Source organism: Geminicoccus sp. (genome assembly GCF_035556675.1).
Lineage (GTDB): Bacteria > Pseudomonadota > Alphaproteobacteria > Geminicoccales > Geminicoccaceae > Geminicoccus.
Map to the genome: position 1 here is coordinate 1 of NZ_DATMFZ010000222.1, position 42,503 is coordinate 42,503.

General features: G+C 69.0%; 38 protein-coding genes and 1 pseudogene. 19 read left to right on the top strand and 20 right to left on the bottom strand.

Annotated elements, in window-relative coordinates:
- The 5 genes from VNS22_RS15610 to VNS22_RS15630 form a co-directional block, all read left to right on the top strand.
- Nucleotides 1–839, top strand: an 839-nt coding sequence (locus tag VNS22_RS15610) for an oxygenase MpaB family protein (RefSeq protein WP_325733976.1), incomplete at its 5' end; no start/stop codon positions are given.
- 169 nt (nt 840–1,008) lie between these two features.
- Nucleotides 1,009–2,388 (top strand): ABC transporter substrate-binding protein, encoded by a 1,380-nt coding sequence (locus VNS22_RS15615; protein WP_325733978.1) that lies wholly within the window; start codon nt 1,009–1,011, stop codon nt 2,386–2,388.
- Nucleotides 2,389–2,491: 103 nt separating this feature from the next.
- A complete protein-coding gene (locus tag VNS22_RS15620; protein ID WP_325733980.1) occupies nt 2,492–3,367 on the top strand; it encodes a sugar ABC transporter permease in 876 nt (291 codons plus the stop codon).
- Nucleotides 3,364–4,230: a carbohydrate ABC transporter permease gene (locus tag VNS22_RS15625; RefSeq protein WP_325733982.1), complete on the top strand. Its 867-nt coding sequence runs from the start codon at nt 3,364–3,366 to the stop codon at nt 4,228–4,230. Before VNS22_RS15620 ends, VNS22_RS15625 begins: the two co-directional genes overlap by 4 nt.
- 441 nt (nt 4,231–4,671) lie before the next feature.
- A complete protein-coding gene (locus VNS22_RS15630; RefSeq protein WP_325733984.1) occupies nt 4,672–4,959 on the top strand; it encodes a hypothetical protein in 288 nt (95 codons plus the stop codon).
- Nucleotides 4,960–5,428: 469 nt separating this feature from the next.
- Here the strand turns inward: VNS22_RS15630 and VNS22_RS15635 are convergent, their stop codons facing one another.
- The 3 genes from VNS22_RS15635 to VNS22_RS15645 all read right to left on the bottom strand — a co-directional run bounded on the left by VNS22_RS15635 (nt 5,429) and on the right by VNS22_RS15645 (nt 8,091).
- Nucleotides 5,429–6,490, bottom strand: a complete 1,062-nt coding sequence (locus VNS22_RS15635; protein WP_325733986.1) for an AI-2E family transporter — start codon at nt 6,488–6,490, stop codon at nt 5,429–5,431.
- 67 nt (nt 6,491–6,557) lie between these two features.
- On the bottom strand, nt 6,558–7,769 hold the full coding sequence (gene hmpA, locus VNS22_RS15640; protein ID WP_325733987.1) for an NO-inducible flavohemoprotein: 1,212 nt from the start codon (nt 7,767–7,769) through the stop codon (nt 6,558–6,560).
- 31 nt (nt 7,770–7,800) lie between these two features.
- Nucleotides 7,801–8,091, bottom strand: a complete 291-nt coding sequence (locus VNS22_RS15645; RefSeq protein ID WP_325733989.1) for a DUF1971 domain-containing protein — start codon at nt 8,089–8,091, stop codon at nt 7,801–7,803.
- A gap of 105 nt (nt 8,092–8,196) precedes the next feature.
- Here VNS22_RS15645 and VNS22_RS15650 point away from each other — a divergent pair.
- Nucleotides 8,197–8,610, top strand: a pseudogene (locus tag VNS22_RS15650) (Rrf2 family transcriptional regulator); the annotation flags it as partial.
- A 279-nt stretch (nt 8,611–8,889) separates the two neighbouring features.
- On the top strand, nt 8,890–10,194 hold the full coding sequence (locus VNS22_RS15655; RefSeq protein ID WP_325733993.1) for an adenylosuccinate synthase: 1,305 nt from the start codon (nt 8,890–8,892) through the stop codon (nt 10,192–10,194).
- 63 nt (nt 10,195–10,257) lie between these two features.
- Here VNS22_RS15655 and VNS22_RS15660 read toward each other — a convergent pair whose 3' ends face one another.
- Complete coding sequence (locus tag VNS22_RS15660; RefSeq protein WP_349261808.1) at nt 10,258–11,166, bottom strand: LysR family transcriptional regulator; 909 nt, start codon at nt 11,164–11,166, stop codon at nt 10,258–10,260.
- A 124-nt stretch (nt 11,167–11,290) separates the two neighbouring features.
- Here VNS22_RS15660 and VNS22_RS15665 point away from each other — a divergent pair, with 124 nt between their 5' ends.
- Nucleotides 11,291–12,154 carry an NAD(P)H-dependent oxidoreductase gene (locus VNS22_RS15665; protein ID WP_325733997.1) on the top strand — a complete coding sequence of 288 codons (864 nt, stop codon included), beginning with the start codon at nt 11,291–11,293 and terminating at the stop codon, nt 12,152–12,154.
- On the opposite strand, the gene VNS22_RS15670 is transcribed toward VNS22_RS15665, so the two are convergent.
- From VNS22_RS15670 to VNS22_RS15735, 14 genes are all read right to left on the bottom strand, one after another.
- Complete coding sequence (locus VNS22_RS15670; RefSeq protein ID WP_325733999.1) at nt 12,086–13,303, bottom strand: MFS transporter; 1,218 nt, start codon at nt 13,301–13,303, stop codon at nt 12,086–12,088. The two genes, VNS22_RS15665 and VNS22_RS15670, sit on opposite strands and share 69 nt — an antisense overlap.
- Nucleotides 13,304–13,305: 2 nt before the next feature.
- A complete protein-coding gene (locus VNS22_RS15675) occupies nt 13,306–14,571 on the bottom strand; it encodes a pitrilysin family protein (RefSeq protein ID WP_325734001.1) in 1,266 nt (421 codons plus the stop codon).
- The gene (thrC, locus tag VNS22_RS15680; protein ID WP_325734004.1) at nt 14,568–15,956 is read right to left on the bottom strand and encodes a threonine synthase; all 1,389 of its coding nucleotides are present in this window, start codon (nt 15,954–15,956) and stop codon (nt 14,568–14,570) included. The genes VNS22_RS15675 and thrC overlap by 4 nt, the downstream gene beginning before the upstream one ends.
- 23 nt (nt 15,957–15,979) lie before the next feature.
- On the bottom strand, nt 15,980–17,467 hold the full coding sequence (locus tag VNS22_RS15685; RefSeq protein ID WP_325734006.1) for a carboxypeptidase M32: 1,488 nt from the start codon (nt 17,465–17,467) through the stop codon (nt 15,980–15,982).
- Complete coding sequence (locus VNS22_RS15690; RefSeq protein WP_325734008.1) at nt 17,448–18,413, bottom strand: COX15/CtaA family protein; 966 nt, start codon at nt 18,411–18,413, stop codon at nt 17,448–17,450. The genes VNS22_RS15685 and VNS22_RS15690 overlap by 20 nt, the downstream gene beginning before the upstream one ends.
- Nucleotides 18,410–19,114: an SURF1 family protein gene (locus VNS22_RS15695; RefSeq protein ID WP_325734010.1), complete on the bottom strand. Its 705-nt coding sequence runs from the start codon at nt 19,112–19,114 to the stop codon at nt 18,410–18,412. Before VNS22_RS15695 ends, VNS22_RS15690 begins: the two co-directional genes overlap by 4 nt.
- Before the next feature lie 13 nt (nt 19,115–19,127).
- The gene (locus VNS22_RS15700; RefSeq protein WP_325734012.1) at nt 19,128–19,511 is read right to left on the bottom strand and encodes a DUF983 domain-containing protein; all 384 of its coding nucleotides are present in this window, start codon (nt 19,509–19,511) and stop codon (nt 19,128–19,130) included.
- Complete coding sequence (locus VNS22_RS15705) at nt 19,487–20,347, bottom strand: cytochrome c oxidase subunit 3 (protein WP_325734014.1); 861 nt, start codon at nt 20,345–20,347, stop codon at nt 19,487–19,489. Before VNS22_RS15705 ends, VNS22_RS15700 begins: the two co-directional genes overlap by 25 nt.
- Before the next feature lie 39 nt (nt 20,348–20,386).
- The gene (locus VNS22_RS15710) at nt 20,387–20,980 is read right to left on the bottom strand and encodes a cytochrome c oxidase assembly protein (RefSeq protein ID WP_325734016.1); all 594 of its coding nucleotides are present in this window, start codon (nt 20,978–20,980) and stop codon (nt 20,387–20,389) included.
- Nucleotides 20,977–21,108, bottom strand: coding sequence for a hypothetical protein (locus tag VNS22_RS15715; RefSeq protein ID WP_325734017.1), 132 nt, complete (start codon nt 21,106–21,108; stop codon nt 20,977–20,979). Before VNS22_RS15715 ends, VNS22_RS15710 begins: the two co-directional genes overlap by 4 nt.
- Before the next feature lie 14 nt (nt 21,109–21,122).
- Complete coding sequence (locus VNS22_RS15720) at nt 21,123–22,040, bottom strand: heme o synthase (protein ID WP_325734018.1); 918 nt, start codon at nt 22,038–22,040, stop codon at nt 21,123–21,125.
- Nucleotides 22,041–22,066: 26 nt separating this feature from the next.
- Entirely contained in the window at nt 22,067–23,659 is a 1,593-nt protein-coding gene (gene ctaD / locus VNS22_RS15725) for a cytochrome c oxidase subunit I (protein ID WP_325734020.1), read from the bottom strand.
- A gap of 19 nt (nt 23,660–23,678) precedes the next feature.
- The gene (gene coxB, locus VNS22_RS15730) at nt 23,679–24,557 is read right to left on the bottom strand and encodes a cytochrome c oxidase subunit II (RefSeq protein WP_325734022.1); all 879 of its coding nucleotides are present in this window, start codon (nt 24,555–24,557) and stop codon (nt 23,679–23,681) included.
- A 157-nt stretch (nt 24,558–24,714) separates the two neighbouring features.
- Complete coding sequence (locus VNS22_RS15735; protein WP_325734024.1) at nt 24,715–25,470, bottom strand: RsmE family RNA methyltransferase; 756 nt, start codon at nt 25,468–25,470, stop codon at nt 24,715–24,717.
- Nucleotides 25,471–25,568: 98 nt separating this feature from the next.
- On the opposite strand from VNS22_RS15735, the gene ubiA reads away from it, so the two are divergent.
- The 3 genes from ubiA to VNS22_RS15750 are packed head-to-tail and all read left to right on the top strand — an operon-like array spanning nt 25,569 to nt 28,971.
- Nucleotides 25,569–26,483: a 4-hydroxybenzoate octaprenyltransferase gene (gene ubiA, locus VNS22_RS15740; protein ID WP_325734026.1), complete on the top strand. Its 915-nt coding sequence runs from the start codon at nt 25,569–25,571 to the stop codon at nt 26,481–26,483.
- The gene (locus VNS22_RS15745) at nt 26,480–27,895 is read left to right on the top strand and encodes a YcjX family protein (protein ID WP_325734028.1); all 1,416 of its coding nucleotides are present in this window, start codon (nt 26,480–26,482) and stop codon (nt 27,893–27,895) included. Before ubiA ends, VNS22_RS15745 begins: the two co-directional genes overlap by 4 nt.
- On the top strand, nt 27,892–28,971 hold the full coding sequence (locus VNS22_RS15750; RefSeq protein ID WP_325734030.1) for a TIGR01620 family protein: 1,080 nt from the start codon (nt 27,892–27,894) through the stop codon (nt 28,969–28,971). The genes VNS22_RS15745 and VNS22_RS15750 overlap by 4 nt, the downstream gene beginning before the upstream one ends.
- On the opposite strand, the gene VNS22_RS15755 is transcribed toward VNS22_RS15750, so the two are convergent.
- On the bottom strand, nt 28,953–29,249 hold the full coding sequence (locus VNS22_RS15755) for a hypothetical protein (protein WP_325734032.1): 297 nt from the start codon (nt 29,247–29,249) through the stop codon (nt 28,953–28,955). The two genes, VNS22_RS15750 and VNS22_RS15755, sit on opposite strands and share 19 nt — an antisense overlap.
- A 193-nt stretch (nt 29,250–29,442) precedes the next feature.
- Between VNS22_RS15755 and VNS22_RS15760 the strand changes: the two genes are divergently transcribed.
- From VNS22_RS15760 to VNS22_RS15790, 7 genes are all read left to right on the top strand, one after another.
- On the top strand, nt 29,443–30,252 hold the full coding sequence (locus VNS22_RS15760) for an undecaprenyl-diphosphate phosphatase (protein WP_414653369.1): 810 nt from the start codon (nt 29,443–29,445) through the stop codon (nt 30,250–30,252).
- A gap of 245 nt (nt 30,253–30,497) precedes the next feature.
- Nucleotides 30,498–31,823, top strand: a complete 1,326-nt coding sequence (locus VNS22_RS15765; protein WP_325734036.1) for an ammonium transporter — start codon at nt 30,498–30,500, stop codon at nt 31,821–31,823.
- 146 nt (nt 31,824–31,969) lie between these two features.
- Nucleotides 31,970–33,778, top strand: coding sequence for a class I poly(R)-hydroxyalkanoic acid synthase (gene phaC / locus VNS22_RS15770; RefSeq protein WP_325734038.1), 1,809 nt, complete (start codon nt 31,970–31,972; stop codon nt 33,776–33,778).
- A gap of 179 nt (nt 33,779–33,957) precedes the next feature.
- Nucleotides 33,958–35,133, top strand: coding sequence for a flagellar motor protein MotA (locus VNS22_RS15775; RefSeq protein WP_325734040.1), 1,176 nt, complete (start codon nt 33,958–33,960; stop codon nt 35,131–35,133).
- Between the two features lie 6 nt (nt 35,134–35,139).
- Entirely contained in the window at nt 35,140–36,375 is a 1,236-nt protein-coding gene (locus tag VNS22_RS15780; RefSeq protein ID WP_325734042.1) for a peptidoglycan -binding protein, read from the top strand.
- Nucleotides 36,376–36,534: 159 nt separating this feature from the next.
- The gene (locus tag VNS22_RS15785) at nt 36,535–36,870 is read left to right on the top strand and encodes a hypothetical protein (RefSeq protein ID WP_325734044.1); all 336 of its coding nucleotides are present in this window, start codon (nt 36,535–36,537) and stop codon (nt 36,868–36,870) included.
- Nucleotides 36,871–36,905: 35 nt separating this feature from the next.
- Nucleotides 36,906–39,779, top strand: coding sequence for an OmpA family protein (locus tag VNS22_RS15790; protein ID WP_325734045.1), 2,874 nt, complete (start codon nt 36,906–36,908; stop codon nt 39,777–39,779).
- A gap of 565 nt (nt 39,780–40,344) precedes the next feature.
- On the opposite strand, the gene VNS22_RS15795 is transcribed toward VNS22_RS15790, so the two are convergent.
- Nucleotides 40,345–42,156, bottom strand: a complete 1,812-nt coding sequence (locus VNS22_RS15795) for an ABC transporter transmembrane domain-containing protein (RefSeq protein ID WP_325734047.1) — start codon at nt 42,154–42,156, stop codon at nt 40,345–40,347.
- Between the two features lie 169 nt (nt 42,157–42,325).
- On the opposite strand from VNS22_RS15795, the gene rpmE reads away from it, so the two are divergent.
- The coding region (rpmE, locus tag VNS22_RS15800) for a 50S ribosomal protein L31 (RefSeq protein WP_325734049.1) at nt 42,326–42,503 on the top strand (178 nt) is incomplete at its 3' end.

A 42,503-nucleotide genomic window follows, 5' to 3' on the forward strand; every position in this document is an offset into this window, starting at 1 on the left:
TCCAGCGCCATCCCGACGGGCTGTTCGGCCCGGGCTCAGTGACCTGGCGGGTCCATGGCGACGTGGCGTCGATGATGGTGGGCGGCATCGCGGCCCTCCTGCTCCAGATGCTCCACCCCGCCGTGCTCGCCGGCGTGCGCGACCATTCCAACTTCCGGGCCGACATGCACGGCCGGCTCCGGCGGACCGCCCGGTTCGTCTCGCTCACCACCTATGGCGAGCGCGCCCTGGCCCTGGCGGCGATCGAGCGGGTGCGCCGCATCCATGCCGGGGTCCGGGGCACGCTGCCGGACGGCACCGCCTATGCCGCCAGCGACCCGGAGCTCCTGGCCTGGGTGCACGTAGCTGAGACGAGCTGCTTTCTCCGCTCCTGGATCCGTTATGGCGAGCCCGGCATGCTCATGGCCGACCAGGACCGCTACTTCGCCGAGATGGCCGAGGTCGGCCGGGCGCTGGGAGCTGATCCCGTGCCGCGCAACCGCGCCGAGGCCAGGGCGCTGATCCAGGCGATGCGGCCCCGGCTGCGCTGCGACGAGCATACGGAGGAAACAGCACGGCTCGTCCTGGCCAGGCCGGCATCGGCCTCTGCGGCCGCCCCGCTGCAGGCGCTCGCCCTGGACGCGGCCGTCGACCTGCTGCCGGACTGGGCGGCCCGGATGCACGGCCTGTCCGTGCCGCGCTTTCGCACCCCGCTCGTTCGCATCGGCACGCTGGGCGTGGCCCGCACCCTGCGCTGGGCGTTCGCCGGCAGGCGGACGCCGGCCCGCCCGCCGTCGGCCCGTCCCGTGCCCGGGCGAAGCCGGACCCGCCGCCGGCCTGCCGGTGTTGATCGCGCCTGACGCTATTGACCCGGCCCCGGCCCGCTGCATCTTCACGCTCCAGTGGGCCAGGAGGGCTCAGGGTACCAGGGCGGTTCTTCGTTGCGTCCCCGGGGCGCCTGTGGCTTCCTGGCTGATATATCATTGCGGTGGCGGGTCGTTCCCACTGCCGGCGAGGGAGGCAAGAAGGATGAGACGAGACCTGCTCAAGCGGGGGCTGCTGCTGGGTGCGGCCGCCATGTTCGTGGCGACCAGCGTGCCGGCCTCGGCCGAGACGCTGACGGTCTGGTGGGTGAAGGGCTTCTACCGCGCCGAGGACGAGGCGCTGTTCAAGGCGATCGAGGCGTTCGAGCAGAAGACCGGCGTCGACATCGAGCTGTCACAGTACGCTATCCAGGACATGATCCCCAAGACCGTGGCGGCGCTCGACAGTGGCACGCCGCCGGACATCGCCTATGCCGACAGCTACGACTTCCAGGTCGGTGCGAAGTGGGCGTTCGAGAACCGGCTGGAGGACCTGACCAGCGTCCTCGAGCCGATGAAGGACGATTTCGACGAGAACACGCTCTCGACCACCTATCTCTACAACGACACGACCAAGGAGCGCGCCTACTACTCGTTCCCGCTCAAGCGGCAGACGATGCATATCGAGTACTGGATCGACATGCTCCAGGAGGCGGGCTTCCAGGAGAGCGACGTTCCCGAGGAATGGTCGGAGTTCTGGAACTTCTGGTGCAGTGACGCGCAGAAGGGCTATCGCGGCGCTACCGGCCAGCGCGCCTACGGCATCGGCCAGCCGATGGGCGTGGATTCGACCGACAGCTTCTTCTCGTTCCTGACCTTTGCCGACGCCTACAACGTCAAGCTCGTCGATGACGAGGGCAAGCTGCTGGTCGACGATCCGAGCGTGCGCGAAGGCCTGATCGGTGCGCTCACCGACTACACCACGCCCTACACCGATGGCTGCGTGCCGCCGTCGGCGACGTCGTGGAAGGATCCCGACAACAACGTCGCCTTCCACAACAAGACGACGATGATGACCCACAACGCCACGATCTCGCTCGCGGGCAAGTGGTATGACGACATGACCAACCCTGCGCTCACCGACGAGGAGCGCGCGACGGCCAAGAAGAACTATTACGAGCTGATCCGCACCCGCGGCTTCCCGAAGAAGCCGGACGGCTCGCCGATGGTCTACCGCTCGGCCGTCAAGACCGGCGTGATCTTCCAGCAGGCCAGGAACAAGGAGCGCGCCAAGGAGTTCCTGGCGTTCCTGATGCAGCCCGAGAACCTGCAGCCTTATGTCGAGGGCTCGCTCGGCCGCTGGTTCCCGGTGACCAAGAGCGGCATGGAAAGCCCGTTCTGGCAGGAGGATTCGCACCGCAAGTCGGTCTATGACCAGTTCAAGGCCGGCACGGTCACCTTCGAGTTCACCAGGAACTGGAGGTTCACCATCCTCAACAACGAGAACGTCTGGGCCAAGGCGATGAACCGCGTGGTCAACGAGAACGTCTCGGTCGAGGACGCCGTGGACGAGATGATCGCACGCATCAAGGAAGTCGCGGGCTGACATCTTCCGGACGCCGCCGTCATGGCACGCTTTCGGCCATGACGGCGGCGTCTCGGAGGCGTAGCCTGATGATGGGCCGTCGGAAGAAGATCGGAGGCGAACCATGTCGGCAGCTGCTGTCCAGACGGACCGCGCTCCTCCCGAAAGCAAGGTCCGCCGACCCTGGACGGCCGCGGAGACCTGGGGCGTGCTCCTGCTCGTCCCCTACGTCCTGGTCTTCCTGGCCTTCGTCCTCTACCCCGTGGTGTACGGCTTCTGGCTGGCCCGTCACCCGTCCAGCTACGCCGCCCTGTTCGGCGACCCGATCTTTCGCCGGGCGGTGGTCAACACGCTGATCTTCCTGATCGTCGCGATCAACGTGAAGATGCTGCTGGCCCTGTTCCTGTCCGGCTTCTTCCTGCACGAGCGCTGGTGGGTCCGCTGGCTCTCGGTGCTGTTCATCCTGCCTTGGGCGGTGCCGGCGATCCCGACCATCCTGTCGGTCCGCTTCATGCTCAATCCCGAGTGGGGCCTGATCAACCAGCTCTGGTTCCGCTGGACCTTCGAGGACGGGCCGAACTGGCTGAACGAGCCCTGGCTTGCGCTGACCATGGCGATGGCGGTCCATATCTGGAAGTCGCTGCCGTTCTGGACGCTGATGATGCTGACCGGACGGCTCGCCATCTCCAACGACCTGTACGAGGCGGCCTCGGTGGACGGCGCCACCAAGTGGCACAAGTTCCGCTACGTCACCTGGCCGTCCCTGCAGGCCATGTACTTCACCTGCACGATCCTCTCGATGATCTGGACGCTCGGCGACTTCAACAGCGTCTACCTGCTCACTGGCGGCGGCCCGGCCGACCTGACCCATGTCCTGGCCACGCTCGGCGTCCGCTACCTGCGCCTGGACCAGATCGACCTGTCGCTCGCGACGGTGGTCTGCGCGATGCCGCTGGTGCTGCCGCTGGTCTACATCATGATGAAGCGGTACTCCAAATGAGCGCGCCCCGTCGCCCCGGCTGGTTCCTGCGCGGTGTGGCCACCGACGCCAAGCTGCTGCTGATCGGCATCCCGGTCTTCCTGTGGACCATCCTGCCGATCTACCATCTGTTCCTGTTCTCGATCTCGCCCAAGGACCAGGCGATGTCCGGCAAGCTCTGGCCGGACAACCCGACCCTCAACAACTTCATCATCGTCTTCAGCGAGCGCCACCACTTCCTGGGCCATTTCTGGCAGCAGTTCTGGAACTCGTTCTTCATCGCCGCGATGGTGGGCATCCTGACCCTGGTGATCGCCACCTTCGCCGCCTTCTCGATCAGCCGGCTGAAGGCCCGCTTCGGCGGCACGGTGATGAACCTGGCCCTGTTCACCTATTTCGTGCCGGCCGCCTTCCTGGCCGTGCCGATGTACCGGACCATGGGAATCTACGGCCTGCTCAACACCCAATGGGCGCTGATCCTGGCGATGATGACGCTGGCCTCGCCCTATGCGATCTGGGTGCTCAAGCAGGCCTCGGACAAGCTGCCGCGCGAACTGGACGAGGCGGCGGTGGTGGACGGCGCCACGCCCATGCAGCTGTTCCGCCTGGTCTACCTGCCGCTGATGGCGCCCTCCCTGGTAGCGGTCGGCGTCTACGCGCTGCTGCTGGCCTGGAACGAGTATCTCTACGCCTTCCTCCTGCTGTCGCGGGACACCGACGTGACCTTGCCGGTAGCGCTCGGCAACTTCCTGGCCGCCGACGACTCCCCCTGGGAACTGCTCATGACCACCGGCCTGATCTACGCGATCCCGCCGGCGGTGATCTATTACGTGTTCAAGCGCTACATGACCGCCGGGCTCACCTCCGGGGCGGTGAAGAGCTAGCCGGGCCGCAAAAGCCGCTGCGGGCTCCCGATCCGCTGCCCTCCGGATCGGGAGATCTCCGCCGGCCCGGCCCCATCAGCCTGCCAGGAGCCGGTGCTTCTGGCCGTGAACTCCTGGTCGGTCAGCATGGCCGCGCTCCTCGGCGCTGCCAGTCGCTCCAGCTTCGACACGATATCGTCTCCCGAAGATGAACCGGCACCGTGCGGCAGGACGATGGACCGGTGTCACCGCGCCCGGACGAAGTCGGCAAAGGCAGTCGCCTGATGCTTGTCGACCTGCTCGATCTTGCCCGGTTGCACACGCCAGCCTCCTCGCATGCCTGTTTGTAGCAGGCACTTCCTAACGAAACGTAAAGCGGGATGACCGGAGTTGCGGCGACCGGGGCAGACCACCCGCTCACGTCGGGTGCGCAATGACGAGCCAACGGATCGGCCCGCCTTCATGCTACTGTCCTCTGGCGGCTACGGGATCGTGGAGGCAGGCATGTTCGTGACGCTGCTCGGCGCACTGCTGATCTTTCTCGGGATCCTCTACCTGGCGGCCCAAGCGCTCCGGCGCGGCCGGCTGAGTGCGGGCACCCCGGAGCGCCCGAGAGTGCAGGCCGGCTCGCTGGAGCCGCCCGGCCGGGTCACCGCCTTCCGGCTCGGCGCGAACTGGCCGGGCCTCGCCCTGATCGCCCTGGGTGCGATCCTGCTGATCGCGGTGGCGGCCATCCCGGCAGCCTCCTGACCATCCCTGCGGCCAGGGCCGGTGATCTTCATCACTGGCCGGCACCCTTGCCGATGGCCCATGGCTGTGGAACTGCCGGAAACTCGATGCCGCATGGCTCCTTCCGGAAGCAGGCCATCATCGCAAGCAGGCTACCGATGATGCAGACAGCTATACCAGCTTCGGCCTGGGCTCCGGCCTGACCGGCGGGGTGGCAACCCAGCACGACCAGGTCTTCCGCGAGGACGGGACGGTGATCGATTCGTCGTTCGTCGGGGTTTCCGGCTCGGACGACGATGGCGGCGGGTTCAGCGGCGGCTCGACGAATCCCGGGACGGTCGGCCGCTACGAGGTACTGAACGGCCGGATCGTCATCACGCCGCCCACGGGCGAGCCCCTGTCGAGCTGGATCCTGTTCGACGGCGGGACGAACCTCGTGATCGGCGGAGAACCGTCAAGGGCGGCTGAGCGTTCCACCGGGCCGGCCGCGTCACCGGCCGACCCGGCCTTCCCTGGCCCGCGCCGTCGCGAAGATGTCCCAGGCCGCCAGGAACATCGCGGCGACCAGCGGCCCGATCACGAAGCCGTGGATGCCGAAGATCGCGATGCCGCCCAGCGTGGAGATCAGCACCAGGTAGTCGGGCATCTTGGTGTCCTTGCCGACCAGGATCGGGCGCAGGACATTGTCCACCACGCTGATCACCAGCGTGCCCCAGGCCATCAGGACGAGCCCCTGCCATACCGCGCCCGTCACCAGGAAGTAGATGGCCGCCGGCATCCAGACCAGGGCTGCGCCGACCGCCGGGAGCAGCGCCAGCAGGGCCATCAGCACCGCCCACAGGAGCGCTGCCTGGATGCCGAGGATCCAGAAGATCAGCCCGCCCAAGGCACCCTGCACGAGGGCCACGATGATGGTGCCCTTGAGCGTGGCGCGGACCACCGTGGTGAACTTCTCGGCGAGCGCACGCTGCTGGTCCACATGCAGCGGGAGCGCGTTCCGGATGCGCCGGACCAGCGCGTCGCCATCGCGCAGCAGGAAGAACAAGAGATAGAGCATGACGAACAGGTCGATGACGAAATCGGCCGTGTTCTGGCCGATATTGATCACCTGGGTGGCGACGAGCTCGCTGCCCCACATCAGGGCGGCGGACAGCCGTTCGCGCACCGCGTCGATATCGGTCAGCCCGAAGCGGTCCAGCAGACCGGCTGCCCATCCGGGCAGCGCGTCGTGGACCGCCTGGAAGAACCCGCTGAAGTTCAGGTTGCCCGACTGCATTCCCTCGTAGATGCCCGCCGCTTCCTGCAGCAGCATCACGGTGATCAGCGTCACCGGCAGGATCACCATCACCAGGATGATCGCCAGCGTGACGAGAGCCGCCAGCGTGCGCCGCTGGCCCATCGCCCGCACCAGGCGGCGGTAGAGGGGTGCGAACAGGATCGCGATGACGGCACCCCACAGGACCGCCCCGTAGAAGGGCTGGACGATCCAGAAGAATGCCAGCGATGTCACGACGAGCAGGAACAGGAAGGCCTTGTCTTCGATGGCGGTCAAAGCCAGTCCCCCGTCGTGATGTCGCCGGCCTCAGCCCGGCCCGGACGGAAGGATTGCCCGTTTCTCCTCAGGCCGCCAGCAACTCGTCCGCCGGGCCGAAGAACTCGTAGTGGATGCGCGTGCCCGGCACCCCGGACTGGGACAGGGTCGAGACGAAGTTGCGCAGGAACGGGCGCGGCCCGCACAGATAGTAATGAGCCTCGTCCAGGGGCGTGTGCTCGGCCAGCCAGTCGCCGGTGATCAGCCCGGCATGGTCGTAGTCCCGGCCCTGGACGTCCTCCGTCCGCGGCTGCTCGAAGAAGGTCGTGGCCTCGATCCCGCGATGCCTCGCCGCGAGCGCCCGGACATGGGCGCCCATCGCATGGGTGGAGCCGTCGCGCGTGCCGTGGACATAGAGGGTGCGGGTCTCGGGCAGCCGTGCCGCGATCGTTTCCAGCATGCTCATCATCGGCGTGAGCCCGACACCGCCGCTCAAGAGCACCACCGGGCGGTCGGGATGCTCCGGCAGGAAGAACTCGCCGGCCGGCGGGGCGACCTTGAGCACCGTGCCGGGCCTGGCCTGGTCGTGCAGCCAGCCTGAGGCGGTGCCCATGGGCTCGCGCTTCACCGAGATGCGATAGGTCTCGCCATTCGGCGCGGACGAGATGCTGTAGTTGCGCTTGAGCGGGGCCTGGCCGGGGATCTCCAGCCAGAAGGTCAGGTACTGGCCGGGCCGGTGGCAGATCACCGGTCGGCCATCGGTCGGCCGCAGCAGGAAGGAGGTGATGATCTCGCTCTCCTTCGTCCGCTCCTCGATGGCGAAGCTGCGCCAGCCCTGCCAGCCGCCCTCGGCCGAGGCGAGCTTGCCGTAGAGCATCTTCTCCCGCGCGATCAGGATGTCGGCCAGGAACCAGTAGCCCTCGCCCCAGGCCGCCAGGATCTCGTCGGTCGCGGCCTCGCCCAGCACGTCCTTGATGGCGCCGAGCAGCGCGTCGGCCACGTAAGGATAGTGCTCGGGCAGGATCTGCAGACCGACATGCTTTTGCGCGATCCGTTCGACTGCGGCCGCCAGGGGCACCAGGTCGTCGATGTTCTTGGCATAGGCGAGGATCGCGTTCGCCAGCGCCTTCGGCTGCGATCCGGCGTCGCCATGATGCGACTGGTTGAACAGGTCGCGGATCATCTCGTTCTGGAACATCCGCGCATACATGGCGCGGGTGATCTCCAGCCCGTGGGCTTCCAGGGCCGGCACGGTGGCCTTGATGAGGACGCGGCTGCGTTCGCTTACGGTCTTCGGCATTCGTCGCTTCCGGACATCTGCGTTGAAGGGTTCAGGGCTGCGGCGGCTGGTCGTAGAACTCGATCCGCATGAGGATCGGCCCGACCGGCTCGACCGAATGGATCTCCTGGGGATGCACCAGTGCCGGTGCATTGCTGGTGACGGTCAGCGTCTCGCCGCGCTCCACGAAGGTCAGCCTGATCTCCCCGGCGATCACCCTGATCAGTCCCCACACGCCGGGCCTGGTCCGATGCTCGGCACGCAGGCCGGCAGGCAGGGTGGCCTCATCGAAGACCGGGCTCGTGCGGCGGGGCTGGACGGCGGTCATGAGGGACGGTCTCACCTAATCATGTATCCCTGATGAATGTATGACTCATCTCGAAAACATGCCAAGCCAATACATATATAACCGGGCTGAGTGCGACGGTTTGGCCAGGAGGGACGAGGCGTGCGGCTGACGCGCTACACGGACTATGCGCTGCGCGTGCTGCTCTATCTCGGCGCGCGACCGGAGCGGCTGTGCTCGATCGCGGAGATGGCGCGCGCTTACGGCATCTCGCAGAATCACCTGATGAAGGTCGTCCACGACCTGGGCAAGGCCGGCTTCGTTGCGAGCGTGCGCGGCCGGACGGGCGGGATCCGGCTGGCCCGCCCGCCCGAGCAGATCGTCATCGGCAGCGTGGTCCGCCATGCCGAGGAAGGCTTCGACCTGGTCGACTGTGGGCGTTGCGTGATCGCACCCGCCTGCGGCCTGCCCTCGGTGCTGGGTGAGGCACTGGCCGCATTCCTCGCCGTCCTGGACCGCTACAGCCTGGCGGATCTGCTCAGCCGGCGTGTCGACATGCTGGCGCTGTTCCGCCAGGACCCGGCCACTCCGGGCCGGGCCGCCGCTTCATCCACCAGGCCGGTTCATGCTATGGACGGCTTGGTGTGCACAGCGGACGGGCAGGGAATTGCCGGGCAGCCGCCTGCAAAGCAGAACTGCACGAACGAACCCGAGGAACCGGCTGAAATCAGCTAGTTAGAAGATTTTCGACACTCGGGCCGCAGTCAGGTGCCGGCGTGCCTCACGCTATCTGGCTGGCACCGTCGCCTCACCTGCGCTACCAGCCTGCCGTCAAGAACGTCAGGATGCCTCGAGATGGCCAATGTCGCCGTGATCGGCGCCCAGTGGGGCGACGAGGGCAAGGGCAAGATCGTCGACTGGCTCTCCGAGCGGGCCGACGTGGTGGTCCGCTTCCAGGGCGGCCACAATGCCGGTCATACGCTGGTGGTGGACGGCCAGACCTACAAGCTCTCGCTGCTGCCCTCGGGCGTGGTCCGCCAGAAGCTGTCGATCATCGGCAACGGCGTGGTGGTCGATCCCTGGGCGCTGCTCGCCGAGATCGACCGGCTGCGCGCGCAGGGTGTCGCCGTCCGCCCGGAGACGCTGCGCCTGGCCGAGAACGCGTCGCTGATCCTGCCGCTCCATGCCGAGCTCGACCAGGCGCGCGAGCAGGCGCGGGCCGCCTCCAACATCGGTGCCGGCAAGATCGGCACGACCGGCCGCGGCATCGGGCCGGCCTACGAGGACAAGGTGGCGCGCCGCGCCATCCGGGTCTGCGACCTGACCGACCAGATGCTCCTGGAGGGCAAGGTCCACGACCTGCTCCTGCACCATAACGCGCTGCGGCGCGGCTTCGGCATCCCCGAGGTCGAGCCTGCCGACCTCTTGGCCTCGCTCACCAGCCTGGCGCCCAAGCTCCTGCCGTTCTCCGAGCCGATCTGGCTGCGCTTGGCCGAGCTCAAGCGCAATGGCCGCCGGATCCTGTTCGAGGGTGCCCAGGGTGCGATGCTCGACGTCGACCACGGCACCTACCCGTTCGTCACCTCGTCCAACACCATGGCCGGCATGGCCGCCACCGGCTCCGGGCTCGGCCCCGACGCGGTGGGCTATGTGCTGGGCATCTGCAAGGCCTACACGACCCGGGTCGGCTCCGGCCCCTTCCCGACCGAGCTGGATGACGAGATCGGCAGGCGGTTGGGCGAGCGCGGCCACGAGTTCGGCACGGTCACCGGCCGGCCGCGGCGCTGCGGCTGGTTCGACGCGGTGATGGTCCGCCAGGCGATCAAGGTCGGCGGCATCCACGGCCTAGCGCTCACTAAGCTCGACGTGCTGGACGGGCTCGAGACCATCAAGGTGTGCACCGCCTACAGCCTGAACGGCCAGATCCTCCACCACCTGCCCTCCAACCCGGCCGCCCAGGCCGCGGTGCAGCCGATCTTCGAGGAGATGGAGGGCTGGCAGGAGAGCACCCATGGTGCGCGCAGCTTCGCCGACCTGCCGGCTGCCGCGATCAAGTACGTCAAGCGGCTGGAGGAGCTGGTCGAGGCGCCGGCGGCCCTGATCTCGACCAGCCCGGACCGCAACGACACGATCCTGGTGCACGACCCGTTCGCCGACTGATTTTGGCCCGGGACCGGCAGCCTTCCGCGGTGCTGCCGGTCCGCGGCGCCCAGGGCGCTCCCGTCACGCAGCCGGGATCCGGCTGGAAGGCTCGATCCCGGGGACACAGCCGATCTGGGTGACCAGGAAATCGGCCAGCAGGCGGACCCGGGTGATCCCGGCGCGCTCGGGCACAAGCAGCATGCTCAGGGGCACGGTCGGCAGCCGGTAGTCCGGGAGCAGCACCTCCAGCTCGCCGCGATCGAGCAGATCGTCGACCAGCCACCGGTGCGCCGGTGCGATGCCGCGCCCCGCCGCCACGGCCGCGCGCGCCGCCAGGCCGTGGTCGACCCGCAGCCGCCCGGCGAACGCCACCTCGTGGCGTGTCTCGTCCGGCCCGTGCAGGACGAGACGGTCGCTGCCGGCCACGTTCGACATGCGGATGCCCTCGTGCCCAGCCAGGTCCTCCGGCAGCATTGGCCGCCCCCGTGCCGCCAGATAGGCCGGTGACGCCACCAGCAGGCGGTGGGAGCGGCCGAGCGCACGCAGCTTCATCGAGCTGTCGGCGAGCGGCCCCAGGCGGAGGGCGATATCGACGCCTTCCCGGACCAGGTCGATCCGCTGGTCGGTCAGGCTGAGATCGACCCCGATCTCCGGATGGCGATCCTGGAAGGCGAAGATCAATCGGGCGAGATGCCGGACCCCGAACGCCGCCGTGCAGGAGATCCTGACCGTGCCGGCCGGTGCCCGGCGCGTCGCCTGCACCGCGTCGCCGGCCTGCTCGACCATGCGCAGGATCTGGACGCTGTGGGCGTAGTAGCGGCTGCCCTCCTCGGTGAGCGTGACCTGCCGCGTGGTCCGGCTGAGCAGCGGGACACCTACCGCCGTTTCCAGCTCGCGCAGATGACGCGTGACGGTCGACTGGCCGATGCCCAGCTCGCGCGCCACCGCCGACAGGCTGCCGCGTTCGGCGACCCGAACGAAACTGCGCATCCGCTCGAGCGTGACGTCCAATCTATCCGTGATCCGGCAAGGTCTTATCCGCGGAGGACAGGTAGGCGCGCAGCCTTGCCTTGGCTAGCTGACGGGCTGGCTTCCCAGTACCGGATTACGGCCCATGAACGTCTTGCTGGTCTTCGCCCATCCCGACCGCCGCTCGCTCAACGGCGCGCTGCGCGACGTGGCCGTCCAGGAACTGCAGGCTCAGGGCCACGAGGTCCGGGTCTCCGATCTCTACGCGCAGGGTTGGAAGGCCCAGGTCGATCATGCCGACTTCCCCCTGCTGGCACCCGACGCCCGGCTGGTTCCGACGGCCGCGTCGAAGCAGGCCTTCCAGGCCGAGGCCCTCACCAGGGACGTGCAGGCCGAGATCGAGAAGCTGCGCTGGGCGGATGCCCTGATCCTGCAGTTCCCGCTCTGGTGGTTCACCATGCCGGCGATCCTCAAGGGCTGGGTCGATCGGGTATTCGCCTGCGGCTTCGCCTATGGCGTGGGCGAGCACACTGACCGCCGCTGGGGCGACCGCTACGGCGAGGGCATGCTGGCGGGCCGCCGCGCGATGCTGATCGTCACGGCCGGCGGCTGGCGGGAGCATTATGCGCCACGCGGGATCAACGGGCCGATCGACGACCTGTTGTTCCCGATCCAGCACGGCATCCTCTTCTATCCGGGCTATGCCGTCCTGCCCCCGTTCGTCGCCTACCGGGTCGATCGGCTCGACGATGGCGGCTTCGCGCGGCTGGCCGGGCAGCTGCGCCAGCGGATGCGGACGCTGGCAACGACGCCGCCCCTGCCCTATCGGCGGCAGAACGGCGGCGACTACCTGATCCCGAGCATGCAGCTCCGGCCGGGGCTGGGCGATCCGGAGGCCGGCGGTTTCGCCCTGCATCTGGACGGCACCGCGGGCCGGCTGTCAGGCGGGCCGCAGGATCCGGACGAGCCGCCAGGCCCAGAAGCTGCCGGCCAGGAGCACCAGGCCTGAGCCGGCGAGTGCTACGCCGACGTCGAAGAAGTGCGCCATCTCACCCCACAGCCAGCTGCCGGCCGCCATCGAGCCGAAGGTCATGGTCTGGTAGATGGCGAGCTGGCGCGCCTCCAGCCCGGCGGCCGAAGCCTGCTGCACGGCGATGTTGAACGAGGAGAACGAGCCCAGCCAGGCGACGCCGGCCAGGGCCAGGGCGATCGCCAGGAGCGGGAGGCTCGCGGTAAACGCGATCACCAGCGTGCTGAACGCCAGCTGCAGGCCCAGCCAGGTCACCACCGGCCCGGTGCCGAACCGGCGCCTGGCCGGGTGGACCAGGAAGGCGCCGCCCATGGCACCGATGCCGAACGCGCCCAGCAGCAGGCCGAAGGTCACCGCGTCGCCGCCCAGCCGGTCGCGGGCGATCAGCGGCAGGAGGCCCTGGATGCTCGACGCGCACAGGCTGAACACCGCGCAATAGAGCAGCACCGCGCGGATCTTCTCGCTTTCCCTGGCAAAGCGGAGCCCGTCGCCGAAGGCACGGAGCATCCGCCCGCGGATGGCCGTACGCACCGGAGGCCGGCGCCACAGGGCCAGCACCAGGAGCAGCGGCAGGTAGCAGAACGCGTTGGTGAGGAAGGCCGCCTCGGCACCGATCGAGGCGACCAGCAGGCCACCGAGTGCCGGCCCGACCGTGCGGGCGATGTTGAAGCTGATCGCGTTGAGCGTCACTGCCGCGGCCATGGCCGGAACCGGCACGGCCTCGCGCACGATCGTCTGGAAGGGCGAGTTGGCGAACGCGCTGCCCGCCCCCAGCAGGAAGGTGAAGGCCAGCAACAGCCCGGGCCCGGTCACGTCCAGGAGCGTGCACAGCCCGAGCAGCAGGGCGGCCAGCACCATGATCGACTGGCCCAGCATGCAGACCCGGCGCCGGTCGCCGACATCGGCCAGCACGCCGGCCGGCAGCGCCAGGAGGAGGATCGGCAGGAGCAGGGCGGTCTGGACCAGCGCCACCCAGTCAGCCGTGCCGACCAGCTCGGTCATCAGCCAGGCGGCCGCCACCGACTGGATCAGCCAGCCGAAATTGCTGACCATGTTGCCGAGCCACAGGCGGCGGAACAGCGGCACCGCGAGCGGTGCGCCCAGTCCCTCGCCCGTGTTCTTGCTCATGCTCAGTGCCGCAGGCGGGTCGTCAGCAGGTCATGGGACGGCAGCCGCGCGCATGGGCCCAGCGCCGTCACGGCCGGGACCGGGTCGTGGAACAGCCGCCGGGCGAGCCGCTGGATGTCGTCGATCGTGACCGCGTCGATCCGGGCCAGGATCTCCTCGCGCGGGATGCGCCGGCCGAAGGTGAGGAGCTGGCGTGCCACCTCCTCGCAGACCCCGGCACAGTGCTCCAGGCTCATCAGCAGCCCCGCCTTGGCCTGGGCCTTGGCGCGGACCAGTTCGGCCTCGCCGATCCGGTCGGCCGAGCCCGCCAGCTCGTCGGTCAGCACCCTGGCCAGCTCGTCCAGGTCCGCCTCGCCGGTGCCGGCATAGACGCCGAAGGTCCCGCTGTCGGGGAAGGCGTTGACGAAGCTGAACACCGAATAGGCCAGCCCACGCTTCTCCCGCACCTCCTGGAACAGGCGCGAGGACATCCCGCCGCCCATGATCGCGGAGTAGAGGTTCAGCGTGTAGATGTCCGAGTCGTGGCAGGTCAGCGCCTCCACCCCCAGCACCAGATGGACCTGCTCCAGCTCGCGGTCCTCGCGCAGGTCGCCGCCCCGGTAGCGCGCCTTCACGAACGGCAGTTCCGGCCGGCGCTCGAGGTCGCCGAACCAGCGCTCGCCCAGTTCCACCAGCCGGTCATGCTCTACCTTGCCGGCGGCGACCAGGATCATCTGCTCCGGGCCGTAATGGTGCATGTGCTCGGCCAGGACCGATCGCGGCATCGATTCCACGATCTCGGGCGGGCCCAGGATCGAGCGGCCGAGCGGCTGGTCCGGATAGGCGGTCTCCTGCCAGAGATCGAACACTAGGTCGTCCGGCGTGTCCTCGACCTGGCCGATCTCCTCCAGCACGACCTTGCGCTCGCGCTCCAGCTCCGCCTCGTCCAGGGTGGAATGCTTGACGATGTCGGCCAGGATCTCGGTGGCGAGCGGCAGGTCCTCGCTCAGGATCCGGGCATGGTAGGCGGTGTGCTCGCGCGAGGTGTAGGCGTTGAGCGAGCCGCCGACATCTTCGACCGATTCGGCGATCTCCTTGGCCGAGCGGGTCTCGGTCCCCTTGAACGCCATGTGCTCCAGGAGGTGCGAGACGCCGTTCACCTCGGCCTGCTCGTGCCGCGTGCCGACATCGACCCAGACACCCACGGCGCTGGTGAGCAGATGCGGCATCGGCTCGCTCGCGATGCGCATGCCGTTCGCGAGGCGGGTCAAACGGAAAGTCTCGGTCATGCCGTCTTTCGGATATGGTCCTGGATGATGCCGAGTTCGGCGGGCAGCACTTGGTAACGCTCCTCGCGTTCGAAAAGACCGGCCATGGCCTCGGGCAGCACCGGTCGGCGGCCGATCGCGGCTTCCACCGCGTCGGGGAACTTGGCGGGATGAGCCGTGGCGAGCGTCACCCGGGCAGCATTCCGCGGCAGGGCCGCGCGCGCGGCGGCCACGCCCACCGCGGTGTGCGGGTCGATGACGATGCCGGTGTCACGGTACACCTGCCGGATCGTCGCCTGCACCGCCGCCTCGTCGACCGCATGGCCGCTGATCAGGTCCTGCGCCTTCTTCAGGCGCTCCGGCTCGACCTCCAGTGCTCCCTCGGCCGCGAACCGCTCCATCTGCCGGACCAGCCGGGCCGGGTCGCGGTCCTCCAGCTCGAACAGGAGCCGCTCGAAGTTGCTGGCGACCTGGATGTCCATGGACGGGCTCGTGGTCGGCATCACGTTGCCCTTGGCGTAGCGCCCGGTCGACAGGAAGCGTGCCACGATGTCGTTGCTGTTGGTGGCCGCCACCAGGGCCTGAACCGGCAGGCCCATCGCCTTGGCGATGGTGCCGGCATAGACGTCGCCGAAATTGCCGGTCGGCACGGCGAACGCCACGGGCCGGGCGAGCCCGCCCAGCCGCAGCGCGGCATGGACGTAGTAGACCGCCTGGGCGGCCAGCCGGAACCAGTTGATCGAGTTGATCGCCGCCAGCCGGTGCGCCTCGCGGAATGCCTGGTCGTTGAACATCCGCTTCACCAGCGCCTGGCAGTCGTCGAACGTGCCCTCCACGGCGATGTTGACGACATTGTCCGCCAGCACCGTGGTCATCTGCCGGCGCTGCACCTCGGACACGCGGCCCTTGGGGTGGAGGATGACGATCCGCATGTTCGCGCGGCCGGCACAGGCGGCGAGTGCCGCCGAGCCGGTATCGCCCGAGGTGGCACCCACGATGGTGATGGTCTCGCCCCGGCGCCGCAGCACATGCTCGAACAGCCGGCCCAGCAGCTGCAGGGCGAAGTCCTTGAAGGCCAGGGTCGGCCCGTGGAACAGCTCGAGCAGCCAGTCGTCGTCGCCGATCTGGACCAGCGGTGCGGTGGCGGCATGGCCGAAGCCGGCATAGGTCTCGGCGACCATGGCCCGGAACTCGGCCTGCCCGATCGTCCCCTCGACGAACGGCCAGAGCACCGCCTCCGCGGTTTCGGCATAAGGACGGCCGGCGAGCCCCGCGAACTGGTCCGGCGTCAGCTTCGGCATGGCGCTCGGCAGGAACAGGCCGCCATCCTCGGCAAGTCCCGCCAGGAGCACCTCCTCGAACGGGCGCACGCCGGCACCACCGCGCGTGCTGATATAGGCGACCATGCTGCGTTCCGATCCCGTGCTCGTCATCCGCCGCTGAGATAGCGTGCCCGGAGGTGGTCGAGGAAGGCCTGTGGCCCCAGCTCTTCCCCCGTCACCCGGCGCAGCAGCTCGTCATAGGTGTAGCGGCAGCCCTGCTCGTGGATGTTGCGCCGCAGCCAGGGCAGGATCTCGCGGAACGAGCCCATGCCCAGCTGGGCATGGGCATCCGGGATCTCCCGCAGCATCGCCCGGAACAGCTGGGCCGCCATCAGGGCGCCCAGAGTGTAGCACGGGAAGTAGCCGAACGCGCCGACCGGCCAGTGGATGTCCTGCAGGCAGCCCAGCCGGTCGTCGGGCGGCACGATGCCCAGCAGCTCGCGCATCCCCTCGTTCCAGGCCTCCGGCAGGTCGGCCACCGCCAGCCTGCCTTCGATCATGGCCTTCTCCAGCCGCCAGCGCAGGACGATGTGCAGCGGGTAGGTGGTCTCGTCCGCATCGACCCGGATGAAGCCCTTGGCGACATGGTTCACCAGGAGGCCGAGATTTTCGGCGGACAGCGCCGGGTCGCCCTCGCGGCCGAAGGCGGCACGCGCCCGTTCGGCGAGGTACGCCACGAAGGGCTGCGAGCGGCTGGCCTGCATCTCCATGAACAGCGACTGGCTCTCATGGACGATCATGCCGCGCGCGTCGCCCACCGGCTGGTGCCGCCACGCCTTCGGCTGGCCCGCGGTATAGAGCGCGTGGCCGGTCTCGTGCAGCACGCCCATCATCGCCTGGAGGAAGCTGTCCTCCGTGTAGCGGGTGGTGATGCGCACATCGCCGGGGATGCCACCGGAAAAGGGGTGCGCACTCTCGTCCAGCCGGCCCTGGTCGAAGTCGAAGCCGATCACCTTCATCAGCTCGAGGCCGAGCGCCTTCTGCCGCTCGACCGGGAACGGCCCCTTGGGCTCCAGCGGCTGACCCTGGCGTTCCAGGGCCGCCGTCGAGATCGCAGGCAGCTCCGCACCCAGCCGGTCGAAGATCGGCTGGATCGTGGCATCACGCAGACCCGCCTCATAGAGGTCGAGCAGCGCGTCATAGGGCGAGAGGCCCTGGCTGGCGCCCAGCGCCTGGGCCTGCTCGCGGACCAGGCGCACGACCTCCTCCAGCGAGGGGCGCAGCTCGGCAAAGCGGCTGTTCGCCCGCGCGTCCCGCCAGATCATCTCGCAGGCCGTGGTCGCGCGCGCCATCGCCTCGACCAGTTCCGGCGGGGTGGCGGTGGCCTGCCCGTGGCGGCGGACCATCTCGGCGAGGTTGGCCCGCTGCCAGTCGTCCAGCTCCTCGTCCGCGGCCCTGGCCAACAGGTCCGGCAGGTCCGGTGCGGTCACCAGGTCATGGGCGAAGCGCTTGAGCACGGCGGTCTGCTCGCCGCGGCCCTCCGCACCGCCCTTGGGCATGACCACCGAGGCGTCCCAGGACAGGACCGCCAGCGCGCCCTCGACATTGGCGATGCGGGCGAAGCGGTCCTGGAGATCAGCGTAGGCCTGCGGCACGGATGCCTCCGGGCAGATGGTGGGATGATGCCGCAGCCGTGCTGCGCGCGCGCCAGAACAGGTCCGACACCAGGGCGAAGGTGAGCACGCCGGTCGCCTGGTGCAGCACTGCCTTCCAGATCGGCACTTCCAGCACGATCACCAGCGCGCCGAAGCCCACCTGGACCAGGACCAGCAGGGCAGTGACGAGGCTCTGCCGGCGCACCTCCTGCGGCACCCGCCCGTCGCGCAGGCAGCCGACCAGCAGGGTCAGGAGTGCGATCGCAAAGGCGGCGGCCAGATAGCGGTGGATCATGTGGATCACCTCGCCGCCGTCGCTCCAGTCCGGCACCAGTCCGCCATTGCAGGCAGGCCAGGTGTAGCAGGCGAGCGAGGCGCCCGATTTGGCGGTGATCGCGGCCGACATCATGGCGAGCAGCCCGGTCACCATCGCCACCAGCGCGGTCGGCCGGATCCAGCCGGGTGCCGCCAGTGTCCCGGGCTCCCGTCGGCGGGCCGCGTCATGGATGCCCAGCACCACCACCAGCAGGATCAGGGCATTGCCCAGGTGGAGCGCTACCGACCAGGGGCTGTTGCGGTCGAGCACGGTCAGCCCACCAAGGAGGCCCTGGACGACCAGGAGCAGCACCATGAGCATGACCGAGGGAGCGAGGCGCGGGTGGAGTTCGCGGTTGCGCCAGCCGAGCCAGGCCACCACCAGGGTGAGCGGCCCCAGGATCATGCCGCCGATCAGCCGGTGCACCCATTCCAGCATGATCTGGTAGTAGTCGTAGCCGATGTTCGGCACTTCATCGACCAGGGACGGCAGGGGCAGCCAGTGGCCGTAGCAGGTCGGCCAGTCCGGGCAGGACAGGCCACTATTGGTGGTGCGCACCACCCCGCCCAGGACGATCATCCCGAAGACGAGGACCGCGGTGAGGCCGGCGGTGCGGCGCAGCGCATTCATGAGGTTCGATCCGTCCGTTCCGACGAAAAGGCGAGGTAGACCAGCAGGAGGGCGAAAGCGAGGCCGTACCAGGTGATCACATAGCCCAGATGGTTGTTCGGCAGGTCGATCCTGGGCGGTGCCGCCCCTGGCGTGGCGCCGGGCGAGCCTGGGAGGAGCTGCAGCGCCACCGGCTCCAGCGGCCGGCCGAACCGTTCGCCCAGCGCTGCCAGGTCCAGCCAGAACCAGCGCCCGCTGGCGGAATCGTTGGCCGGCATGAACCAGGTCTGGTGTTCCTGGCTGCGGTCCCGGACGATCGCTTCCAGCTCGACCGGACCCGCTGGCTCCGGCGGCGGTGTCGCTGCGTCGGCGAGAAAGCCGCGGTCCACCAGCAGCGTCCGGCCATCCGCCGTAGCGAAGGCACCCAGCAGGTGGCCACCCAGCTGCCCGTCCCGGTTCTCGACCCCATAACGGTCGACCGGACCCGGTGCCGTGACGAACTGCCCGGTGGCCTGCGTCCGCTGCCAGGCCACCGCCGCCGGGTCGTCGAGCGGCAGGTCGAGGAGCGGCACCGGGTCCGAGCCGGCGCGCGTCTCGATGGTCTCGATGAGATCTGTCTTCCAGTGCAGGCGCTGGACCTGCCAGGTCCCCAGGCCCAGCAGCAGGACGAGGGCGGGCAGGACGGCGAGGGTCGGCAGCAGGCGAGGCCGGAAGCGGCGCATGGGGATCGACGTCTCAGTTGCCCTGCTGGAAGTCGTCACGACGGTGACGATATTGCAGGGCGATCAGGAGGGCCTTGGCCGGGCGCATGATCGCCAGGACCAGGAGAACGGTCAGCGGCAGCCAGACCAGCATGTGCAGCCAGACCGGCCATGCCCAGGCGAGCTCGGCGAACAGGGCGCCGAATACCACGATGCAGCCGACCAGCAGGACGATGAAGGCAACCGGTCCATCGCCGCTGTCCTGGCCGGACAGATCGGCCCCGCAAACCAGGCAGCGGGGCCGGATCGAGAGGAAGCCGTCGAACAGCTCCCCCTCGCCGCAGGCCGGGCAGCGACCACGCAGCCCGGCCTTGAGTGGTGAAACCGAATGGCTCACCAGGTGGTGGTCGTCGCCCAAGACAGGTTGCCGCCCCACCAATAGACGCTGACGAACAGGAACAGCCACACCACGTCGACGAAGTGCCAGTACCAGGCGGCCGCTTCCAGCCCGACATGCTTCTCCGGCGCGAACTGCAGGGCCGCGGCACGGACCGCGCAGACCAGCAGGAACATGGTGCCGACGAACACGTGGAAGCCGTGGAAGCCGGTGGCCATGTAGAAGGTCGAGCCGAAGATGCCGGACTTGATCGTCAGGCCCTCATGGACGGCATGGAAATACTCGTAGACCTGGAAGCTCGTGAAGATGGCGCCCAGCAGGACCGTCAGCCAGAGCGCCTTCGCGGCCGTGCGGTTGTCGCCTTCGCGCACGCAGTGATGCGCCCAGGTCACCGTGGTGCCGGACAGCAGCAGGATCAGCGTGTTGAGGAAGGGGATGTCGAACGCCGGAATCGGGTGGATGCCCGCCGGCGGCCAGCTCTGCGGGACCAACTGCGGCGGGTATAGCGCGCCCCAGAAGAACGCCCAGAAGAAGGCGAAGAAGAACAGTACCTCGGAGGTGATGAACAGCGCCATGCCGAGGCGCAGCCCGAAGTTCACCGTCTCGTTATGGTCGCCGCGCCGCGACTCCTTGATGACGTCCCGCCACCAGCCATACATGGTGTAGAGGATCGCCAGGACGCCCAGGGCCAGGAGCACCGGCCAGCCGGTCCAGCTGTGCATCCAGGCGACCATGCCGAGGACGAACAGCAGCCCCGAGAACGCGCCGATGAACGGCCACGGGCTGGGGTCGACCAGATGATAGGGATGATTTGGCTTCTCGTGGCCGTGATGCGCCACGTCCGTGCTGGCCGCCATGCTCGCCTTCCTCGTTGAACCTACGACCGACCCAAGGGCTTAGCCCGCCGGCGGCGTCGGCGTTCCCGCCTCGGCCGGTTCGGCAGCCCTGGTCGAAAGCTTACTTGTCTCCGCCGCGTCCTTGAAGAACGTGTAGGACAGGGTGATCGACCGGATGTCCTTCGCCTCCTCGTCTTCCAGCATGGCCGGATCGACGTAGAAGGAAACCGGCATGTCGACGCTCTGCCCGGGCTGCAGGACCTGCTCCTCGAAGCAGAAGCACTGGATCTTCGCGAAGTACGGGCCGGTCGCGAACGGCGTCACGTTGAACGTGGCCGTGCCGGCGATCGGCTGGGAGGTCCGGTTCTCCGCAGTGTAGAAGATCAGCTTTTCCTCGCCCAGCCGGACCTTGACCGAACGCTGGGCCGGCTTGAACTGCCAGGGCATGTCCGCCGCGGTGTCGGCGTTGAAATAGACGGTGACCTCTACATCGCTGGCCTCGACCGGTGCCGTCTCGGCCTTCTGGGTCGTGCCGCCGTAGCCGGTGACTTTGCAGAACAAGTCGTAGAGCGGCACGGACGCCGCGGTGAGGCCGACCATGCCGCCGATCACCGCGACGCAGACCAGGGCCACGCGGGTATTCGAGGCGCTCATGTCGGCACGTTCGCGGACATGCGGACCATGGTCAGGAAGTAGAACAGGACCACGAAGGCGAACAGCAGGGCCGCCACCACGTAGTTCTTGGTCCTGCGCCGGCGTTCCTGCTCGGGCGTCAGCTTCATCGGAATCGTCCCGGTCACGGCAGCACCGCCGGCACGATCCGGTCGACGATCATCGCCACGAACACGGCGAACAGGTAGACGATCGAGAACCGGAACAGCCGCATGGCTGCCACGTCGCTGCGGGTCTGCCGCAGGTTGAAGGCACGGCGGATGAACTCGGCCGACAGGCCGGCGGCGAGCAGGCCGTAGATCCAGCCGAGCTGGCCGGTCAGCACCGGCGCCAGCGTCACCGCACCCAGGACCACCGTATACCAGAAGATGTGGTTACGGGTGGTCTCCGCACCGGCCACCACCGGCAGCATCGGCACGCCGACCTTGGCGTAGTCGCCGCTGCGATAGAGGGCCAGCGCCCAGAAATGCGGCGGCGTCCACAGGAACACGATCAGGAACATCAGGATCGGCAGGATGCCCACCGATCCGGTGACCGCGGCCCAAGCCACCACCGGCGGCAGGGCACCGGCGGCACCGCCGATCACGATGTTCTGCGGCGTGCGCCGCTTAAGGAACATCGTGTAGACGAACACGTAGAAGCCGATGGTGAAGGCCAGGAGCCCGGCGGCCAGCCAGTTGGTGGCCAGGCCCAGCACCATCACCGAGAGGATCGAGAGCACCACGCCGAAGCCCAGCGCATCCTCGGGCGCGATCCGCCCGTTCGCGGTCGGCCGGTTGCGGGTGCGCGCCATGCGCACGTCGATGTCGGCGTCGTACCAGTTGTTGATCGCGGCGGAAGCGCCCGCACCGGCCAGGATCGCCAGCAGCGTGATGGCGGCCAGCAGGGGGTGCAGGCCGCCCGGTGCCATGAACAGGCCGACCGCGCCCGTGAAGACCACGAGCTGCATCACGTTCGGCTTCATCAGGGTCACGTAGTCACGCGCGGAGGAGGCGCTGGCCTCCTCCGACGTCGTCCCGGTCGCCCGCAGGCTCACCGCCATTCGATTGCGCTCCTAAGGCGTTGCGATCACTTGACCTGAGGCAGGTCGTGGAAGGTGTGGAACGGCGGCGGGGAGCTCAGCGTCCATTCGAGGGTCGTGGCACCCTCGCCCCACGGATTGTCCACCGCCTTCTCCCCGCTCGTGAACGTCTTGTAGAGCACGAACAGGAAGTACACCGCACTCGCGGCGGCGATGTAGGCGCCGATCGAGGAGATCAGGTTCCAGCCGGCGAACGCGTCCGGATAGTCCGGGATGCGGCGCGGCATGCCGGCCAGGCCCAGGAAGTGCATGGGGAAGAAGGTCAGGTTGACGCCGATGAAGGTCAGCCAGAAGTGGATCTTGCCCATGTGCTCCGGGTACTGGCGGCCCGACATCTTGCCGACCCAGTAGTAGAAGCCGGCGAAGATCCCGAACATCGCACCCAGGCTCAGCACGTAGTGGAAGTGCGCCACCACGTAGTAGGTGTCGTGCAGCTGGACGTCGATGCCGGCATTGGCCAGCACCACGCCAGTCACGCCACCCACGGTGAACAGGAAGATGAAGCCGATCGCCCAGAGCATCGGCGTGGGGAAGCGGATCGAGCCGCCCCACATCGTCGCGATCCAGGAGAAGATCTTGATGCCGGTCGGCACCGCGATGATCATCGTCGCCGCCGTGAAATAGGCCTTCACGTTCACGCCCAGGCCGACGGTGAACATGTGGTGCGCCCACACGACGAAGCCGATCACGCCGATCGCGACCATCGCGTAGGCCATGCCGAGATAGCCGAAGATCGGCTTCCTCGAGAAGGTCGACACGATGTGGCTGATGATGCCGAACGCCGGCAGGATCATGATGTAGACTTCGGGGTGACCGAAGAACCAGAACAGATGCTGGTACAGGACCGGGTCACCGCCACCGGCCGGATCGAAGAACGAGGTGCCGAAGTTGCGGTCGGTCAGCAGCATGGTGATGGCACCGGCCAGCACCGGGACCGCCAGCAGCAGCAGGAACGCCGTGATCAGCATGCCCCAGGCGAACAGCGGCATCTTGTGCAGCGTCATGCCCGGCGCACGCATGTTGAAGATGGTGGTGATGAAGTTCACCGCGCCCAGCAGCGACGACACACCAGCCAGGTGCAGCGAGAAGATCGCAAAATCCACTGCCATGCCCGGATGGCCGATCAGCGAGGAGAGCGGCGGATAGACCGTCCAGCCCGTCCCGGCACCGCCGACGAACAGGGAGGCGAACAACAGGAGGAAGGCCGGGACCAGCAGCCAGAAGCTGATGTTGTTCATGCGCGGGAACGCCATGTCCGGCGCTCCGATCATGATCGGCATCATCCAGTTGCCGAAGCCGCCGATCAAAGCCGGCATGACGAAGAAGAACACCATGACGAGACCGTGGCCGGTCAGCATCATGTTGTAGAAATGGTGGTCACCGCCCAGGATCTGGTCGCCCGGCGTCATCAATTCGGCGCGGATGACCATGGACATGAGCATGCCGACAATGCCGGCAAAGCCCGCGAACCACAGGTACATCGTGCCGATGTCCTTGTGGTTGGTGGAATAGACCCAGCGCCGCCAGCCGACGGGATGGCTGGCGGGATCCACATGGGCGTGAGTGGCTTCGTGCGCCATCGACTGTCTCTCCGGCCGGTCAGCGCTGCGGAGCCAGGGCCTGGGCGGCATCCGCCACCACCGCCCCGCCACCGGCCTGCGCGAATTGCTGCTTGGCCTCCTCGACCCAGGTGGCGAACTCTTCCTTGGTCACCGCCTTGATCGTGATCGGCATATAGGCGTGCAGGTCGCCGCACAGTTCCCTGCACTGGCCGTAATACATCCCGGGCGCCTCGATCTTGAGCCAGCGCTCGTTCAGCCGGCCGGGCACCGCGTCGGTGGTCCAGCCGAGCGAGGGGACGCCCCAGCTATGGAGCACGTCCGCCGCGGTGATCTGCACCCGGACGACAGTCTGCACCGGCAGCACCACGACATTGTCGGTGGTGAGCAGCCGCAGGTCGCCCGGCTTGAGGTCCGCCTCCTGGACCATGTTGGCGTCGAAGCTGATGCCGTCATGGTCCGGGTACTCGTACGACCAGTACCACTGGTGGCCGACCACCTTCAGCGTCATCTCGCTCTCGGGCACCACGTCAACATAGTAGAGCAGGCGGAACGACGGGATCGCGATGATCACCAGGATCAGCACCGGCACCGCGGTCCAGACGATCTCCAGGATCGTGTGGTGCGAACGACGCGACGGCGTCGGGTTGCTGCTCTCGCGGAAGCGCCAGCACGTATAGACCAGCAGCGCCAGCACGAAGATCGTGATCGCGGTGATCACGACCAGGAGCAGGTTGTGGAACGCGTGCATCCGGTCGTCCACGGGCGACGCGGCCGGCTGCAGGTTCATCTGCCATGGCTCGGGCTGCGCCGCATAGGCAGCGAACATCCCTCCGGCAAGCAGGATGACCACCGCCATCGCCAGCACCGGTAGCGCGCGCAATCGCATCGACACGGCTTCCTTCTTTGCCTCGCTCATCGCCCGACTTGCAGCCCCGGCTCTCCGGACGCCAGATCCCCGGACGAACGACATCCTTCCCGGGAGATGCGCGACCTCCCGGCTCGCAGCGACCATATGGACGAGCCCCAGCAGGCCGCGAGTGACAGATTGCCGCAAGTTTTTGGTTCTCCGAGGGTTATTCGTCCGTTTGCAGAGATTCGACGCTGGGCGGAGCCTCATGGCGGCGCAGCATGATGCTGGCCGCCAGGGCCGCCAGCGCCGCGGTCTCCGCACGCAGCACCGTGGGTGCCAGCCGGCCCCGCACGACATCGGGAAGGCCGGCTAGCACCGCATCGTCCTCCGGAGCAAGCCCGCCCTCGGGCCCGATCAGCAGATCGGCACCATCCGGATCCCTGCCCAGCAGGTCCAGAGCCCCTGCCTCGGCCAGTGGATCCAGCACCAGCAGCGGCCGGCCCGGCCGGCGCAATGGCCCGATCGCCGCCAGCGGTGTTTCCCCGTGGATCACCGGCACGTCCAGCCGGCCGCTCTGCTCGGCGGCCTCGACCGCGATCGCGTGGAGGCGCTCGGCGCGACCCAGCGGATGGGCGATCCGCTGGCTGCGCACCGGCACGATCGCCGCTACGTCCAGCTCCGTGGCCTTCTCGACCAGCCATTCGAGCCTGGGGCGGCGAATGATCGCCTGGAACAGCACCGGCGCCGCGGCCCGCTCCGGCAGGTCCTGGAGCTTGTCCAGCACCGCGACGGTGGCACTGCGCTTGCCCAGCCCCGTGATCCTGCCGGCAAAGCCGCCGCTTCGCCCGTCGAACAGTTCCAGCGGGTCGCCCTCGGCACGCCGCATCACCCGGGCCAGATAATGCGCCCGCGCCTCGTCCAGGTCGATCTGTACCCCGGTCCGCAGCGGGCCCGGCACGAACAGCCGGATCGTGCTCAAGCCGGATTCCTCCATCTCGCTCGGTTGTGCGACGCCTTCCCCGGCCCGGCCGGCAGGGGCGGCTTCGCGCGGGCCTTGTGTGCCGCTAAAAGGCCGGCATGTCGAACCTGCCGTCCACTTCCGTCGCCGATCGCCAGCATCACTGGACCGACCGGTTGCCGGCCTTCCTCCGCCCCTATGCGACCCTGGCCCGCTGGGACCGGCCGATCGGGACCTGGCTGCTGCTGCTGCCCTGCTGGATGGGCTTGGCGCTGGCGCCGGGCCTGCCCGACCCGGTCCTGCTGGCCGCCTTCGCCATCGGCGCCGTCGCCATGCGCGGGGCGGGCTGCACGGTCAACGACATGGCCGACCGGGAGTTCGATGCCCGGGTGGAACGCACCCGGGCCCGGCCGCTGGCGTCGGGTGCGCTGTCCATGCGCCAGGCCGCGCTGTTCACGGCGGCGCAGACCCTGGTGGGCGGCCTCGTCCTTCTGGTCCTGCCGGCTCCGGCGGCGCTGACGGCGGTCCTGGCCCTGCCCTTCGTGGTGATCTACCCGTTCATGAAGCGGATCACCTGGTGGCCGCAGGCCTTTCTCGGCATCACCTTCAACTGGGGCGTGCTGGTGGGTGGCGTGGCGGTGGGTGCGCCGGCACCGGCCATCCTGCTGCTCTATGCGGGCTCGATCGCCTGGACGATCGGCTACGACACGATCTACGCCCACCAGGACAAGGCGGACGACGCGCTGATCGGGGTCCGTTCGACCGCACGCCTGTTCGGCGCGCAGACCCATGGCTGGCTTTTCCTCTTCTATGCCACCACCTTGTTGGGCTGGGCGGCTGGGGGCTGGCTGGCGGGCAAGGGCCCGGTCTTCGCGGGCACCCTCCTGCTCATCGCCATCTATCTGCTCCACGAGGCCAGAACCGTGCCGATCGACGACCCGGCGGCTTGCCTGCGCGCCTTCCGCCGCCACCGCTTTGTCGGCCTGGCCTTGTTCTTAGGCATGGTGCTGGATGGCTGGGTGGTGCTGCCTTGAGGTTCGGTAGCTCGCTCTTCACCGCGATCGGCGACGAGCTGGACGGGCTGCGCCGCGGCCTGACCGACCTCGCCACCGGCATGGTGCGCGACCGCACCCGGCTCGCCATCACCGGGCTGCGCCGCAGCGGCAAGACCGTGCTCACCACCTGCCTGGCCCACCACCTGCTGGAGCCGTCCGGCCTGCCGTTCCTTTCGGTGGTGGCCGAGAACCGGCTGGACGCGACCAGGCTCGTGCCGCTGCGCGACCTGCCACCCTTTCCGCTGGAGGAGGCGGTGGCCGGGCTGGCGCGCGAGACCCCAATCTGGCCGCAGCCGACCGACCGGCTGAGCGGGCTGGCCATCGAGATGCTCTACCGCACCGGGCACCGGCTCGGCCGGCTGATCGACCCGACCCGCCGGCACTTCATCGAGATCGTCGACTACCCGGGCGAATGGCTCCTGGACCTGCCCCTGCTGGAGCACGACTTCCGCACCTTCTCGGCGCACGCGCTGGCCCTGGCCGAGCGGCCGATCCGCCAGCCGGCGGCGGCTGCGTGGCAGGAACTTCTGAAGGAGGTGGATCCGCAGGCACCGGGCGACCCGGCGCTGGAGGCCCGGCTGGCCGAGGCCTACCGCACCTATCTCCGTGCCTGCCAGGAGGAGCTCGGCCTGTCCTTCATCCAGCCGGGCCGGTTCGTCGACCGCAGCAAGATCGCCGACGAGGAGCTGATCAGCTTCTGCCCGCTGCCGCTCCCCGCCTCGCCCCTGCCCCATGATTCGATCGGCGCCCGGTTCGAGCGCCGGTTCGAGCGCTACCGGGACGAGCTGGTCAAGCCGTTCTACCGGGACAATTTCTCGCGTTTCGACCGGCAGATCGTGCTGGTCGACCTGCTCACCGCGCTAAATCGCGGGCCGGACCATTTCGAGGATGTGCAGGAATCGCTCGCGACCGTGGTACGCTCGTTCCGCTACGGCAGCGGCAGCATCCTGACCAACTGGCTGACCCCGAAGATCGACCGGCTGGTGTTCGCCGCCACCAAGGCGGACCATATCGCCCCCTCGCAGCATGCCGCGATGAAGCAGCTCCTGGAGATCATGATCGCCCCCTCCTCCCGCCACACCCGCTTTGCCGGGGCACCCCACGAGGTGCTGGCCGTGGCGGCCCTGCGCTCGACCGACGTGGTGCGCACGGAACTGCATGGTCAGGTCCTGTCCTGCCTGAAGGGCCGGCTGGTCGAGACCGGTCAGGAGACCGTGCTGTTCCCAGGGGAGCTGCCTCCCGACCTGCCCGAGCCCCATGACTGGACGTCGGGCCGGTTCCGCTTCCGCGACTTCGCGCCGAGGCGCCTGCCGCGCGGCCGCAACGGGGCGGCCAGCCACATCCGGCTCGATCAGCTCCTGGAAGCGGCGGTCGGGGATCGGCTGACATGAGTCCGCAGCAACCGATCCGGCCGTTCGAGCTCAGTCCCGACGATCCGCGGATCGGCGCGGTCGAGCCGCCACCTGGCATGCGCCCGACCGGCGAGGGCCTGGATCCCTCGCTGCCGGTCGCCGAGGAGACCGCCGAGCTGATCGCGCCTCCGCCGGTGGGGCGGCGCCGGCGCGGCATCGGCTTCTGGCTCAAGCTGTCGCTGGCGCTGCTGGTGGTGACGGTACTGGTGGGCCAGTTCGTCCTGTGGGTGCGCGACCTGATGGACGCCTCCCCCTGGCTGGCCGGCCCGCTGGGCATCCTGTCGATCGTCGCCGTGTGCAGCGGCAGCGTGCTCGCCTGGCGGGGGATGCAGCGCTGGCGGTCCCTGGACCAGCGCGCCGAGATCCGCGCCGAGATCGAGCGGCTGGCGGGCTCCGAGCTGCATGGCAGTGCGGCCAGGCGCCTGGAGGAAATCTCTGCGCTGATCCGGCCGGTTCCAGGCGTGCCGCAGGCGCTGGCGCGCTACGAGCGGCAGGCCTCCGACGCCCTGGCGGACGGCGAGCGCATCGAGCTCTACGAGCGGATGGTGCTGAACGAGCTCGACGAGCAGGCCGTGCGCATCGTCGGCATGGGTGCCCGGGACATCGCGGTGCTCACCGCGGTCACGCCCACCGGCCTGCTCGACGCGCTGGTGGTGCTCACCCGGACGTTCGCGATGCTGCAGCGGCTGGCCGGCCTCTACGGCGTGCCGCCGGGCCGGCTCACCGTGCTGCGCCTGTTGCGGCTGAGCTTCCGCAACGCGGCACTGGCCGGAGCGGCGGACGTACTGACCCATGCCACCACCGAGCATCTCGGCGCGTCGTTCATGAGCATCCTGTCGGCCAAGGCCGGCCAGGGTGCGGGCAATGCCCTGCTCGCCGGCAGGCTGGGCCTGCAGGCGATCCGGCTGCTGCGGCCCCTGCCGTTCGTGACCAAGCGGCCGCCCCGCCTGCTCGACCTGCGCGGCATGCTGGGCTTCGACCCGGCCACGCCGTTCGACCTGAAGCTGCCCGGCAGCCGGAGCGGCACCCCGGATCGTCAGGCCGAGAGGCGCTGAGTGATCCGCCGGGTCAGCCGGCCCAGCATCATGCCGATCCGCTCGGCCAGCGAGGGCTTCGGCGGCGGCGGTGGCGCCTTCGGCACGACGAACCCGGTGTCGCCATCGATCACCATGCCGTCATCCACGCCGAAGCGGCTGCCACCAGCCTCGCGGGCCTCCGGATCGAGCCGCCGCGCCAGCCCCTTGACCATATCACCCATGCGGATGAGGCGCGGCAGGAACAGGAGCGCCACCACGCCCATCACCAGCATGACCTTCCAGGCACTCAGACCCAAGACCTTCTCCCCAGCACCCGTCCAACCTGCCGCCCTGGCGGCCGGACGGGTCCGCATGAACCCCGTCCGGCACAGCGTAGCCGATCGTCGCTGGTGATGGACAGCCCCTTGCGCGATGGCCGTGCACCGGTGCTTTTCCACCTGCGCCGGCGGTGACCGGGCGACTTCCGGCAATCCACACGACAGGTTGATGATGGAAAGCGATCTCTCGCTGCTTCAGGCCGCGCTCTTGGGCCTGGTCGAAGGTCTCACCGAGTTCCTGCCCGTATCCTCGACCGGTCACCTGTTGCTCGCCGGCTGGTTGATGGGCGTGGACGAGCGGTTCGTCGACCTGTTCGTGGTCCCGATCCAGTTCGGCGCGATCCTGGCGGTGCTCAGCCTCTATGTGACCCGACTGTGGGCCGTCCTGCGCGATGCACCGCATTCCCCCGCGGCCCGACGATTCATCCTGGCGATCGCCCTGGGCTTCCTGCCGGCGGCGCTCGTCGGCCTGGCCCTGCATGGCCCGATCAAGAGCCTGTTCGCCCATGTGATCATCGTGCCGATCAACCTGATCCTGGGCGGCATCCTGATCCTCGTGATCGAGCGCTTCCACCCACCGGCGGAGATCCACCGCGCGGAGGCCATGACGCCCTTGCGCGCCCTGCTGATCGGGTTCTGCCAGGCGCTGGCGATGATCCCGGGCGTGTCGCGCTCCGGTGCCACGATCATGGGTGCGCTGGTGATGGGGGTGGATCGGCGGGCGGCCGCCGAGTTCAGCTTCTTCCTGGCCATGCCTACCATGCTGGCCGCCGCCTCCTATGACCTGTGGAAGCAGCGCGACGTCATCACCTTCGACGATGCCGGGCTGATCCTGGTCGGCTTCGTGTGCGCCTTCATCAGCGCGGTGCTGGTGGTCAAGGCGCTGCTGGCCTTCCTGGCGCGCAACACCTTCCGGATCTTCGGCTGGTACCGGATCGCGATCGGCCTGGTGATGCTCGCCGTGATCATGACGGTGGCGTGAGCCGATGCTCGCTTTTTGAGCAGAGGCCAGGCCATCCGACTGTTTCTGCCCATATCCTGGGCAGTCGCTGACCCCCTGATCATTTCCTGTGCCACGCCGGCCGGCTTCGGCACGGTTCTTGAAAGATCCTCCCTGGCTCGGGCGAGGATGCGACGTTTTCCGCATCCCGGCCTGGAACACGAGAACGAGGATACGCCGCTCCTTCCGGTCCAACGGTCGGGCGGCGTCTCGATAGAGGATCATCGATGAGTCGCCGATCTGCCTTGCTCACCATTCTGCCGGCGATCCTCCTGGCGAGCGTGCCGGCGCTCGCCCAGGAAGCCGCGCCGGCAGCCGAAGCGGTCGCGGAAGCGGTCGAGGTCTCGCCGATCGACAGCGGCGACACGGCCTGGATGCTGATTTCGACCGCACTCGTGCTGCTGATGGTCATCCCGGGCGTCGCCCTGTTCTATGGCGGCATGGTCCGCCAGATGAACGTACTGGCCACGGTGATGCAGACCTTCGCCACCACCTGCCTGCTCGGCGTGATCTGGATGGTCGCGGGCTACTCCATCGCGTTCGGCGAGGGCAACGCGTTCTTCGGCGACCTGTCGCGGGCCTTTCTCGCCGGAGTCGAGCTGGACACGCCCGCGGGCAGCATCCCGGAATCGGTGTTCATCTCCTTCCAGATGACGTTCTTCATCATCACGGCTGCCCTGATCGCCGGCTCGTTCGCGGACCGGATGAAGTTCTCGGCGATGCTCTGGTTCTTCGGCCTGTGGGCGCTCATCGTCTATGCCCCGATCTGCCACATGGTCTGGGCGGGCAATGGCTACATGGCCGGTGACGGCGTGCTCGACTTCGCCGGCGGCACGGTGGTCCACATCAACGCCGGCATCGCGGGCCTGGTCTCGGCCATCGTGATCGGCAAGCGCATGGGCTATCCGAACACGCCGCTCCCGCCGCACAATCTGGTGCTGAGCGTCATCGGCGCCGGCCTGCTGTGGGTCGGCTGGTTCGGCTTCAATGCCGGCTCCGCGGCGGCAGCCAACGGCCGGGCCGGCATGGCGATGCTGGTGACCCTGATCGCCCCGGCCGCCGCCGGCCTGTCCTGGATGTTCATCGAGTGGGGTGCCAAGGGCAAGCCGTCGGTGCTGGGCCTGATTTCCGGAGTGGTCGGCGGCCTGGTCGCCATCACGCCGGCCGCGGGCTTCGTCGGCCCCGGCGGCGCCCTGATCATCGGGCTTGTCGCGGGTGCGGTGTGCTTCTGGGCAGCGACCAGCCTGAAGCACATGCTGGGTTATGACGACAGCCTGGACTGCTTCGGCGTCCATGGCGTGGGCGGCATCGTCGGCGCGGTCCTGACCGGCGTGTTCGCGGTCGAAGCGATCGGGGGCACGCCCGGCCTGCTTGAGGGCAACGGTGCGCAGCTCTGGATCCAGATCAAGAGCGTGCTGATCACCGTCGTCTACTGCGCGGTCCTGACCTTCGTGATCCTGAAGCTGATCGACCTGGTGATCGGCCTGCGGGTGGACAAGGAGGTGGAGCGCGAGGGGCTGGACCTGGCCCTGCACGGCGAGGCGGTGCACTGAGCCGGCACTGACCGACTCCGCTCGTACAGGAGGGCCGCCGGGCAGCCGGCGGCCCTTTCCTTTGCCCGATCCGTTCCGGCAAGCATCGGCCTTTCAATCGGCTCAGACGGCGCCAACATCACCAGCACGCCGCAAGGAGAACCGGCTTGGACGTTTCGCCAGGACCAGTACCGGGAGAAGCCCCAGACGGCGTGCTGGGACAGCGTGGCAGCCGCGCCGCTGGGCTGGCCGAACGCGCCGCCCGGGTCGTGAAGGCCATGCTGGAGCGTCATGCCGCCGATCGGCTGTCGGTGCCCGACCCGGAAGTGGTCGGCGACGCCTTCGCCGAACTCGGCCGGGCACTGCTCCAGGATCCCGAGCGGCTGGCGCAGGCACAGCTGCGGCTCTGGCTGGATCATGGCCGCCTGTGGAATGCCCAGCTGCTCAGGCTCCTGGGCGGTGAAGCACCGGTCGTGGCCGCACCGGCACCGGGCGACCGGCGCTTCAGGGACCAGGTGTGGACGGAAGCACCCGTCTATGACTGGCTGAAGCAGTCCTATCTCGTGAATGCCGCCTGGCTGCGGGACATGGTGGCCGAGGCTCCGGGCCTGGCACCGGCCAGCCGCGCCAGGATCGAGTTCTACACCCGCCAGCTGATCGACGCCTGCGCACCCACCAACTTCGCCTTCACCAATCCGGCGGTCCTGGCACGGGCCGCCGAGACCGGCGGCGAGAGCCTGCTGGACGGGCTGGAGCACCTGCTGGCGGACATGGAACGCTCCCAGGGCGAGTTCGCTCCGGCCATGGCGCCGCGCGACGCGTTCCGGCTGGGCCGGGACATCGCCACCAGCAAGGGCAGCGTGATCTTCCGCAACGAGCTGATCGAGCTGATCCAGTATGCGCCGACCACGCCCACCGTCGCCCGGCGACCGCTCCTGATCGTGCCGCCCTGGATCAACAAGTTCTACATCCTGGATCTTCGGCCGGACAACAGCTTCATCCGCTGGGCGACCGGCCAGGGCCTGACCGTGTTCCTGATCTCCTGGGTGAACCCGGATGCCAGGCTCGCCGCCAAGACCTTCGAGGACTATCTGCGCGAGGGACCGCTGGCCGCGATGGCGGCGATCGAGCGGCAGACCGGTGAGAGGACGATCAACATCATCGGCTACTGCCTGGGCGGCACGCTCACGGCCTGCCTCCTGGCCCATCTGGCCGCGTCCGGCCAGGCGGAGCGGATCGCCTCGGCTACGCTGTTCACCTGCCTCACCGACTTCTCCGATCCGGGCGAGGTCAGCGTCTTCATCGACGCGCCCCAGATCGCCAAGCTCGAGCAGCACATGGAGCGCACCGGCTTCCTGGAAGCCGGCTACATGGCCAAGGTGTTCGCCATGCTCCGGGCCAACGACCTGATCTGGGCGTTCGCCATCAACAACTACCTGATGGGCAAGGAACCGGCCCCGTTCGACCTGCTGCACTGGAACGCCGACGGCACGCGCATGCCGATGAAGATGCACGCCTTCTACCTGCGCGAGATGTATCTGGAGAACCGGCTGGTGGAGCCGGGCGGCATCACCCTGCTGGGCACGCCACTGGATCTCGGCCGGATCGGGCTGCCCGTGTTCTTCCTGAGCACGCAGGAGGACCATATCGCGCCCTGGAAGAGCACCTATGCCGGCAGCCGGCGCTTCGGTGGCCCGGTCCGGTTCGTGCTGGGCGGCTCCGGCCACATCGCCGGGGTGATCAACCCGGCCGGATCGACCAAGTACGGCTATCGCACGGACGGCCCCGACACCGACGATCCGGAGGCGTGGCTGGCCGGCAGCACCGAGCATCCGGGTTCCTGGTGGCCCCACTGGCGCGCCTGGCTGAAGGACTTCGACGGCGACGAGGTGCCGGCGCGCGATCCGGAGCAGGGCCCGCTCCCGGTGCTGGATCCCGCCCCTGGCCAGAACGTGCTGGTGCGCGCCGACCGCTAGGCTGCCCGACCACCAGCCCGATGGGCGGCCGATCATGGGGCGAAACGTGCCCGATCGCCCACAACCCGCAGGCGAAGCCGCGCCGCATCCCCCGGCTCAGCGGATTTCGGCGTGTCGCTCCAGTCGCGCTGGGGTAGGGTTTCGCCGGTTCCGAACGTCGCACGAGCCCGATCCCGCCGATGTCCACGCCGCAACGCTACCTGACCCGGACGATCCTGTTCCTGATCGTCGTCGTGATCGTCGTCGGGCTGCTGTACCGCGTGGTGATCGACGCGTTCGCCCACAACCTGGTGATCAACGGCCTGATCCTGCTCGTGGTGCTGACCGGCATCGCCTACACCTTCCGCCGGATCCTGCAGCTCCGCCCGGAGATCGAGTGGCTGGAGGCATACCGGACCGCAGCGCCCGGCTTCTCGGTGCAGGACCCGCCCAGCCTGCTCTCGCCGCTCGCTACCGTGCTGGCGCAGAGCAGCAAGAAGAACCGCTCGACCCTCTCGGCCGTGTCGATGCGCTACCTCCTGGACAGCATCGACAACCGCCTGGAGGAGAGCCGCGACATCTCGCGCTACCTGGCGGGCCTGCCGATCTTCTTAGGGTTGCTCGGCACGTTCTGGGGCCTGATCCTCACCATGGGCTCGATCGGCGAGGTGATCGGCGGTCTGTCGATCGGCACCGGCGACCTGGTCCAGATCTTCGAGAACCTGAAGGCCGGCCTCACCGCACCGCTGAACGGCATGGGCACGGCGTTCTCCGCCTCCCTGTTCGGCCTGGCCGGCTCGCTGGTGCTGCGCTTCATCGACCTGCAGGCGACCCGTGCCCAGCACGTCTTCTACAACGAGCTGGAGGAATGGCTGTCCACCCAGGCGCAGCTGTTCGGCGCGGACGCGCCGGTCTCCTCGGGCTCGCGCTTGAGCGACCTCGCCGCCTCGGCACCCATCCCCGCCTATGTCCAGGCACTCCTGCAGCAGACCGCGGAGAACCTGGAGCAGATGCAGCGGGTGCTGACCCATAGCGAGGAAGACCGCAGCAAGCTGGCGCACGGGATCAACGGGCTGGGCGAGCAGCTGGGTGCCCTGAACGACCATCTGGCCGGCCAGCAGCGCATGCTGGTCAAGCTGTTCGAGGCCCAGGAAAGCCTGGTGCACACGTTTGCCCGGCTGAACGACCCGAACCGCTCGCCGCTCGACGAGCAGACCCGCAGCCATGTCCGCAACCTCGACCTGCAGCTCGCCCGGCTGATCGACGAGCTGCGCCGCGGCCGCGAGGACACCACGCGCGAGCTGCGCAACGAGATCAAGATGGTGAGCCGGGTGATCGCGGTGGCGGCCGGCGAGCCCGACATGGCCAGGGACTGACCGGCCGTGGCACGCTCCCGCCGCGAGCGCGGCGAACCGGACGACATCTGGCCGGGCTTCGTCGACGCGCTCTCGACGCTGCTCATGGGCATCACCTTTCTCCTGGTGGTGTTCGTGCTGGGCCAGTTCTTCATGAGCCGGCTGCTCGCCGGCCGGACCGAGCAGATGGACCGGCTGCAGACCCAGGTGCAGGACATGGCCAGCCGCCTGCAGCTCTCCGAGGACGAGGCCGCCGAGCTGCGCCGCAACCTGCGCCGCCTGGACGGCACGCTGCAGAATTTGACCGCCGAGCGCGACGAGCTGCAGGGCCGGCTGCGGACCAGCGAGGAGACCGCCAGCTCGCTCAACGACCGGCTCGCCAGCGTGCTGGCCCAGACCGCGACGCTTACCCGCAACCTGGAAGACAGCCAGGCCACGCTGGAGCAGCAGGTCCGCACCCGGGCCGAGCTGGAGCAGGCGCTGGCCGAGGCGCGCCGTCAGGTCACCGTGGACCGCCAGACGGTGGAGGCACAGGTCGGCCAGCTCGCCGAGCTGCAGCAGCAGATCGCGGCACTCCAGGCCCAGCGCGACCAGCTCCAGGCCGAGAAGGGGGAGGTCTCGACTTCGCGCGACGAGGCGCTGGCCCAGGTGGCGCTGCTCAACCGGCAGATCAACGAGCTCGGCACCCAGCTGGCCCAGCTCGGCGAGGCGCTGGAGGTCAAGCAGCAGGAGATCGACCGCCAGGCCAGCTCGATCGAGGACCTGGGCCGCAAGCTGAACCTGGCGCTCGCCGACAAGGTGGTCGAGCTGTCCCAGTACCGCTCCGATTTCTTCGGCCGGCTGCGCGGGATCCTGGGCGAGCGGCCGGGCGTGCAGGTCGTGGGCGACCGGTTCGTGTTCCAGTCCGAGGTGCTGTTCGACAGCGGCAGCGCCACGCTCAAGCCGGCGGGCGAGGAGCGGCTGGCCGAGTTCGCCCGGACGCTGCAGGGCCTGATCGCGGAGATCCCGGACGACCTGCCCTGGATCCTCCGGGTCGACGGCCATACCGACAAGCGGCCGATCAGCACGCCGGCCTTCCCGTCCAACTGGGAGCTGTCGACCGCGCGGGCGATCAACGTCGCCCGGTTCCTGGTGGAGAACGGCCTGCCGCCCGGGCGGGTCGCGGCGGCGGGCTTCGCCGAGTTCCGCCCCCTGGACCCGGCCGACACCGAGGAAGCCTACCAGCGCAACCGCCGCATCGAGCTGCAGCTCACCAATTTCTGACCCCTGCCCGGATCGGCTTGCGCCGCACGCCGGATCCGGCAGAATTAGGGGTGCTGGTCACGCCATGTCCGAAACGGTGCGCGCCGATGGGGACACCTGCCGACCGGCAGCGGGGGAAACGCACGAACGATGGCAGCAACTTCAGGAACGGTTCCGGCCGTGGAACGGGAGCCGGACTTCGTCGGCATGATCGAGCGCCACCGGGACTCCCAGGCGTTCTGGGCGAAATGCACGGTCGTGCTGGCGCTGGTCGGGCTGGCGATCGCGGGCTGGGGCCTCACCGCGGCCGTGGGCTGGCGCTCGGGCACCTTCTGGCTCGGCCTGTTCATCGCCGCCACTTCCGTGTTCCCCCTGGCCGAGCTGTTGGAACGCCGCGATCGCTGGCAGGGGCTGGAACGGCTGCGCGGTGCCTGGCGCGCCCTCGCGGCCGCACCGGACACCACGCCGGCCGACATCGACCGGCTGGCCGACCTCATCCGCAAGACCCACGGCTGATCGACCGCCCGGCCGCCGACACGAGACAAGACGAGATGACTCAGGAACGCCGCCTTGCCGATCTCGAGCGCAGCTTCGCGGGCTGGGAGCGCAAGAAGCTCCTGCGCACCTCCGCCCTGGTCGCGGTGCCCGTGCTGGTGGCGCTGGGCTACTGGGGCTATGGCCGCGTCGAGGTGGATGCCGCGCGCGAATCCGTAGTGTCCCTCACCCAGTCGCTGAACGCCGAGCAGCAGGCCAAGGCCGGTCTGGAAGCGCAGCTCGCCAAGACCGGCGTGCGGCTGGCCGAGCTCCAGCAGTCGCTGGACCAGGTCGGCACCGAGCGCGACGAGGCCCGGGCCGCGGTGGATGCCGCCAATTCCTCGGCCGCCGGCAAGCTCGGCGAGCTGGCCGGCAAGCTCGAGGCCGTGAACGCGCAGTTGCGCGATCTCACCGCGGAACGGGACGAGCTGGCCGCCCGGTTGGACCAGGCCAGCCAGGAACTCGAGGCCTCCGGGCAGCGCGTGGCCGAGCTGGACCGGCAGGTGGCCGAGCTCTCCAGCCAGGTCGAGCAGGGGCGGGCCGAGGCCGATCGCTCGGCGGCGAGCGTGGCGGAACTCACCACGGCGCGCGACCAGGCGGCCAGGGAGCGGGACGAGGCCAGGAGTGCCGCAGCCGAGGTCGACCGGCTGCGCCAGCAGCTGGCAGCTTCCGAGGAGCGGCTGACCGCGTCCGCGACCGAGATCAAGGCGCTGGAGCAGATCCGGGCGGGGCTGCAGCAGCAGCTCGATTCGGCGCAGGATCAGGGCTTCGCCCTGGAGGATTCGGCGACCGCCGCGGCCGGCCGGCAGCAGGCGGCGCTGGACGAGGCGCAGGCGGAGATCGCCCGGTTGCGGCAGGAGGTGGAGAAGGCCGGCGGCGAGGCCCGGTCGCGGGCGGAGGAACTGGCAGAGGCCAGGGCGGAAGCGGCGGGGCTCGGTCAGCAGGTGGCCGAGCTGCAGGGCCGGCTGGACCAGGCGAACACGCGGCTGAGCGAACTGGAAATGGCCGCCGTGGCGGGTGCCGGCACCGAACAGGCGCTGAACGAGGCGCGGGGTGCGGTCGGCCTGCTGGGCAGCCAGACGGCCGATCTCCAGGCCGAACTGAACGCCAGCAGGGCCAGGATCGCCGAGCTGGAGCAGGCGGGCCAAGCCAGCCAGCAGGCCGAAGCGGAACTTGCCTCCGCCCGGAGCGAGGCAGAGGAACTGCGCCGGCGGGTCGGTGAGCTGGAGATGGCCGCCGTGGCCGCGGCCAACACCGAAACGGCGCTGGAAGAGGCGCGCGGGGCCGTTGCTCTACTGGGCACCCAGGCGGCCGATCTGCAGGCCGAGCTGGATGCCGCAAGGGCCAGGGTTGCCGAGCTGGAGCAGACGGGCCAAGCCAACCAGCAGGCCGAGGCGGAGCTCGCCTCCGTCCGGAGTGAGGCGGAGGAGCTGCGCCGGCGGGTCGGCGAGCTGGAGATGGCCGCCGTGGCCGCGGCCAACTCGGAGAAGGCGCTGGAAGAGGCGCGTGGGGCCGTCGCCCTGCTGGGCACGCAGGCAGCCGAACTGCAGTCCCGGCTCGACGCCGGCAATACCCGCATCGTCGAGCTGGAAGGGGCGGCGGAGGCTGCGGCTGCCGACCGGGCGGCACTCGAAGAGGCGCGCAGCCGGCTGGAAGAGCTGGAGCGGCAGCAGGCGGATCTGCAGGAGCAGGTCCGGGCGGGCACGGCGCGGGTGGAGGAGCTGGAGCAGGCGGCCGCGCGGGCCGGCGAGGCGGAGGCGGCGCTGGAGGCTGCCCGCCAGGAGGTCACGGCGCTGCAGGGGATCCGCAGCGACATGCAGCGCCAGCTCGACGAGGCGACCGACCGGGAAATGGCGCTGGAAGCCCGGCTGCGGGACGCGCAGGAGCAGGCCGCCGCCCAGGCGGCCCGGCTCGAGGCGGCCGAGCGGGCGCAGGACGAGCTGGACGGCGCGCGGGTGCAGCTCGAAGGGCTGAAGCAGACCCGCGGCGAGCTGGAGGCGCGCCTGGCGGCGGCCGATGCCCGCCTGACCGAACTCGGCCAGGCCAGCGAACACGCCCGTGCGCTGGAAGCGGAGCTGACCCAGGCCCGTGAGCGGATCGAGGCGCTGGAAGGCGCGCAGAATGCGTTGCGCACGGAGCTGGAGCAGCAGCGCGTCCGCTCGGCCGGGCTGGAGCAGGATCTGGAGGCCAGCCGGGCGGAGGCCCGGGAAACGCAGGACGCACTGGCCGCCGAGGCGGACAGGCAGGCGGCGCTGCAGGCCGAGCGCGACCGGCTGCAGGAACAGCTGGCCGAGCTCTCCGACCAAGTGCAGGCCCTGGAGCGGGATGCCCGCGGCAGCGAGGCGATGGCATTGATCCAGACCCAGATCGCCAGCAGCCTCGCCCAGGCCGTGCCGAGTGCCAAAGAGCTGGAGCAGGGCATCCGCCAGCATGAGCAGGCCGACCAGGCCGCCCGCGGGCTCGTGCTGTCGAGCATCTCCGGGGTGGACGATCAGAATCTGCTGCGGGACGGACGGATCCAGCTGCCGGCGGGCGTGCTGTTCGAATCCGGCAGTGCCGAGCTCAGCCAGGGCGGCAAGGACGCCCTGCGCGACTTCGCAATGCGGATGCGCAAGGTGATCGACGAGCTGCCGCCGATGGCGTCCTGGCTCCTGCGCATCGACGGCCACACCGACGACGTGCCGCTGCGCGCCGGCAGCGCCTGGCGCGACAATCTCCAGCTGTCGACCGCGCGGGCGGGTGCTGTCGCCGCCTACCTGATCGAGGCCGGCCTGCCGCCCGAGCGGATCGTCCCGGCCGGCTTCGGCTCGTCCCGCCCGGCCGTGCCCGGCAACGATGCCGAGGCCCGCGCCCAGAACCGTCGGATCGAGATCACCCTGTCCTCGCGCTGAACGGGCAGCCGGATCCATGGGTGGTCGTACGGTCTGGTGCCGCTACGCCCACCCCGGCGGATGCTGCCGCACGATCGGCAGGACAAGTGGCTGCCGCCCAGCGGGGAGCGCCGCAGCCTGGGCGAACAGCGACACCTTGCCGCGATAGGTTCGAACTGCGCCGCCAGGATCTGGCAGGAGCGTCGCGACAGCTTTGCCTGCCGGCATCGTCCTGCTGCCCAGGTCGCTCAGGAGGAAGGTCGATCGGCTTGCCCTGATCCGGCATCCTGGCCGAGCCGTGGTACCTGCTTGACAGCCCGTGCTCATCCAGGAGCCAAGTTGGAGACCCCCCTGGCGACGATGAAGACCGAGATCGCCCGGCCATGGGCGCGGACGGGGACCGCGCCCTCCCCTTTCGTAGGAGGCAATGTCTCCGCCCCGGCCTGTGTGGCGGGACCCCCTCCTGAAGCGATGCTCCCGGGCTGGACAGAGCCGTCTCTGACAGCCGTCGATGCCGCGTCGGCGGCCCTGTCGGCACCAAGTCTCCGAGGTGCGCCAACAGGACCGGCGCCCCTGCCCTTGCGGCTCAGGCGACCCGCATCGCCGCACCGGCATCGGTGAACTGCAGCGCCGCGAGGCGGCCGTACAGGCCATCATTGGCGACCAGATCCTGGTGCCTGCCGGTCTCGACGATCCGGCCGCCATCCATCACCACGATCCGGTCGGCCGCCAGCACGGTGGCGAGGCGGTGGGCGATCACCAGGGTGGTGCGGCCCTGCATCAGCCGCTCCAGGGCCTGCTGGACCAGCCGTTCGTTCTCCGCGTCCAGCGCCGAGGTGGCCTCGTCCAGGAGCAGGATGCGGGGATCGGCCAGGAGTGCCCGGGCGATCGCGATCCGCTGGCGCTGGCCGCCGGACAGCCGCACGCCCTTCTCGCCCAGATGGGTGTCGAAGCCCTGCGGCAGAGCCTCGATGAAGCCCAACGCCGCGGCCGCCTCGGCTGCGGCGCGCACCTCGGCAAGCCCGGCTTCGGGCCGGCCGTAGCGGATATTGTCCAGTGCTGTCCCGGAGAAGATCATCGGCTCCTGCGGCACCCAGCCGAGCCGGCGGCGATGCGCCACCGGGTCCAGTTCGGCGAGCGGCACGCCGTCGACCAGGATTTGCCCGGCATCGGGCTCGTAGAAGCGCAGGAGGAGCTGCAGCACGCTGCTCTTGCCGGCCCCGGACGGCCCCACCAGGGCCACCCGCTCGCCCGGCGCCACGTCCAGGTCGAACTCGCGGAGCACCGGACGGTCGGGGAACGAGGGATAGGCAAAGCCCACCCGCTCGAAGCGCACCGCCCCGCCGGTGGCAGCGATCGGTCGCGGGCTAGCCGGTGCCGTCACTGCGGGCTGCGTGTCGAGCAGCTCGAACAATCGCTCCGTCGCCCCGGCAGCGCGCTGCAGGTCGCCCATCACGTCGGCGAGCCCCCCCACGGCACTCGCCACCAGGGCAGCATAGAACACGAAGGCCGACAGCTCGCCAGGCGTGATCCGTCCCTCCAGCACGTCATAGCCGCCCAGCCACAGCACCACGCCGATCGCACCGAACACCAGTGCGATCACCACGGCACTCAGGGTGGAGCGGGCGCGCGCATAGCGCACCGCCATGCCGTAGGTCGCCTCGGCGCTGGCGGAAAATCGCTCTGTCTCGCGCTCCTCCTGGCCGAAGCCCTGGACGGTGCGCACGCCGTTCAGCGTCTCTTCCACGCGTACGCCGAGCTCCGCGACCTGGTCCTGGAGGGCGCGGGACAGGACCCGCACCCGGCGGCCGATCAGCACGATCGGCACGACCACCAGCGGGACCACCAGGAGGACGAAGCCGGTGAGCCGCGGGCTGGTGACCAGCAGAATGGCGAGGCCGCCCACCAGCAGCAGCAGGTTGCGCAGGGCCTGAGTGACGGATGCCCCGATCAGGGTCTGGATCACTGCGGTATCGGTGGTGATCCGCGAGATCACCTCGCCGGTTCGGGCCCGCTCGAAGAAGGCCGGCGACAGCCTGATCACTCTGGCGAACACGTCCTTGCGCAGGTCGGCCACCAGCCGTTCGCCCAGCCGGGTGACGAGATAGGAGCGGAAGAAGGTGGCAAGCGCCAGCACCAGGATCACCAGGCCCACCGCTTCCAGGGCATGATCGAGGGCTCGCGGGCGACCCTGGACGAAGCCGCCATCCACGATGTGGCGCAGTCCGGCACCGATGGACAGCACCGCCAGCGCCGCCACGGTCAGCGCCACCAGCGTGCCGATCACGAGTGGCCGGTGCGGTCGCAGATAGGTGGCGAGGCGCCGGAGCTGCCCGAGATCGCGCGTGCCTGCGCGCCCGCTGTCGACGCGGCCGGACCTGCGCTGCCCGCCTTTCATGAACCGTCCTCGATGAATGCAACCGACACGATGCTATGCGGCAAAGCTTGCAATATCGCCAACAATCCGTGCCGAGCCGTCGCAAGCGCGCAGGAAAGGGAGCCGTGACCCCTTGAGTCCCCGGATGCCCGCGGATATATAGCGGCCGCCCGCATCTGAGGAAAGCGTCGTGAAGAAGGACATCCACCCCGACTATCATCCCATCACCGTTGTGATGACGGATGGGTCGACCTTCGAGACCTCCTCGACCTGGGGCAAGGCTGGCGACAGCATGCAGCTCGACGTCGATCCCAAGTCGCACCCGGCCTGGACTGGCGGCAACGTTCGCGTGATCGAGCGCGGTCAGG

Bases quoted from the DNA above. Each gene is read 5' to 3' on its own strand.
- VNS22_RS15710 (WP_325734016.1), bottom strand. From the start codon at position 20,980: ATGAGCGCCTCGAATACCCGCGTGGCCCTGGTCTGCGTCGCGGTGATC.
- VNS22_RS15690 (WP_325734008.1), bottom strand. From the start codon at position 18,413: ATGAATGCGCTGCGCCGCACCGCCGGCCTCACCGCGGTCCTCGTCTTC.
- ctaD (WP_325734020.1), bottom strand. From the start codon at position 23,659: ATGGCGCACGAAGCCACTCACGCCCATGTGGATCCCGCCAGCCATCCC.
- VNS22_RS15655 (WP_325733993.1), top strand. From the start codon at position 8,890: ATGGCCAATGTCGCCGTGATCGGCGCCCAGTGGGGCGACGAGGGCAAG.
- VNS22_RS15675 (WP_325734001.1), bottom strand. From the start codon at position 14,571: ATGACCGAGACTTTCCGTTTGACCCGCCTCGCGAACGGCATGCGCATC.
- VNS22_RS15625 (WP_325733982.1), top strand. From the start codon at position 3,364: ATGAGCGCGCCCCGTCGCCCCGGCTGGTTCCTGCGCGGTGTGGCCACC.
- VNS22_RS15720 (WP_325734018.1), bottom strand. From the start codon at position 22,040: ATGGCGGTGAGCCTGCGGGCGACCGGGACGACGTCGGAGGAGGCCAGC.
- thrC (WP_325734004.1), bottom strand. From the start codon at position 15,956: ATGGTCGCCTATATCAGCACGCGCGGTGGTGCCGGCGTGCGCCCGTTC.
- VNS22_RS15670 (WP_325733999.1), bottom strand. From the start codon at position 13,303: ATGAGCAAGAACACGGGCGAGGGACTGGGCGCACCGCTCGCGGTGCCG.
- VNS22_RS15705 (WP_325734014.1), bottom strand. From the start codon at position 20,347: ATGGCGGCCAGCACGGACGTGGCGCATCACGGCCACGAGAAGCCAAAT.
- VNS22_RS15665 (WP_325733997.1), top strand. From the start codon at position 11,291: ATGAACGTCTTGCTGGTCTTCGCCCATCCCGACCGCCGCTCGCTCAAC.
- VNS22_RS15660 (WP_349261808.1), bottom strand. From the start codon at position 11,166: ATGCGCAGTTTCGTTCGGGTCGCCGAACGCGGCAGCCTGTCGGCGGTG.
- VNS22_RS15630 (WP_325733984.1), top strand. From the start codon at position 4,672: ATGCTACTGTCCTCTGGCGGCTACGGGATCGTGGAGGCAGGCATGTTC.
- VNS22_RS15620 (WP_325733980.1), top strand. From the start codon at position 2,492: ATGTCGGCAGCTGCTGTCCAGACGGACCGCGCTCCTCCCGAAAGCAAG.
- VNS22_RS15695 (WP_325734010.1), bottom strand. From the start codon at position 19,114: ATGCGCCGCTTCCGGCCTCGCCTGCTGCCGACCCTCGCCGTCCTGCCC.
- VNS22_RS15715 (WP_325734017.1), bottom strand. From the start codon at position 21,108: ATGAAGCTGACGCCCGAGCAGGAACGCCGGCGCAGGACCAAGAACTAC.
- VNS22_RS15615 (WP_325733978.1), top strand. From the start codon at position 1,009: ATGAGACGAGACCTGCTCAAGCGGGGGCTGCTGCTGGGTGCGGCCGCC.
- VNS22_RS15750 (WP_325734030.1), top strand. From the start codon at position 27,892: ATGAGTCCGCAGCAACCGATCCGGCCGTTCGAGCTCAGTCCCGACGAT.
- coxB (WP_325734022.1), bottom strand. From the start codon at position 24,557: ATGAGCGAGGCAAAGAAGGAAGCCGTGTCGATGCGATTGCGCGCGCTA.
- VNS22_RS15790 (WP_325734045.1), top strand. From the start codon at position 36,906: ATGACTCAGGAACGCCGCCTTGCCGATCTCGAGCGCAGCTTCGCGGGC.
- VNS22_RS15765 (WP_325734036.1), top strand. From the start codon at position 30,498: ATGAGTCGCCGATCTGCCTTGCTCACCATTCTGCCGGCGATCCTCCTG.
- VNS22_RS15760 (WP_414653369.1), top strand. From the start codon at position 29,443: ATGGAAAGCGATCTCTCGCTGCTTCAGGCCGCGCTCTTGGGCCTGGTC.
- hmpA (WP_325733987.1), bottom strand. From the start codon at position 7,769: ATGCCGAAGACCGTAAGCGAACGCAGCCGCGTCCTCATCAAGGCCACC.
- ubiA (WP_325734026.1), top strand. From the start codon at position 25,569: ATGTCGAACCTGCCGTCCACTTCCGTCGCCGATCGCCAGCATCACTGG.
- VNS22_RS15795 (WP_325734047.1), bottom strand. From the start codon at position 42,156: ATGAAAGGCGGGCAGCGCAGGTCCGGCCGCGTCGACAGCGGGCGCGCA.
- VNS22_RS15775 (WP_325734040.1), top strand. From the start codon at position 33,958: ATGTCCACGCCGCAACGCTACCTGACCCGGACGATCCTGTTCCTGATC.